This is a genomic window from Streptomyces peucetius (genome assembly GCF_025854275.1).
GTDB lineage: Bacteria > Actinomycetota > Actinomycetes > Streptomycetales > Streptomycetaceae > Streptomyces > Streptomyces peucetius_A.
Window position 1 is genome coordinate 4,612,070 of the sequence record NZ_CP107567.1, and the last position, 56,912, is coordinate 4,668,981.

Sequence of the window (56,912 nt, forward strand, 5' to 3'; positions counted from 1 at the left end):
GACGGGGAACTCGAAGCACACCGACCGGGCGTCCTCCTCCCGCTGGTCCGGCGGCAGGTCGGCCTCGTGCCCGGCGGGCCGGTAGCGGCCGGCGTCCACCCCCGTGTGCCGGGGGGAGCCGACGACGACCGGGCCGCCGCCCAGTGAGTGAGGGACGACGGTGACGTTCGGGGAGGGCCAGGCCGGCTCACCCGCCCAGCGGCCCTGTGCCGGCCCGGCCGCTTCGAGCCGGCAGCGCAGCAGCGGCTCGGACATCACCCCGGTGTCCCTGCCGTCCTTCAGCCACTGGTCCCACCAGCGCAGCGTCTCCTGCAGGAAGCCGATGGCCTGCCTGTGGCCTCCTCGCTCCGGCGCCCGGTCGGGGTACTGGTGCTGCCAGGGCCCGATCAGGCCCCGTACCCGGTCCGACGGCAGCCGCTCGACCAGTCTGAGGACCGTGTCCCGGCCCGGGTCGTGCAGACCGCTCACCGCCAGTACGGCCGCCGCCACCGCGGCGGTGTCGTCGCTGACCCCGGCGCTCAACCAGTACTCGTCGCGCAGCCGATGGCCGAGCCAGGTGTGGACGACGGGTCTCAGGGACTCCAGCCGCGCCAGCCACATGGCGAGCCACTCGTCGCCCGCGTGCAGCGGGTCCGGCGGCCGGGCCGCGAGGGCGAGCCGCTCGGCGGCTTTGGAGTGCAGCCCCTGCCCGGCGACGCATCCGCCGACATAGGGGCCGTCGTTGTCGTACGGGTCGTCCGTCGCGTCCACGACGACCACGGCCCGCAGCGGCCCCGGGGCGAGCGCCGCGATCCGCAGGGCGTTCCGGGCGCCCCGGCCGATCCCGAACATGCCGACCCGCCCGCTGCACCACGGACGGCGCGACAGCCACTCGATCACGGTGACGCCGTCGGCCAACTCGATCGCGTCGTACTCGCCGCCCGGGACGCCCTCGCTGTTCCCGTGGCCGCGGACGTCGACCCGTACGGAGGCATAGCCGTGGCCCGCGTACCAGGGGTGGCGCTCGCCGTCGCGCACCGCCGTCGCGTCGGTGAGCCGGTGCGGCGCGTACTCGAGCAGCGCGGGCACCGGCTCGTCGGTGACCGGCCGCCACACACGCGCGTGCAGCCGGGTGCCGTCCGGCAGCGGGACACGGACATCCGCGTGGACCGTCTCGTACGGGAAGTCGGTACGGATGCGCATTGCGGGACCTCGGCGGCGCGGGAGGGGGGGAGGGACAGGCACGGGCGGAGCGTGCTCCGACCGTACCGATCAAATGCCGCATTCTTTATCATTCATGCCGTTCTCGAACATATGGGCGCGGCGGGAAGGCGCTCATGGTGATCGAAAGGCGACCGGATACGCTGACTTGAGTGAATCCAGCGACACATCGACAATCCGTGTGATCGTCAGCAGACAGGAGATCTCCTCGTGACCGTCGTCGAGCCGTTCGGGCTGAGCGTGCGGGACCAGGCTCTTGAGGCCGATGTCCGGACCGGTTTGTCGGCCGTCGAGGCGGGCCTGCTCGATGCCACGAAGAGCGAGGTCCCCTTCATCACGGAGGCGGCGCAGCACCTGGTGCGCGCGGGCGGAAAGCGTTTCCGGCCGCTGCTGGTGATGCTCGCGGCGCAGTTCGGAGACCCGTACGCGCCGGGGATCGTGCCCTCCGCCGTGGTCGTCGAGCTCACTCATCTCGCGACGCTGTACCACGACGACGTCATGGACGAGGCGGACGTGCGGCGCGGTGTCCCCAGCGCCAACACCCGCTGGGACAACTCGGTGGCGGTGCTGACCGGCGACTTCCTGTTCGCCCGCGCCTCCCACATCCTGGCCGACCTCGGGCCGGAGGCCGTACGCATCCAGGCGAAGGCGTTCGAGCGGCTGGTGACCGGTCAGATCCTGGAGACCGCGGGTCCGCGCGACGGCCGCGACCCCGTGGACCACTACCTCGACGTCATGTCCGGCAAGACGGGCTCCCTCGTCGCCGTGTCCGTGCGCTTCGGCGCGATGATGTCCGGCGCCGACGACCGTGTCATCGACATCCTGACCCAGTACGGCGAGCGGCTCGGCGTCGCCTTCCAGCTCGCCGACGACGTGCTCGACATCGCGTCCGACTCGCACGAGTCGGGCAAGACCCCCGGCACCGATCTGCGCGAAGGCGTTCCGACCCTGCCCGTGCTGCGGCTGCGCGCCCTGGCAGAGGCCGAGGGCCGGCCGGACGACCTGGAGCTGGTGGCGCTCCTGGAGAGCGACCTGACCGACGACGTCCGGCACGCGGAGGCACTGCGCCGGCTGCGCGTCCACCCGGCGCTCGAGCAGGCCCGCAGGGACACCGTGCGCTACGCGCAGGAGGCGCGGGCGCTGCTCGCCCCACTGCCGGACTGCTCGGCCAAGGCCGCGCTGGAGGAGCTGTGCGACGCGGTGGTCCACCGCGCCGGCTGACGCGCCGGTCCCTTACGGGACGGGGGAGTTGCCGACGCCGCGTCTCATCCCAGAGAGGTACGTCAAGTTGCGCCCGCGGTCTGACGCTTCCGGACCGCTCATTTGGTCATATGGATGGCACCACCCCTGACAACCCCGGAGGTAGGGCACACCATGGCACCGAACGACAGCACACAGACCACCGAAGAGGCCAAGGACCTCGCAGCGGGGCCCCACAGGGCCGCCCGCTACCTCGTCCCGGTCGCGGTGGCCACAGTGGCGGCGGCGACCATCGGGCTCGTCCCGGCGCTCGCTGCCTCCGGTGACCCTGATCTGCCGAAGATCAGTGCTCAGGAACTCATCGAGAAGATGGCCGCGTCGGACACCGAGCAGTTCTCCGGCACGGTGAAGATCAGCACCGACCTCGGCCTGCCGTCGTTCGCCGGTCTCGCCGGCGCGGTCGGCGGTGAGGACGGCGAGGGCTCGTCGGCCGCCCCCGAGGACAAGCTGACGGAACTCGTCACCGGCACCCACACCCTGCGGGTCGCCGCCGACGGCCCCGACCGGCAGAAGGTGTCCATCCTCCAGGACTCCTCCGAGTACAGCCTCATCCACAACGGCGACGAGGTGTGGGGCTACGACAGCGCCTCGAACGAGGTCTACCACGCCACGGACGAGGGACAGGGCGAAGGCGGTGACGGCAAGGACGGCAGGGTCCCCGAGGACCTGCCGAAGGATCTCCCGACCACGCCCAAGGACCTCGCCGACGAGGTGCTGAAGGCCGCCGACGACACCACGTCCATCACCGTCGGCGGCACCTCCCAGGTCGCCGGCCGCGACGCGTACAAGCTGGTCGTCAAGCCGAAGCAGGCCGGCTCGACGATCGGCTCCGTCACCGTCGCGGTCGACGCGGAGCACGGCGTGCCGCTCAAGTTCACGCTCACGCCGAGCAGCGGCGGCAAGGCCGTGATCGACGCGGGCTTCACCAAGGTCGACTTCACCCGGCCGGCCGCCTCGACCTTCGACTTCACCCCGCCCAAGGGCGCCAAGGTGACGGAGGCCGACGAGACGGCGCACGGGAAGGCACCGGAGCGGGCGCCCGAGGAGTTCAAGGACCTCAAGGACCTCGGGGGCCTCGACGTGATCGGCGAGGGCTGGACGTCCATCGCCAAGATCGAGGGCCCGGGCGGCGCGGCGCCGGGCGGCCCGACGTCCGGCGAGGACGACGTCCCGGCTCAGGCCCAGCAGTTCCTCGACGCGCTCGGCGACAAGGTGGAAGGCAAGTTCGGCTCCGGCACGGTCTTCACGACGCGTCTGGTCAACGTCCTGATGACGGACGACGGCACGGTCTACGCCGGCGCCGTGACCAAGGACGCCCTGGTGAAGGCAGCGAACGAGGGCAAGTAGAACGGCCGGCGGCAGCCCGGGGCGCCGGCGAGTGAGCCGAAGGGGCGCGCGGGTGCCGAAAGGGAGAACGCGCGGAGGTCCCGAGGAACGAGGGACCGAGCACGATCGACCGTCGGCACTCGCACAAAGCGCCCCGGAGGCGAACCGAGCCCCAAAAAGGAGGGAGAGCCCGGTGACCGCCGTCATCGAGACCCACGGCCTCACCAAGCGCTACCGGGGCGGACAACCGGCCGTCGACCGGCTCGACCTCAGCGTGCCGCCCGGCAGCGTCTACGGGTTCCTCGGGCCGAACGGGTCGGGCAAGACGACCACCATCCGCATGCTGATGGGTCTCATCGAGCCCACCGCCGGCCGCGCCACCGTCCTCGGCCGCCCCATGCCCCGCTCCGCGGGCACCGTCCTCCCGCACGTGGGCGCGCTGATCGAGGGCCCGGCGCTGTACGGGTTCCTCAGCGGCCGGGACAACCTGCTGCGCTACGACGCGGCCGACCCCACCGCCGACCCCCGCACCCGCCGGGCCCGGGTCGCGGCCGCGCTGGACCGGGTGGGGCTCACCCAGGCGGCGGGCAAGAAGACCAAGGCGTACTCCCTCGGCATGAAGCAGCGCCTCGGCCTGGCCGCCGCGCTGCTGCAGCCGAGGAAGCTGCTGGTGCTGGACGAGCCGACGAACGGTCTCGACCCGCAGGGCATGCGCGAGATCCGCGCCCTGGTGAGGGAACTGGCCGCGGACGGCTCCACGGTCTTCCTCTCCTCCCATCTGCTGGACGAGATCGAGCAGGTGTGCACGCACGCCGCGGTCATGGCCCAGGGACGGCTGATCACCCAGGGCCCGGTCGCGGACCTCGCCGCCGGCGCCCGGGGCGGGCTCACCGTCCTCACCCCGGACGCGGCCGACGCGGCCCGGATCCTCAAGGAACAGGGCCTGGTCGGGGTGAGCCACGAAGGGGACCGGGTGACCGGCGAACCCCCGGCGGACGAGACGGACCTGGCCCGGCTCAACGCCGCCCTGGTCCACGGCGGAGTGCGGGTACGGGGCTTCGGCGTGGAACGCGCCTCGCTGGAGGACGCGTTCGTGGCGCTGACCGGGGAGGGCTTCGATGTCGCAGGCTGAGACGGCGGCGCCGGTCGCCCCGCGCACCCGCGGACCGCTGCGCTCGCTCGGACTGTTCCGCTCCGAGCTGACGCTGACCTTCCGCCGCTGGCGCACGCTCGCCCTGCTCGGCGTGCTGGCGGCCGTACCGGTCCTGATCGGTGTCGCCGTCAGGATCGAGACGAGCGGCGGCGGCACGGTCGGCGGCCCGGGCGAGGGCGGCACCGGGCCGGCCTTCGTCACCCAGATCACCAACAACGGACTGTTCCTGGTGTTCGCGGCCCTCGCCGCGACGCTGCCCGTCTTCCTGCCGATGGCGGTCGGTGTCGTCGCCGGGGACTCCGTCGCCGGCGAGGCGAACGCCGGCACACTGCGCTATCTGCTGGTCGCCCCGGCCGGACGGACCAGGCTGCTGCTGGCCAAGTTCACCGCCGTCTGCGCCTTCTGCCTGGTCGCGACCCTGGTCGTGGCCCTGTCGGCACTCGCCGTGGGGACGCTGTTCTTCCCGCTGGGCGATGTCACGACGATCTCCGGCGTCCCGGTGCCGTTCACGGAAGGGCTCTGGCGCGCCCTGCTGATCGCGGCGGTCGTCGCCGGGTCACTGGTGGGCCTGGCGGCCGTCGGACTGTTCGTGTCGACCCTCACGACCAGCGGCATCGCGGCGATGGCGACCACCGTGGGACTGCTGATCACCGTGCAGATCCTGGACACGATCCCGCAGTTGGACGCCGTCCACCCCTATCTCTTCCCGCACTACTGGCTGTCCTTCGCGGACCTGATGCGCGAGCCGCTCCTGTGGGACGAGGTCCTGCGGAACCTGGGCCTGCAGGCCGTGTACGCGGCGGTGTTCGGCTCTGCGGCCTGGGCCCGCTTCACCACGAAGGACATCACCGCGTAGGGCGTCGGGCCCGAGGAGGGGCCGCATGCGCGCGCAAGGGTGCCCGCGCATGCGGTGCCCGGTGCCGGCTCGCGACGTCAGCCCACGAAATCCAGCGGTAGGGTCCGGTACCCCTTGACCTCCTCAGGGACCTGGAGGCTCTGCACGCGGGCGGACGCCACCAACGAGTTCAGCAGGCTGCTCATGGCCTCGGACAGCGCCGCCCCGGTGTGCTCCCCGTTGTCCTCCGCGATGTAGGCCGCCGCCGTGGCGATGGTGCTCAGCACCGCCTCGCTCGCATCGCCGAAGCCGTACGTGATGATGTTCGGCCGGGGCTTCCAGGAACGGTCCTGCAGCGCGTCGAGGTCACGCTTCCAGGCACCCCGGGGCTCGTCGGTCGGAATGCCGTCGGTCAGCAGGAACACCACGGGGCGCAGCACTTCGGTGCCGGCCTCGGACAGAGTCCTGACATCCTCCGTGATCCGGGCGCGTACGAGTTCGAGCATCGGGCCGACGTTGGTCAAGCCCTCGCAGGAGACCGTGGGCAGGGTCTCCAGGGTCTCGATGTCCGTCATCGCGGTCACGACGTGCGGCTGGGTGTTGAAGGAGATCACCGACAGGTGGATGAACTCCGACAGCTGCGGACTGGTGTAGAGGGTGTCGTAGATCTTCAGCAGGGTTGCGTTGAGCAGTTGCTCGTGGCGCTTCATCGACCCCGATGTGTCCAGTACCAGATAGGTCGGAAGCCCCTTCGCCTTGAAACCGGTCGACGAGGCCTCCGGGCCGTACTCGCTCATGGTGTCTCCGTAAGTTGTCAGGCGGCCTGGGATCAGACCCAGCCGAGGACGAAGTGGGTGATGCAGTACAAGGCGGCGATCAGGGCCGCCAGGGCCGCGAGGACCTTCGATGCGGACACGCCCTTGCCGGGTCGCGTGCGCCGGGCAGGCGTCGGCCGTGCGGCGGCCGCCGCCGCACGGGAGCGCGGCGCGCCGGGGCGGGCCGCTGCCCGGGACAGGCCGCGCCCCGGCGTGATGGCGGATCGCCGAACCGTCGTGGCCGTCGGTTCGGGTTCCGGAGCCGGCGGCGCGGGCGACGCCGGCGGTGCGGGTGGTCGTGGGGCACTCCGGCCCGGCGCCGTTGTGCGTGCGGCGAGCCGGCCCCGGAGATCGACCTTTCCCGTTACATTGGCGGCTCCGCCACCGGCCGTGTCGGAGCCGGACGCGGGCTTGCGGGCCGCCTTGGTCGGCCCGACCTTGATCCCGCCGGTGACATTGCTCGACGGGGCTCGCGGGGAGGGCGCGGGCGTGCCCGGGTGCGCGGCGGTGGTGTCGCGGGTCCGGCGAAGCGCCGCGAGCAACTGTTCCGGGTCCGGCCGGTCGGTTTCGCGGGTGGCCTTCAGGGCTTCTCCGAGCGCGTCCGTGAACGCGTCGGAACCTGTGGTGGCAACCAGCTCGCGGTGCGCGGCCAAGGGGTCCTGCCGGACAGCGGTGAGGCAGCGTACCGCCATCACGGCGAGCTTGTAGCGGTCGCTGTGGACGGTCAGCCGCCGAGACCGGTCCGGGAACAGCGGGTCCTGCCAGCCGTACGACTCGACCCAGTCCCTGGTGCCGATGCCACAGGAATCCATGTCGATGACGAAGACCTGGCCGGTGCGGTGGTTCCAGAGCGTGTTGCGGTACGACCAGTCCGCGTACACGAGGTCGTGGCGCGCGAACAGCGCACCGGCTTCCAGAAGTTCGCGCACCGCCCGGATGCGCACGCCGGTGTCGGGCGGCCGGAGCCCGGCAGCCTCGCACTTGGCCGGGGCGGAGGCCAGCCAGTCCAGCTCGAGTGGTGCCGAGTCCTGTCGGCCGGACGGCGCCTTGAGCCGGGCGTAGAACGGGTCCGGTGCCTTCGCCATCACCACGCCGACGAGGTCGGGGCCGTCGTGGATGCGCGTCGTGGGCCAGGAAAGGGAACGGTCGACCAACGCCTGGTCGTCCTGTGACATAACGGTCGGCAGATAGACGAGGCGCTGCAGATCCGAGGAACGCTCCGCTCCGGCTGGCTGCTTGTAGATCTTGGCGAGCCAGCCGGGGTGGCCCGCGATCTCGTAGACCAGCCGGGACTCGCCGTTGTCCCGGGCGATCACCGTGTCCTGCGGGACATCGCCGATCTCCACCCGGGAACGGAATGGGCTGTCGGACCAGGTCCTCACGCGGGTCGCCCCCTGTCCCCGCACCAGACCACGACGGCCGTACGGTCGTCGTGCATCTGGACCTGATCGAAACCGACCTGACCCAGGAACGTCCCGAGAGCCGGCGGGCGGGCCCACCGTTCGGCGAACCAGCGCCGCGCCTCGGGTCCGGCTGCCAGGGCGTCGCCGACTCCGTCGGTTGTCACCGCCAGCGCGCAGTCGGCCTCGAGTTCTGCGATCCCCCACGAGACACCGTCGGGGCGGTGCGGCAGGTAGTCGGAGACGGCCGACGGGTCGAACCCGCCCTTCTCCTCGCCGATGAGCCGCTCCCATCGGCCCTGGCACAGCCGCCAGGCACTCACATCGGCGATCGCGGCGAGCCACACCCTGCGCCGGCCGTTCTCGTGCGGCAGCGCGGGCACCACCGCGGCGACGGCGACGGCCCGCACCTGGTCGGCGTCCCAGTTGCGCTGGCCGGCCACCGCGTCCATCTGCCCGGCAGCGGCGAGGAACGCCTCGCGGTGGTCGAGCCGCTCCAGCGGGGTTCCGGAGTCCAGTGCCGTACGCAGTGAGTTGACCAGCGCCGACACGGCCACTTGCGCGCCGACGTCCGAGTGCGCGCTGTCCGACATGCCGTCCGCCACGGCGATCACCAGGTGGTGACCGGCCCGGTCCCTGCCGATGCGGTAGGCGTCCTGTCGCGGTTTCCCCTGCCCCCGGTGGCCGGGGCCGATCACGGACCCGGCCCTGACCACGAGCCCGCCGAGCACGGCCTCGTCCGCCGCCAGCCCGTGCGGGGCCGGTTCGGCGGGCAGCAGCCATGGCGCCCGGGAAGCCCGGGAGGACTTCAGCAGCACGGGTGGGCCGTCATCCTCCGGAGCGACGGACAGGGGCGGCCCGTCGGGTGCCGGCTGCTCGCCGGCCGGCCCGCCGGGCGACAGCTGCCGCGGTGCGGCGCCGTGCCGGGCGCCCGGCCCCTCGGTGTGCCGAACGGCACCGAGCGGGGCGGACCCGTGCGCGACGGGGTGCAGGTCCGGCGGTTCGTACGGGACGGGCACACGTTGGGCACCCTCCTCTCCGTACCGGTCGGTGGCCTCGCCCTGAGGTCCGACTCGTGGAGCGGCAGGACCGGAGCCGTCTCCGTGCCGGTCGTTCTGCCCGGGTGGCCGGGGCGGGCCTGGTGCCCGGGCCTCGCCCCGCCAGTGCTCCTGGAGCTTTTCCGGCACATCCGGGCGCAGATGCCGCCAGCAGAATCCCGTCACCGCACCGGTGGTCAGGGCTGTGACGCCGAGACCTTTCCATCCGAACAAGAGGCTCCCCCCCGAAAGGAACAGAGTGCTCACCACGACGAAGGTCAGCGTCAGCCGCCGACGGCGGGAAAGGCGGCCCGTGCCCGGACGGGCGCCACCGTCCGTCGGCTCCCACGGCGGATCCGTGGCGCGGTGCTGGCCCTGATGCGACCTCACGAGGCCGCCCCCGGCCCGCTCTGCCCGCCACCCCGGCCGCTGCGGCGACGCCCGACCAGGGTCGCTCCGGTGACGTTGGCGGAGCCGCCGCTCGCGGCCGCACCCCCGCCGGAGCCGTCGCCCGGCGGGGACGGTTTCGTCGAGGACCCCGGTGAACTCGCCGCACCGCCCTGCACGGGAGCGTTCTGCTCGGTACCGGCCGCCCCGTCCGGACCGGCCGTCGCCGGTGTCACCTGCGTCGGCACCGCGGGCGGTTCACCCGCAGGAGATGCCGAGCCGGGGCGGCGGCGGGGGCGGGGCGGCGGCGTCGCGCCGGTCGGCGGGACCACCATGCCCGCCACAACGGCGGGCTGTGTGGGCTGCGCCGCCTGCACCGCCGGGCCTGTTCCGGCCGAAGGCCCTGTCTGCACAGTCGTTACGGGCCCCGCACCCGGCGGGAGCTGGGCGGCGGGTGCGGGGGACGTCCCCGCGGCCGGAGCGGGCAGCGTGGCGGTGCCGCCGGTCCCGTGACCGAAGAGCTGTGTCGGCCGCTGCATCTCGTGCCAAAGATGCTGCGCCTCCGCCGGCTGGATCATGCCTGCTCCGACCAGGTCCCGCAGCATCTGGGCCTTCTGCTCGACCGCCACGTCGTGCCGGTTGCCGAGTTCCGACATGATCTCGTGCAGCTTCGAAGGGTCCTGTGCGATCAGGTGCAGCAGCAGCCCGCCTTCGCCGCGGGCCGCCGACAGCAGCACCTCCTCGCGCTTGGCCTGGAGCTCGGCCTCCACGCTCTGCGTGGTGAGCGCGACATCGCGTTCGGCCACGGCGATCTGGGTGTCGAACTCCCTCTGCTTGAGTGCCCGGAGATGCTCCGAGGCGTGGCTGTCGAGATAGACCCGGACGACGAGCGTGTCCACGGTGAGCCCGACCGGCAGCCGATGTGACCGGTCGCACACGGAGGTACGGACGTAGTCGGCGAACTCCTGGAGCCGTTCGATGCCGTACGCGGCGGCGTGCGGCCACAGCAGGTCCCGCATGGCGACACACACGGCGGAGTGTCCCTCGGCAACCGACCGGATGCCCCGGCGGATCACCTCCGCGGCGTCGGTGACCCGCCACCGGGCCTCGAACGAGGCCTGGAAGGGAAATCCGCCGGTGCCGCTGGGCAGCTGCTCCGACCAGCCGACCGTACGGTCCACGAGGTCGACCTCGTAACGGAACCGATAGCGGAGCGACCCGAACGCAGTCGGCTTGCGGGGCAGTTCGACGAGAGCACCGTCCTCGGTGCTGAACAGCAGGGCCTGGCCAGGGCGCACGGGGCCGCCGCGGTCGCCCATGCTCACCGGCGTCGGTCCGGTGAAGAGTTGTTGCTCGGGGGTTCGGGGTTCGGTCACGGCGTGCCGCTCCTTCCGTCGAGATGGGTGAGGACGTGGTGTCCGGACCGCGGCGCGCCGCGACCCTCGGTGCCGCTGACCCAGGACGCGGCCAGATGGCGAACGATCAATTCCGTCCGCCGATCGGTGGCGGTGACTTGGAGCAGGGCAGCCAGGGCGGCACGCCCACGGGCGTCGGGCTCGACAAGGACCGCCCAGTCGGTGAGCACCTCGTGTGCGACGGTGTAGCTGACAGCCGAATTGACCGTCTGGCGCCACAGCGACGCGATCTCCGCGCGCTGCGTCCCGTCCCGCTCGGTGGCGGTGAGGAGGGCCGGCCAGAGCCGTGGCTCGGTGGCGGTCCCGCCGGTGTCGTACGGGCCGGTTCGTGCCTCCGGCGAGTCGATCAGGTCACCGGCCGCGTAGAGAAAGGCCAGTTCACCCACTGCCCTGCGCAGGGTGCCGTGCATGCCGGTGACGGCCCACTGGTCGAGCAGGTCGAGGGCGTCCGACCGGTAGCGGCCGCCATCCAGGGCCATGTACTCGGTGAGGCTGCGGCACAGCGCCTCGACGACGGGGACCTCTTCGATTCCGGCGAGGTGGTGCAGCCAGGCCCATGCCTGCTCGTCGCCGTCGTGCTCGAAGACCACCCGCCAGGCACGCGCGGCCGTGGCCTGCAGTTGCGCCGACGCGGTGCCGGCGGACCAGGCGACCACCAGGTTGTAGGCGGCGGCGGCGTGCCCCGACTCCTTCGCGGCGACGCCCAGGGCGATCGCGGCGGCGTCACGCAGCTCGGCGTCCTTGTCGCCGGCCCACGGCTGCAGGATCCGGGCCCGTACCGTCTCGAAGCCGTGCCGCGCCAGCACACCCGCGGCGACGGCGGCCCGTACCCCGACGGTGGGGAGCACGCCGGCCGCCGAGTCGCGCAGCCAGCCGGGCAGTGCCTCGCGGATCTCGTCGTACTCGCTCCAGATGTGTTCGAGTACCTTCACGGCGAGGCCGGGGTCCCGGAAGCGGACGACCTTGCCGCGTGCGCCACCGTGCCGGGTGGCGACCTCGGAGTCGACCAGGGTGCCGTGGACGGCGTCGAGCCGGGCGGTCCTGGTGCCGATGAGCTTGACGCCCCTTGCCCGTACGGGATTGTCGGGGCTCTCCGCGACCTGCAGTCGTTCCTCCAGGTCGCGGGCGAGGCCGGCGACGATCTCGTACGCCTCGCCGCCGAACACCGCGATTCCGATGGCGAGGCACTGCTGGGGCAGGTCCTCCATGTTCTGCAGCCAGTGGGCGACGGCCCGTTCACCCTGCAATGCCTTGCGTTCACGTGCCTGGGCGGCGACCCGGTCGTCCGTGACGGCACCGGCGGCCTCGGCGAGGGCACGGCCCAGGTCGGCCGCGGTGCCCGCCCCGCCTCCGTCGAGCTCTTCCCGCAGCAGCTCGCGTACGTCCCGCCGGGCCAGCAGCCGGCGGCTGCGCGCCGCGGCGGCAACACCGAGCCGCCAGCCCATGTGGGCCGCGACGATCTGCTCGCTTGCGGATGATCCGGGAACCTCTACGACGTGCTGCCGTACGCGGGGATCGGCGAACTGGACGCCGACCGTGGCGGTGAGAACCAGTCGGCAGTCGCATGCACGCAGCTCGGCGTCCAGCCGGCTCAGTTCGAACGGGGTCAGTGCGTCAGCGGCGCGCTGGGTGAGGCCGGCGAGTACGTAGCCGGCGCCACGCCGCAGATCGGCTTTCTCGATCCGGGCGAGATCGGCGGCGGGGTCGAGCAGATGGAGCGTGCGATGACCGGCCCGGTGGAGGCCGGCGCGAGCCGTGGCCTCCTTGCCCGTGCCCGGCCGCCCTCTGAGGACGGTGACGGTGCGGGCCTGTATCTCCCGGACCAGGGACTCGAAACCGTCCGGCGCCACGAACGCCTCTCGCACCTCGTCCAGCTCCTCGGCCGTCAGCCGGTAGGAGCGCAGCCCCGTGGTGCCGGGAGCCATGTTGAAGACATAGCTGTCGCCGCCGAAGACCTGGTCGGCCGAGACGCGCAGGCCGCTGACGGCGTCGCGCTCGACGTCGAGGCGCTCCCCGGAGGCGCCGCGCACACCGCGCAGGGCCGACATGCCCTCGCGCAGGCCCTGCCGGGGGTCGGGTGCGACGTGCCCGTCGGGGGCGGGCTCGGCTGCGGGGCCCGGAGCAGCGCCTTGCGGTTCCTCGGCCATCAGGCACCTGCCTTCGGCCTGCGGTCGGGGTCCTCGGGGTCGTCCGGTTCGGCGCTCCAGCGAAAGTGCTGCGTACCGTGCACCACCTGGTCACCGGCGAAGACCTGCCCGACGCGGTCGAACACGGCGCCTGCGAAGGGCCCGGAACCGTCAGCGCCCGAACGGTTCGGGGCAGTATCCGGGCCGGGTGCCGTCCGACCGGCCGCCACCGGACCCGGTGCCGCACGACCGGAGGGGGCCGCCGGCCCGGCGGGCGGCGCGGTCTCCGCCTCCGTCAGACCAGGCGGGGCGTCGTATCCGGGCACCCGGATCCAGGCGGACGCCCCTTGAATTTCCTTGGCGTCGAAGGGGACGCGGCGGAACGTCTCGCTCGCCACCGAGGGATCGTCGTGCCGGACGATCTGGCGGTGCCAGTCCGCGGAGACAGCTAGCGCGAGCCCGGCACGGGTACCGGAGGCGAGTGCTGTGCGGAGCGGGGCGATGTCCACCAGACGGCATGCGGTGTTGAGTTCCTCGCCCGCCCATCCGCGACCGTCCCCTGCGACGTCGCCCTGGTGCAGCGCGACTCGCAGCCGGAGGGCACCTTCCTCGCTGCTGGTCCTGGCGTGCTCCCTCAGCCGGTGGTTGAGGACCTCGACGAATCGTCCGGTGAGATCGGTTCGGTCGACAGTGCCCGGAAGGAGCCAGAAAAAGCCATCTCCGCGGTCGGAGGGCCGAGGCGTGCTGCGGTGATCGACACCCGCTTCTGTGAACGCCGATTCGGTGAGTGTGTAGAGCCTTTCCCGCAGCCAGAGTTGCAGAGGATTGGCACGGCTGCCGAATTCCGCAATGTCGACGACGAGTATGGAGTAGTACTGGGATTTGGGTCTCAATTGGATTCGTCCTTCCGCGCGGTGCGACGTCGTGGACCACCGTCCCCGTGGCCGGTGGTCCACGGCGTCCGATGTCATGGGTATCCGGGGGCCGGGATCCGCACCGCGTCAGATGACGCGTTCGGCGGCGAGAACGGGGTCCGGGGTCACTCCTCGGCCCAGCGCCGTACGCCGGTGAGGTCGAGGACGCACGTACGGCCACGCCTGGTGGTGACCAGTCCGGCTGCGTGCATCGCACGCAACGAACGCACCACGGACTCGCGCGACACACCTGCGGCGCCCGCGAGTTCCTGTTGGTTCATCCGCACCTCGAGCGCGCCGGCCGGTTCGTCGACGGCCACGCCGTGCCGTACGGCGGTGTCCAGCAGGACACGGGCGAGCATGGAGCGGGAGGACCGGGCGCCCTGTTCCGTACGCAGGCTGTCCGAGTCCCTGAGCCGGGCCACTACGCTGCGCAGGACAGCCAAAGTGAGCGTTGCGTGATGCTCGAGAAGGCGGAGGAACGCCTCACCGCCGACGACCACCCCCGAGAGGTGCTCGAGAGCGGTCACCGTCGCGGAGCGCTCCGTGCTGTCGAGACAGGAGAGTTCGCCGACGAGTTCACCGGGGCCCCGCAGAGCGAGCACGCTGGTGTAGCCGTTGTCGGACTCGGCGGTGACCTTGGCGAGTCCGCTCAGTATGAGGACGATGTGGTCCGGCCGGCCGCCCTCGCGCATCAGGGAGTCGCCGCGCTCCCAGGTGCGGAGCCGGCCGGCGCTGCGGAAGAGCAGCAGTTCGTCGGGGGTGAAGGGCTCGTACGCCGCATGGCGGTCATTCGCAGATTTCTCCCCTGGCACGAAAGGCCTCCCCCGTAACCCTTGTCCGCGGCCGAATCAGTCTATGCGGCAGGTGAGTTGCTGTGTGTCGAATGCGGCAGACGGTCTCGTCGGGAGCGGGATAGAACCGGAGAAGAAGCAGTGGCGCCACCATGGAGGAACGCATGTCCGATTCCTTAGCGCATTCTTCGCCCATACGATCGAATACTGCGGACGGGGTGCCTCCCGCCCCTTCGCAACACGGTGCGCGTGTGCCGGACGGGGCCGACCGGTACGGCCAGGAGACAGCGTGGCGCATTCATGCTGCCCTCCTCGACTGGACGGGAAAGGTCGATGGCAAGGCCGCTTTCGCCTTGACCGTCGAATCCGCGGCTCTCGCGCTGGCGGCCGCCCTCCACTCCGGAGCACGCCCGTCGCCCGGTGACCTGCCGACCGGCCTCTCGGCCCTTCTGGCAGTGGGGGCAACGCTGTTGGGGGCCGCCGCACTGCTTGCCGTTCTCGCGGTCGTGCCCCGCATGAGGGTCGACCGGGCCGCCCGCCATCCCACCCCTGATTTCATCTACTTCGGTCATATTCGCGTGCTGGAGCCGGAGGAGTTGGCGCGGGTGCTGCGTACCGCCGACCCGCTGCCGGCGCTCAGCCGGCAGCTGGTCACGATGTCCAGGATCGCCTGGTACAAGCATCGTTGCACCCAGGCGTCCCTGGTGCTGGCCGCAGTCGGGCTGGTGGCGGTCGCACTCGTAGGGGCGGTCGTCTGACATCGCAAAGCCCGCCGTCGGCTCCCTCCGGGAACCGACGGCGGGGCGGGGAGCACGCCTAGAAGGTCAGCCTCCAGCTGTCGATGTAGCCCGTGTCGTAGCGCGCCACGTCCTGGACGCGCAGCTTCCAGGCGCCGTTCGCCGGCTCGGCCGAGGCGTCCACCGTGTAGGTGGTGATCACGTTGTCCGCGGAGTCGCTTCCGCTCGAGTTCTTCAGCCGGTACGCGGTGCCGTCCGGGGCCACCAGGTCCACGACGAGGTCGCCGCGCCAGGTGTGCTTGATGTCCACGCCGACCTTGAGCGCGGCGGGCGCGTTGCCGCTGCGGCCGGAGACCGTCACCGTGGAGGTGACGGCGGCCCCGGCGTCGGGGATCGCGACGTCGGTGGTGTTCTCGTAGAGCTCGCCGGGCGGTTCGGTCGTGCCCGCGGACAGCGTCCATATCGCGTGGGCGACGGCGTCGCTGTTGCGGTCCAGGGCGGTGTCGTTGATGTTCGACGTGGTGTCGCACGACGAGTGGTAGCAGCGGTCGAACGCCTGGCCTGCCGTGCCGCCCCACTTCTGGGCCTGGGCGCTGGTCTTCGTACGACTGGCGCCGGTGAAAAGACCGCCGACCGGTATGCCGGCGTTCTTGAACGACGCGTGGTCGGAGCGGCCGTCGCCCTCGGTCTCGATCTCGGTGGGGACACCGAGCCCGGAGAAGTAGTTCTTGAAGGTCTGCTCGATCACCGGGTCGTCGTCGTAGACGAAGTAACCCGGGTTGGGCGAGCCGATCATGTCGAAGTTCAGATAGCCGGCGATCCGCGAACGCTCCGTGGAGGAGAGGTTGTTGACGTAGTACTTCGAGCCGACCAGACCGAGTTCCTCCGCGCCCCACCAGCCGAAGCGCAGATGCTTCGCGGGCTGCAACTGGGCGCGGGAGACGGCGAGTGCCGCCTCCAGTACGGCCGCGGAGCCCGAGCCGTTGTCGTTGATGCCGGCGCCGGAGCTCACCGAGTCGAGGTGGGCGCCGGCCATCACCGTCTGGTTCACGTCGCCGCCCGGCCAGTCGGCTGTCAGGTTGTAGCCGGTGGTGCCGTTGTAGGTGAACTGCTGTACGGAGGTGGTGAATCCGGCCGCGTCCAGCTCGGCCTTCACGTAGTCGATCGAGGCCTTGTAGCCGGGACGGCCGTGGGCGCGGTTGCCGCCGTTGGAGCCGGCGATGGACTGGAACCGGTCGAGGTGGGCCTTGACGTTGGCGAGCGGTATGTCGGGTGCGGCGAGCGCGGACGCCGGCGCCGGTGGCGCTCCGGCCGGGGCGGCCGACGCCGCGGGCGCGGCGGTCGCGAGCAGCCCGGCCAGGGCGAGCGCGGCGACCGCGGGGACACGTCTGGGAACGGAGAGTTTCATGTGGGGGCTCCGGATTCCGTACGGGGACAGGACGGAACGTGCGTGAACGCCCCGGGACGGCTGATCCCGGGGCGCTGGAGCTGAAAGTCGAACGTGACGCGTGTGCGCGTGCGTTGTGCGTGCTGATGTTCGAGGACGGCCTGATGTGGCGTCAAGGGCGGAAATCGGTCACGGGCGTTCGTATTGCGGATGCCTACTGCACGCAGAACTCATTGCCCTCCGGGTCGGTCATCACGACCCATTGGCCACCCTGCTCGCTCACCTGCCGCAGCTGCGAGGCCCCCAGCCCCTCCAGCCTGGCGGTCTCGGCGTCCCGCTGTCCCGGTTCGGCGTGCAGGTCGATGTGGAGCCGGTTCTTCACCGTCTTCGGCTCCGGCACCTGTTGGAAGAGCAGCCTGCGTCCGAGCCCCATGCCGCTCAGCTCGTCGTGGGGGTCGTCCGGATGCCGGACCCCGGCCAGATCGCGCCACGCCCGTCGGCCGTGCGACTCGACCGTGGCCTCGCCCTGCACCGTACCTTGGGCGAGGAGCTGCTCGATGAGAGGACTGTGGTCCTCGACGACGTAGCCGAGTGCCGCTGCCCAGAAGTCGGCCTGGGCGTGCGGATCAGTGGCGTCGATCACGAGCTTCCAGTGCATCGTCATGGAAACCACTTATACTGGTTACGTGACGAAGAGCGCAACGGACACGCCCGGCCTGCTGCTGGAACCGCCTTCGGGCGGCTCCTTCCGCTTCGACCCCGGCGCCCTGTGCCTGGAGCTGCTGACCACCGGAGGCCCCGGACGGTTGGCCGCGTACGAGGTGTTGCACGACCCCGCCGCACTGCTGCGGTGGGTGGCGGACAGTCGGCTGTCCGCGGGCCTGCAACTGGACGCGGACGACGCGGGCGTGGCCGGAGCCCGGGTGTTGCGCCACGCCCTGTGGCGCATGGCCGCGGCCAGGGCGCACGGCGGCGACACGGACCCGGCCGACGTGGCCGTGGTCAACGAGGCGGCGGCGGCGCCGCCGCTGGCGGCCCGTATCGGCGCGGACGGATCCAGGCAGTGGGCGCCGGGCGGCGCCACGGTGACTCAACTGCTCTCGACCGTGGCCCGGGATGCCGTGGACCTCTTCACCGGACCTCACGCGCACCGCATCCGCGAATGCGGCTCACACGACTGCGGACTGCTCTTCGTCGACACCTCGCGTCCCGGCCGCCGCCGCTGGTGCTCGATGGAGCGGTGCGGCAACCGCAACAAGGTGCGGGCGCACCGCGCCCGCCTCCCGGGCGGCGAAGGCGGCGAAGGCGGCGAAGGATGACCGGTTCGAGGAGGCCGGTGACCACCCGGCCAACCGGACCGGTTTGCGACAGATGTCACGTCTTCGGGGCACTCTTCCGCACTTACGGTGTAGGGATGGACGCACTGCCCCACAGCGGGCCGCCCGGCTGCCCGCTGGTCGGCGTGGCCGCCACGTACATGCCCCGGCTCTCGGAGTTCTCCTTCGAGCCGGGGCTTGTCGCGGCCGTCGACCAGCACGCGGCGGCCGTGCGCGACGCTCTCGTACCGCTGGTGCCCGCTCCGCGCCGCCCCGGCCGGGCTCCCCGCCAGGAGCCGTACGGCATGGTGCGGCGCGAGGATCTCGCGGACTATGTGCTGGGGTTCACCGACTGGCTGTCGGAGACCGACTGGACGGAACCGGTCGGCCACGACTTCGCGACGCTGCGGCTCACCGCCGTCTGCTGGCTGATCCGCGAGCACGATCTGCTCGCCGACTGACGCCTCTGCGCAGCGCGCCAGGCCTCACATGGGGTCGCGGCCGTTGCCCAGCGGCGGGCCCTCGTCCCGCCCCCAGCCCTCGTCCCGCCCCCGACCCGTGTCGCGTCCGCGGCCCATGTCGTGGCTGCCCATGTCGCGGCCCTGCTGCCCGCCTCGGCCCGTGTCCGGCCTGGTGGCCTGGCGCTCGGTCGCGGGCTGACCGGCGGCGGCGTCCGCACGGCCGCGCTGATAGGCGGAGCCGGTGTCCTTGGCACGGCCCGTCTCGGCCTCCGCCGTCGCGAGCCAGCGCTCCCACCGCTGCCGCATCGGCCCGATGAGGCCGCCGCCGACGCCGACGATCAGGATTCCGGCCATGGCGGCGAGTACCGCCCAGAGCACGGGACCGGTGACGGAGGTCGCGATCTGAGCCTGGCTGAGCGCGGCGATCGCGCCGAGCGCCACGATGAAGCCCCAGGCGATCGTGCCCAGCGTCCGGCCGTAGGACGTCCCGGCGAGAGCGCCCTGGATGATGTCGCGCACCGCGCGTGCGATGGCCATGGCCACGACGACGATGACACAGGCGACGATCGCCTTCGGGATCCACGAGACGGCCCCGTTGATCATGTTGCTGACCGGGTTGGGGCCGAACACCCCGAAGGCCAGTTGCAGGGCGATCAGCAGGATCGCGTAGTAGAGGATCTTGCTGATGATCCCGGTGGCGTCGTACTGCGAGTTTCTGAGGGTGTTCGAGATGCCACTGCGTTCCGACACCCGCTCGAAGCCGACCTTGCGCAGGAGCTTGTCGGCGACCTTGGCTATCGCCTTGGCGATGAACCAGCCGATGACCAGGATCGCCAGAAATGCGATGAACTTGGGGATGAACCTGGCCACGGCGGACCACGCGTCGCTGAAGCCTTGACCGAAGTCGACCGATAGCGCGAGGGGTTGCTGCATGAGGCACTCACTTCGCTCTGTGGACCACCTCGGACCGGGGGACCGGGGCCTGGACTTCCGGTGGTAACACCGGTCGACGAGCCCCGGCCTGCCCCGAGGGGCGGAGCTGGGCCGTACGGGTGGTTATTCGCGCCGGACGGGCGTGTCGAGCCCCGGAACGGCCCGGCGGCATGGTGAGCCTCGCGCACGCGGGACGGAGGCTCCTCGGCGGTACCGCGCGCCGTGCCGCCGCGCTGCAGCCGGGGCGTCTCCCGGCAGGGCGCCGTGCCGGGGGAGCGCTTGCGGGGGACGTGTCTCGGCCGTCGAGGAGCGATTGAGGGGCGGGCGGACCGGCGGTCGTACGGGGGACGGGAGTACCGGCGTCAGTGCGGGGGTGGGGCTGCCGCCGGCCGTAGGAGGGAGGGGCCGGTGTGCGGCACGGGTTCGGGCTGGGCGGGTTCGTGCCTGGCGTGCAGGTCGGCATGGGAGCCGGGCTGGGCCGGGTTCGCGCCCGGCGTCCGCGGTCGGGCCGTCGGGTCGGCTCTGCGGTCCGGCCCGGTCGCGGGCCGGACTCGCGGCCGGCGTGGTCGTCAGGCCGTCGGCCCGGCCTCCTGCCCGGTGCGCAATGTGCCCGCGACCGGCTCCGTCGCGACGGTCCCCGTCTGCGCCACGGGCCCGGTCTGCGACGCCGCCGCGGCCGCGGCCGGGTGTGCGCCCGAGGCCGTCGCCAGGGCCGCCAGTCGCAGGGCATCAGCCTTGTTGCGGCGCGCCGTGCGCAGTGCGTCCCAGGTCAGACAGGTCAGCGCCAGCCACACCAGCGCGAAGCCCGCCCACCGTTCCGCGGGCATCGCCTCGTGGAAGTAGAGGATGCCGAGCAGGAACTGGAACACCGGGGCCAGGTACTGCAGCAGCCCCAGCGTGGAGAGCGGCACCCGTATCGCCGCCGCGCCGAAGCAGACCAGCGGCACGGCCGTCACCAGGCCGGTCGCGGCGAGCAGTGCCGCGTGTCCGGCCCCGTGCGCGCCGAACGTGCCGGTGCCGTCCGAGCCCAGCCAGACCAGGAACGCCAGCGCGGGGAGGAACTGGATGGCGGTCTCGGCGGCCAGCGACTCCAGGCCGCCGATGTTGACCTTCTTCTTCACCAGCCCGTACGTGGCGAACGAGAACGCGAGCGTCAGCGAGATCCACGGCGGCTGCCCGTAGCCGATGGCCAGCACCAGAACCGCGGCGAAGCCGATGCCGACGGCCGCCCACTGCGCCGGGCGGAGCCGTTCCTTCAGGAGCAGCACGCCCATCGCGATGGTGACCAGCGGATTGATGAAGTAGCCGAGTGACGCCTCGACGACGTGGCCCGAGTTCACGGACCAGATGTAGACGCCCCAGTTGACGGTGATCACCGTGGCGGCGAGGGCGACGAGACCCAGCTTGCCTGGCTGGCGTACCAATTCACGCACCCAGCCCCAGCGCCTGAGCGCCAGGAGTGCGACGGCCACGATCGCCAGGGACCAGACCATCCGGTGGGCGAGGATCTCGACGGCACCGGACGGCTTGAGCAGCGGCCAGAAAAGAGGGACCAGACCCCACATTCCGTAGGCACCGATCCCGTACAGCAACCCGGCCCGCTGTTCCTTCTCCGACTTCACTGACCCTCCTGCCCCTGCGCGCGCGTCCCCTCAAGGTACGCCCGGCACGGGCCCGGTGTCATGCCCGTTTCGCCATACGGTCATGACGGATCATGGACGGCCCCGGACAGCGGTGAGGGGAGGCCGGAGCCTCCCCTCACCGCGTGCGCCACGGGTCTCAGCCGACGACCGTCCAGGTGTCGTTGCCGGCGAGCAGCGCGGCGAGATCCCCCTTGCCGTCCCGCTCGACCGCCGTATCGAGCTGGTCGGCCATGAGCGTGTCGTAGACGGGGCGCTCGACGCTGCGCAGCACACCGATGGGGGTGTGGTGCAGGGTGTCGGCGTCGGCCAGCCGGGAGAGCGCGAAGGCCGTGGTCGGGGACGTGGAGTGCGCGTCGTGGACCAGGACGCGCGATTCGTTGTCCGCAGTGACCTCGACGACCTCGAGGTCACCGGTGGACGGGTCGCGCACGACGCCCTTCTCGCCCTGTGCGCCGAAGCGGATCGGCTGCCCGTGCTCGAGCCGGATGACGGCCTCCTGCGCCTTGTCCTTGTCCTTGAGGACCTCGAAGGCGCCGTCGTTGAAGATGTTGCAGTTCTGGTAGATCTCCACGAGCGCCGTGCCCGCGTGGTCGGCGGCCTGGCGCAGCACCTCGGTGAGGTGCTTGCGGTCGGAGTCGACGGTACGGGCGACGAACGAGGCCTCGGCGCCCAGCGCCAGCGACACCGGGTTGAAGGGCGCGTCGAGGGAGCCCATCGGCGTCGACTTGGTGATCTTGCCGACTTCGGAGGTGGGGCTGTACTGGCCCTTGGTGAGTCCGTAGATGCGGTTGTTGAACAGCAGGATCTTCAGGTTCACATTGCGGCGCAGCGCGTGGATCAGGTGGTTGCCGCCGATGGACAGCGCGTCGCCGTCACCCGTGACGACCCACACCGACAGGTCGCGTCTCGACGAGGCGAGCCCCGTCGCGATGGCGGGCGCACGGCCGTGGATGGAGTGCATCCCGTAGGTGTTCATGTAGTACGGGAAACGGGACGAGCAGCCGATGCCCGAGACGAAGACGATGTTCTCCTTCGCCAGCCCCAGTTCGGGCATGAAGCCCTGCACGGCGGCGAGCACGGCGTAGTCGCCGCAGCCCGGGCACCAGCGCACTTCCTGGTCGGACTTGAAGTCCTTCATCGACTGCTCGGCCTCGGCCTTGGGCACGAGCCCCAGTGCCTCACTCATCGATGGCCTCCTTGAGAGCGTCCGCGAGCTGCTCCGCCTTGAACGGCATGCCGTTGACCTGGTTGAACGACCGTGCGTCGACCAGGTACCGCGCCCGGATCAGGGTGGCGAGCTGGCCGAGGTTCATCTCGGGCACGACGACCTTGTCGTACTGCTCGAGCACCGTCCCCAGGTTCTTCGGGAACGGGTTGAGGTGGCGCAGATGGGCCTGGGCGATGGGGATGCCGGCGGCGCGGAGCCGGCGTACGGCCGCGGTGATCGGCCCGTACGTGGAACCCCAGCCGAGGACGAGGGTGCGCGCCCGGTCCGGGTCGTCGACGGCGATCTCCGGCACCTCGATGCCGTCGATCTTGGCCTGGCGGGTGCGGACCATGAAGTCGTGGTTGGCCGGGTCGTAGGAGATGTTGCCCGTGCCGTCCTGCTTCTCGATGCCGCCGATACGGTGCTCGAGGCCCGGGGTGCCCGGCACCGCCCAGGGCCGCGCCAGGGTCTGCGGGTCACGCTTGTAGGGCCAGAACACCTCGGTGCCGTCGGCCAGTTCGTGGTTGGGTCCGGTCGCGAACTGCACCCGCAGGTCGGGCAGCTCGTCGATGTCCGGGATCCGCCACGGCTCCGAGCCGTTGGCGAGGTAGCCGTCGGACAGCAGGAACACCGGCGTGCGGTAGGTCAGCGCGATCCTCGCCGCGTCGAGGGCGGCGTCGAAGCAGTCCGCCGGGGTGCGCGGGGCCACGACCGGCACGGGCGCCTCGCCGTTGCGGCCGTACATGGCCTGCAGCAGGTCCGCCTGCTCCGTCTTGGTCGGCAGGCCGGTCGACGGGCCGCCGCGCTGGATGTCGACCACCAGCAGCGGCAGCTCGAGCGAGACCGCCAGCCCGACGGTCTCCGACTTGAGCGCCACACCGGGGCCGGAGGTCGTCGTGACGGCGAGAGAGCCCCCGAACGCGGCGCCGAGCGCCGCGCCGATCCCGGCGATCTCGTCCTCGGCCTGGAAGGTCCGCACGCCGAAGTTCTTGTGCTTCGACAACTCGTGCAGGATGTCGGAGGCCGGGGTGATCGGGTACGACCCCAGGTAGAGCGGCAGGTCCGCCTGCTTGCTCGCCGCGATCAGGCCGTACGAGAGGGCCAGGTTCCCGGAGATGTTGCGGTACGTGCCCGTCGGGAAGGCCGTGCTCGCCGGGGCGACCTCGTAGGAGACCGCGAAGTCCTCGGTCGTCTCGCCGAAGTTCCACCCGGCCCGGAAGGCTGCGATGTTCGCCTCGGCGATGTTCGGCTTCTTCGCGAACTTCTGCCGCAGGAAGCTCTCCGTGCCCTCCGTGGGCCGGTGGTACATCCAGCTCAGCAGCCCCAGCGCGAACATGTTCTTGCTGCGCCCGGCCTCCTTGCGGGACAGGCCGAAGTCCTTGAGCGCCTCGATCGTCAGCGTCGTCAGCGGCACCGGATGGACGCGATAGCCGTCCAGCGACCCGTCCTCCAGCGGGGAGGTCTCGTAGCCGACCTTCGCCATGGCGCGCTTGGCGAACTCGTCGGTGTTGACGATGATCTCGCCGCCGCGCGGTACATCGGCGATGTTCGCCTTCAGGGCCGCCGGGTTCATCGCGACCAGCACGTTCGGTGCGTCACCAGGGGTGAGGATGTCGTGGTCGGCGAAGTGCAACTGGAAGCTGGAGACGCCCGGCAGGGTGCCGGCGGGCGCCCGGATCTCGGCGGGGAAGTTCGGAAGCGTGGAGAGGTCGTTGCCGAACGACGCCGTCTCCGAGGTGAACCTGTCACCCGTGAGCTGCATACCGTCACCGGAGTCACCCGCGAAGCGGATGATCACCCGGTCCAGACGGCGGATCTCCTTCTCGCCGGCGCGCCTGCGCTGCTCACCGACGAGGGCCTCATCGGCCCCGTTGACCTCATCGGCCTCTTCGGCCGGGCTGCTGACCTGGCTGGTCACTGAACTGGACCTCCCTCGAGGCGGTTCCTCGGGCCCGACCGGCCGACCGGCCGACCCACTGGCCACCCTACGACCGTAAGGGTCGCCTTCCTCGGACCGCTCACATGTCGGACCTCATTTTGGGACGCGGAAACGCCCCGGTTTGTCGCGCTTCTCCCTGGCCCCGGGCTTTCCGGGGCGACGTGCGCCGCTCATTCTTTGGTCCTAGGCCGGCCGAGGGCCGACCGCGTGACGGCGTGCCGTCGGACGTACCCGCCGGACGCTCACGAATTGAGATACGTCAGCACCGCGAGCACCCGCCGGTGGTCCCCCTCGCTGGGGGAGAGCCCGAGCTTCAGGAAGATGTTGCTGACATGCTTCTCCACCGCCCCGTCGCTCACGACGAGCTGCTTCGCGATCGCCGAGTTCGTACGGCCCTCGGCCATCAGACCGAGTACCTCGCGCTCACGTGGCGTGAGCCCGGCCAGCACGTCCTGCTTGCGGCTGCGGCCCAGCAGCTGCGCCACGACCTCCGGGTCCAGGGCCGTACCGCCCTGCGCGACGCGCACCACGGCGTCCACGAATTCCCGCACCTCTGCTACCCGGTCCTTGAGCAGATAGCCCACCCCCCGGCTGCTGCCGGCCAGCAGTTCCGTGGCGTACTGCTCCTCCACGTACTGCGACAGGACCAGCACCCCGACGCCGGGATGCTCCTGGCGCAGCTGCACCGCCGCCCGCACCCCTTCGTCCGTGTGCGTCGGTGGCATCCGCACGTCCGCGACCACGACGTCCGGCAGCGCGTCCTGCGACGCCAGGTCGCCGATCGTCTTGATCAGCGCCACGGCGTCCCCCACGCCGGCGACCACGTCGTGCCCGCGGTCGGTCAGCAGCCGGGTCAGGCCCTCCCGAAGCAGTACGGAATCCTCGGCGATGACCACCCGCACCCTGTCCTCCACAGCTTTGAGCCCCCCCCTGTTGACCTGTTGCCCCGATGACGCGCTCGCGCGTTCTGCGTCTCCGCGTCCCGCGTTTTCGCGCTTCCCGCCCCTGCGTCCTTTGACCCCTGCGCACTCCAGCATCGCAGGATCGGAGCGCCGCCGGGCCTGTGCCGCGTTTTTCCCGGTCACCCATCGGGGGACGCAGGAACAGGCGCCGGGGTTGCCGCGACGGTCGGCGGCGCGGTGAGGGGGCCGGGGCCGGGGCCGGGCGGGCAGCGGGTGCGGGGGCGGAGTTGGAGGCGGAGGCGGGTGTCAGCCGCGCCAGGGGAGCTCGGCGGTGATCGTCGTCGGTCCGCCGGACGGGGAGTCGACGGCCAGGACGCCGTCCACCGCGCCCAGCCGTTCCGCGAGGCCGGCCAGGCCGCCGCCGCTGTCGAGCCGGACGCCGCCCTTGCCGTTGTCGGTGACCTGGAGCATCAGCCGGTCCTGCGAGCGCCACACGTCGACGGAGGCGCGGGTGGCCCGGGCGTGCTTGCTGATGTTCTGCAGCAGCTCGGAGACGGTGAAGTAGGCGATCCCCTCGATCGCGGCCGCCGGCCGCTCGTCCAGGTCCACCGTGACGGCGACCGGAGCCGTGCAGCGGGAGGCGACGGCGGAGAGCGCCGCGTCCAGACCGCGGTCTGTCAGTACCGCGGGGTGGATGCCGCGCGCCAGGTCGCGCAGCTCCTGCAGGGCCAGCTTCACCTCGCCGTGCGCCTCGTCGACCATCCGGGCAGCGGCCTCCGGGTCCTCGGCGAGCTTCTCCTTCGCGAGACCCAGGTCCATCGCCAGGGCCACCAGACGGGCCTGCGCGCCGTCGTGCAGGTCGCGCTCGATACGGCGCAGGTCCGCGGCGGCCGTGTCCACCACGACCCCGCGGTCCGACTCCAGCTCCACGACGCGGGTCGCCAGCCGGGACGGGCCGAGCAGCCCGGTCACCAGCAGCCGGTCGACGCCGGTCAGCGCACGCATCACCCAGGGCGTGGTGATCGTGAGCACCAGACCGACGGCGCTCGTCACGGCGATCTCGAACGGCGTGTCCAGATAGAAGTTGTGCGTCCCGTCCCCGTACAACTGCAGGCCGTCCACGCCGCCCCACATCGGGAAGACCCACTGCCAGAGGGGGTAGAGCAGCAGCGCCCAGCCGGTCACCCACAGGGTCACCGACACACAGAAGCCGAAGACGGCCCAGGGGAAGTGGAGCAAGGCGTAGAGCAGGTGGCGCCACGACGCCCCGCTCTTGAGGGTGCCGGCCGTCCACGCGACGAAACCGTTCGTCCCGGCGCCCGCCGAGCCGAGCACCGGCTCCGGGCCCGCCACCTCCACACCGAGCAGCGCCCGTGCGCGGGCCCGCTCGAGCGCCCCGTAGCCGCGCAGGGCCGACAGGGAGAGGGCGAACACCGGGATGCCCAGGAACGTGACGAGCAGTCCGGCGCCCAGCGAGGTCACGGTGACCGCGAACACGAAGACCGCGGTGGCGAGCGGCAGGCTCAGCACCAGGTAGCCGAACTCCCGCCAGGCGCGGCCCTCGAAGGGCGCGCGCAGTACGGGAGGGAGGAAGTGCTCCCGGCGGGCCGGGGGACCGTAACCGTAATCCGTGGCCATCGAGGTCGTCCGTTCTGGGATGCGGGCTGTCATGACTCAAGCGTGGTGCGGCGGCCCGGTCCGCACCATGAGGGCGGTATCCGTCTTGGAGGGGGGTTTTCCCCACCGTGTCGCAGGTGCGCCGCACGCCTGTGACGCCTGCGCCGGTCGGGGCGTGGGCATGCGGCACCGGCGCGTGGGCCGGCCGGGGCAGCGGTCGGGGGCAGGCGCCGGCGTGGAGGTGGGGGCCGGGTCGGCGAGGGTGGTGGGGGAGGTGGGGCCCGTGGGGTCGGTGGGGCAGGTGGTTCAGGTGCTCGGGGTCCTGCCCGCTTCACGGGGCCGCTGCGCCCCCTGCGGCGCATGGGCCTCACACGCCTCACGCGTACGCCAGGGGAGCTCGGCGGTGATCGTCGTCGGCCCGCCGGACGGGGAGTCGACGGCCAGGACGCCGTCCACCGCGCCCAGCCGTTCCGCGAGGCCGGCCAGGCCGCCGCCGCTGTCGAGCCGGACGCCGCCCTTGCCGTTGTCGGTGACCTGGAGCATCAGCCGGTCCTGCGAGCGCCACACGTCGACGGAGGCGCGGGTGGCCCGGGCGTGCTTGCTGATGTTCTGCAGCAGCTCGGAGACGGTGAAGTAGGCGATCCCCTCGATCGCGGCCGCCGGCCGCTCGTCCAGGTCCACCGTGACGGCGACCGGAGCCGTGCAGCGGGAGGCGACGGCGGAGAGCGCCGCGTCCAGACCGCGGTCTGTCAGTACCGCGGGGTGGATGCCGCGCGCCAGGTCGCGCAGCTCCTGCAGGGCCAGCTTCACCTCGCCGTGCGCCTCGTCGACCATCGCGGCCGCCGCGTCCGGGTCCTCGAGGAGTTTTTCCTTCGCGAGGCCGAGCCCCATAGCGAGCGCGACCAGCCGGGCCTGCGCACCGTCGTGGAGATCACGTTCGATACGGCGCAGGTCCGCCGCCGCCGTGTCGACGACGACCCCGCGGTCCGACTCCAGCTCGGCGATGCGGCGTTCCAGTTCGTCGGACGGCGACAGCAGCCCCCGCACCATCGCCCGGTCCGCGTTGGACAGCCCGCGTGCGATGAAGGGAAGAACGGGCCAGAGCACGAACAGGCCCACCATCATCACGGTGAAGGTGACGACGCCCCAGGGCAGCCGGATGACCGAGTACAGCACCGTGCGCCAGGCCACCGGGTCCTTCAGCCGGTACCACACCGGAGCGATCAGACCGGCGCCGCGCCCCGGGCCGGGCAGCGGGCTCGGCTCGTCCACCCGTACGCCGAGCAGCGCCCGTGCTCGCGCTCGTTCTGCCCGCCCGAGCAGGCGCGCACCCATGAGCACGAGGGCGAGCAGCGGCAGGCCGACCACCGTCACGGTGAGGCCGGCGCTGGTGGTGATCGTGACCGTCACGTAGACGAATCCGAGCAGCGCGGCCGGCAGATTGCCGAGCAGATGCGCGATCTCCTTCCACGTGCAGCGGTCGAAGGCGAAGCGCGCAGGGGGCGGCCGGTCGTCGTCGGGGGCGGTGATGCTCGCGGTCATGGAGGCCAGCCTGCCGGGCCGGAACGCCGTAGGCCATGGGGTACATGGGTGGGGCGGAGTGGGGATAACCCCACCCGGGCCGGTCCGATGCGTGACACGACTGCTTACCCTCTCCTTAGCAGGGCCTAGACTCCCGTGCGTACAGAGCGTGCGTGCTGATCGTGCGTGCCGCAGGTCGACTGGGTCAGGGAGCGAGGGGACGGACGTGCCGGAACCGACCGTGGTCGTGCTCGCGACGGACTACTTCCGCAGCTACTCCGTCGTCGGGCTGCTCGCGGTGATCGGCGTGTTGTTCGTCGCCGTCGCGTTCGCCGCCGGCCGGCTGCTGCGACCTGTCGCACCGACACCGGAGAAACTGCTCACGTACGAGTGCGGCGTCGACCCGGTGGGCGAGGGCTGGGCACACACCCAGGTCCGCTACTACGTCTACGCCTTCCTGTACGTGATCTTCGCGGTCGACTCGATCTTCCTCTTCCCGTGGGCCACGGTGTTCGCCGCCGACGGCTACGGCGCGACGACCCTCGTGGAGATGTTCATCTTCCTCGGCTTCCTGGCCGTGGGACTCCTCTACGCATGGAAGAAGGGGGTCCTGACATGGATGTGACCCCGAACCCGAACCCGCGCAACTCGGCCCGGGCCCAGGCTCAGGCCCCCCAGACCCTGGAACCGGGCGCGGCCCGGGCCCCGGAGCTCCTGCCCGAGCCGCGGCGACTGGGCGCCCTGGCGCGCCTGGCCCCCGAGCCGATGAAGGTGGTCCTCAACTGGGGCCGCCGCTACAGCCTCTGGGTCTTCAACTTCGGACTGGCCTGCTGCGCCATCGAGTTCATCGCCGCGTCGATGGCCCGGCACGACTTCATCCGGCTCGGCGTGATCCCCTTCGCGCCGGGGCCGCGCCAGGCGGACCTGATGATCGTCTCCGGCACGGTCACGGACAAGATGGCTCCCGCGGTGAAGCGTCTGTACGAGCAGATGCCCGAGCCCAAGTACGTCATCTCCTTCGGCGCCTGCTCCAACTGCGGTGGTCCGTACTGGGACTCGTACTCCGTCACCAAGGGCGTCGACCAGATCATCCCCGTCGACGTCTACGTCCCCGGCTGCCCGCCCCGGCCCGAGGCCCTGCTCCAGGGGATCCTCAAGCTCCAGGAGAAGATCGCCCACGAGTCGCTCGGCGAGCGCTACGGGCACGGCGGCGACGCCCCCGGCGCGCGCACGACGTCCACCGCGGCGCTGCGGAGCGGCCTGGTCACCCCGCCGCCGGCTGCCCCCGGCACGGAGGGGGAGCGATGAACGCGCACCCGTACGACGGCCTCCCCGACGCCGTCACCGAGGTCTTCGGCGAGGAGGCGACGGCCGAGCGGACGTACGAGCTCCTCACGGTCGACGTCCCCGTCGGCTCCTGGATCGCGGCGCTGGAGATCGCCCGCGACAAGTTGGGCTGCACCTACTTCGACTGGCTCAGCGCCGTCGACGAGCCCGGCACCGGATTCCGCGTGTGCGCGCACGTCGTCTCGCTGGAGGGCGGTACGGTCCGGCGGCTGCTGGTCCGCACGACCGTTCCGCACGCCGCGCCGTCGCTGCCGTCGGCGGTCGACGTATACGCGGGCGCGAGCTGGCACGAACGAGAGACGCACGAGATGTTCGGCGTCGACTTCACCGGCCACCCGAACCAGCAGCCGCTGCTGCTGCCCGAGGGCTTCGAGGGCCATCCGCTGCGCAAGGACTTCGTGCTGGCCGCACGGGTCGCCAAGGCGTGGCCGGGTGCGAAGGAACCCGGCGAGTCCGAGCACGGCGGACCCAAGCGCCGTCAGATGCTGCCGCCGGGCGTCCCGGACCCGAACGAGTGGGGCCCTTTGAAGGGCCAGCTCCCGCCCGCACCTGCCCGCCCCGCCCGCGGTGCGCGTGCCGGTGCGGCCGGTGCGGCTGGTGGGGCCGGCGCAGGCGAGCGGCCGGCCCGCCGCACCCGCACCGCCTCCGAAGGCTCGGCGAGTCAGCCCCCGACCCCGCGCCGCTCGCGCAGCGCGAGTGAGGGCTCCGCCTCCCAGGCGGAGGCCGGCGCCCCGTCCGGCGTTCCGCGCCGCTCGCGCAGCGCGAGTGAGGGGTCCGCCTCCCAGGCGGCAGGCGCCCCGGCCGCACCGACGGCCGCGCCGTCCGAGCCGGCCGGGTCGACCGACGCGGCGCAGGCCGCGGCCCGACCCCGCAGCGCGGACGCACCGTGGCACCACGCCCGCCCCGCCTTCGCCGACACCGAGACCCCTGCCGACACCGAGACCCCTGCCGACACCGGGACCCCTGCCGAGCCGTCGGCCCCCACCGGCAAGGCCCGACCGGCAGAACCCGGCCCGAACGCTCCTGGCGCGGAGACTCCCGGCGCGGACACCGCCGCTCCGGACGCGCCCGCACCCGAGGCGCCCGGTCCGGCCGCGCCTGCGCCCGAGGACCGCGGCCCGGACGCGCCTGCTGCGGACGCGCCCGCACCCGAGGCGCCTGCTCCCGAGGCGCCCGGCCAGGACGCGCCTGCTCCCGAGCCCCGCGCACCCGATGCCCCGGCCTCGGACGCCGCCGCTTCCGGGGGCGACGCTCCACGACCCGAAACCCCCCGGCCCGCGCCCGGATCCGACGACGGACCCGATGACGAGCCGAACCGACCCGCCGGAGGCGAGCCCGCGTGAACGACGCACTGGACGTCGCCCTCCGGCTCCTCGTGATCTTCGCCGTGTTCCTCGTCCTCCCCCTCGTCATCGGGCAGACCGAGCACAAGGTCATGGCCCATATGCAGGGCCGGCTGGGCCCGATGTACGCCGGTGGCTTCCACGGCTGGGCCCAGCTCGTCGCGGACGGTGTGAAGTTCGCGCAGAAGGAGGACGTGGTGCCGGCCGAGGCCGACCGCCGTGTCTTTCAGCTGGCTCCTGCCATCGCGCTGCTTCCCTACCTCCTCGTCCTCGTCGCGATCCCGATCGGCCCGAACGAAGGCGCGGTCGGGATCGTCGTCGACGCCGGCATCTTCTTCGTCCTCGCCGTGATGGGCGTCGGCGTGCTCGGCTCACTCATGGCGGGCTGGGCGTCGGCCAACAAGTTCTCCCTGCTGGGCGGCCTGCGCACGGCCGCCCAGCTGCTCGCGTACGAGCTGCCGATGCTGCTGACCGCCGCCTCCGTCGCCATGGCGGCGGGGACGGTCTCGCTGCCCGGCATCCTGAACGCCTTCGAGTGGTGGTGGCTGCCCTGGCAGATCGTGGGCGCCGTCGTCTTCTTCGTCGCCGGCCTCGCCGAGCTGCAGCGCCCGCCGTTCGACATGCCCGTCGCCGACTCCGAGATCATCTTCGGCGCGTACACCGAGTACACGGGACTGCGCTTCGCGCTCTTCCTGCTCGCCGAGTACGCGGGCATCGTCGTGCTGTGCGGGCTGACCACCGTCCTCTTCCTCGGCGGGTGGCACGGTCCGTTCGGCGCGGACGGTCTGGGCTGGGTGTGGACCCTGCTCAAGACCGCGGCGCTCGCGTTCCTGATCATCTGGCTGCGCGTGACCTATCCCCGGATGCGCGAGGACCAGCTGCAGAAGCTCGCCTGGACCGTCCTCATCCCGCTCGCCCTCGCCCAGATCGCCCTCACCGGCATCGTCAAGGTGGTGATCTAGCCGTGTCCCCGATCCCCGGATCCGGTCTCGCCAAGGGCCTGGCCGTCACCCTGCGCACGATGACGAAGAAGACCGTCACCGCCCAGTACCCCGACGTCCAGCCCCATCTCCCGCCCCGCTCGCGCGGTGTGATCGGCCTGTTCGAGGAGAACTGCACGGTCTGCATGCTCTGCGCCCGCGAGTGTCCCGACTGGTGCATCTACATCGACTCCCACAAGGAGACCGTGCCGGCGGTGACACCCGGCGGCCGTGAACGCAGCCGCAACGTCCTCGACCGGTTCGCCATCGACTTCTCCCTCTGCATGTACTGCGGTATCTGCATCGAGGTGTGTCCTTTCGACGCGCTGTTCTGGTCACCCGAGTTCGAGTACGCGGAGACGGACATCCGCGACCTCACCCACGAGCGGGACAAGCTCCGCGAGTGGATGTGGACGGTGCCGGCACCGCCCGCGCTGGATCCGGGCGCGGAGGAGCCCAAGGAGCTGGGCGCGGCCCGCAAGGCGGCGGACAAGCTGGCGGCCGCGCAGGCCGCCGAGAACACCCCGCCGGCCGGCGCAGGACCGGCGGACGAAGGCGGTCCGGCAGGCGGAACCGGTCCGGCATCGGGCCAGGGAGGTCAGGGATGACGCTCGCCGCAGCCGCGACGCACGGCTTCCTCTCCCCGACCGGAGTCGAGATCGCCTTCCTGCTCGTGGGCATCGCAACCCTCGGCGCGGCCGTGATCACGGTCACGACCAGGCAACTGGTGCATGCCGCCCTCTGGCTGGTCGTGGCGCTCGGTGGCCTTGCCGTCGAGTACCTCCTGCTCACCGCGGAGTTCATCGCCTGGGTGCAGGTCCTGATCTACGTCGGTTCGGTGGTCGTCCTCCTTCTGTTCGGTCTGATGCTCACCAAGGCGCCCATCGGCCGCTCACCGGAAGCCGACTCGGGCAACCGGTGGGTCGCCCTGGCGGTGGCGGTGGCGGCCGCGGCTTCCCTGGTGTGGGTGGTCGTCGACGCCTTCCGCACCACCTGGATCGACCTGGACGGACCGGCCCAGGGCTCCACCAAGGTGTCCGGCGAGATCCTCTTCCGGCACTGGGTGCTGCCGTTCGAGGCCCTGTCGGTGCTGCTGCTCGCGGCCCTCATCGGCGCGATCGTGCTGTCCCGCAGGGACAAGGAGGAGCCGGTCGAGGACCGGTCGGCCGGACGGCCGGCCCGAGGGGGGAACCGCTGATGCACCTCGCCTATCCCGCCGTGCTCGCCGCGCTCCTCTTCAGCGTCGGGCTGTACGGGGTGCTGGCCCGACGCAACGCGATCCTCGTCCTGATGTCGGTCGAGCTGATGCTCAACGCCGTCAACCTCAACCTGGTCGCCTTCGACGTCTGGCTGCGCGACACCCTGAACGCCGGCCAGGCGCTCACCCTCTTCGTCATCGCCATCGCCGCCGCGGAGATCGGCATCGGTCTGGCGATCGTGCTCATGGTGTACCGCAACCGCGGCAGCTCCGACGTCGACCGCCTCCGCGACACCGCGGAAACCGCCCACGGAACCGACGGACCCGGCAACGCCACCGGGACCTCCGCAGACAACGAGGAGAAGGCCGAGGCCACCACGTGACCACCACGACCCTCGCCGTCCTCGTCCCCCTCCTTCCGTTCCTGGGCGCCGCGGCCGGGCTGCTGCTCGGCCGCACCGCGCCCGGTTTCGTGCGCCCGCTGGCCGTACTGCCGACGCTGGCCGCGGCCGCGCTCGCCGTCGTCGTGGCCGTACGCCAGGGCGGCGGCAAGGCGATCGACGCCGCCACACAGCTCACCCCGACCGGCTCGGTCCCGATCGACCTGGCGCTCCACCTCGACGGCTTCGCGGTCCTCGCCGCCGTCCTGGTCGGGGTCGTCGCCTCGTGCGTGCAGATCTATTCGACGGGCTATCTGCGCGACGACCCGCGCTATCCCTCGTACGCCGCGCTGATCTCGCTGTTCACCTCCGCCATGCTGCTCGTCGTCTACTCCGGCGACCTGATGGTGCTGCTGGTCGGCTGGGAGATCATGGGCATCTGCTCGTACTTCCTCGTCGGCCACTACTGGGAGACGCCCGAGGCCCGCGCCGCCTCGCTCAAGGCCTTCCTGGTCACCAAACTCGGCGATGTCCCCTTCCTGATCGGTCTGTTCGCGCTCGCGGCCGACGCGGGCACCTTCCGGATCACCGGGATCCTCGGAGCGGTCGCCGCAGACGCCGTCAACCACCCCACCCTCATCGCGCTGCTGCTCCTCGCGGGTGTGGCGGGCAAGTCGGCCCAGTTCCCGCTGCACACCTGGCTGCCCGACGCGATGGCAGGCCCCACCCCGGTCTCCGCCCTGATCCACGCGGCGACCATGGTCGCCGCCGGCATCTACTTCGTGGCCCGGCTCCTCCCTCTCTTCGCGGCCTCCGCGGCCGCCATGACCGTGCTCGCCGTGATGGCGGCCGTGACGATGGTGGGTTCGGCGCTCGCCGCCCTCGCGCAGGACGACATCAAGCGGGTCCTCGCCTACTCGACCATCGGCCAGCTCGGCTACATGTCCGGCGCCCTGGCGGTCGGGGACCGCGGTGCCGCCGTCTTCCACCTCCTGTCCCACGGTGCGTTCAAGGCGCTGCTCTTCCTCGCCGCCGGCGTGATCATCCATGCCGCCGGCACCAACTCGCTCGCCGCCATGTCCCGTATGAGCGGCCTCGCCAAGCGCGTCCCCGACGCCTACTGGACGATGACCGTCGCTCTGCTCGCGCTGGCCGCGATCCCTCCCTTCGCGGGCTTCTTCTCCAAGGAAGCCGTCCTCGTGGCCGCCGAGCACACCGCTCTCGGCGACTCGGCCGTCGCGCCCACGACGGCAGGCTGGTTCGTGCTCGTCGCCGCCCTGCTCACCGCCCTGCTGACCGCGGCCTACGCGATCCGGCTGTGGCTGCTGGCCTTCCGCGGCCGGGGCACCGAGGCTCCGGACCACGGTCGCCAGCCGCTCTCCATGACCACGGTGCTGTGGGTCCTCGCCGTTCCTTCGCTCGCGTTCGGGCTGACCGCCGGCCGTCTGCCCGGCTGGTTCGACGGCCACGCACTCACCCCGACCGTGACCACAGCCGTCCTCGGCACCGGTGTCGCGCTCGTCGGCGGACTGATCACCTACGGAGCGTGGCGGCACTCCACCGCGGTCGCCGCCCGCACACCGATCGGTGCCGTCGCCGCCCACCCCGAAGCCGAACCGGCCGTCTCCGAGGCGGAAGCCATCGCCACCCACGTCCCTGCCTACGGCGACATCGCGGCCGCCCCCGACCCGGCCGACCCCGCCCGGCTGCTGCTCGGCCCGCTCCACCGGCACGCGGCCGCGGGCTTCCACGTCGACGCCCTCTACACGGCACTGTTCGTCCGCCCCGTGCGGGCCGGCGCCCAGCTGGTCAGCTTCCTCGACCGTGAGGTCGTCGACACCTACGTACGCGGCTCCGGCACCGGTACGCGCTGGCTCGGCACGGCCGTCCGGCGTGCCCAGACCGGCAACGTCCAGACCTATCTGAGCGCACTGCTCGCCGGATCGGTCGTCCTGGCGATCGCCGCCGTCGTCCTTTCCAACGTCAACGCCGGATCGTGAGCCGTGATCGATATCAGCGCGTCCGTGATGCAGTTCCTTCTCGCGTTCGTCGTCGTCGGCCCGCTCATCGGGGCCGCCGCCGCCCTGCTGCCCGCCCCGCCCGGACTGCGCGGCAGCAGCCCCGACCAGGCGGTCCTGCGCCACGGTGTGACCGTGACCGGCGCGATCCTGCTGGCCGCGGTGGTCCTCGCACTCGGCTTCGACCATGACCATCCGTCGAAGATGCAGGCCACGACCGACATCAAATGGATCCCGGCACTCGACGTGCGGATCCACCTCGGCATCGACGGCATCTCGCTCCCCCTTCTGGTCCTTACGGCGCTGCTGACCTTCCTCTGCGCGCTCTACAGCTACTTCAAAATGCCCGCGGGCCCGTCGCCCAAGGGCTTCGTCGCCCTGCTGCTCGTCCTCGAGTCCGGCACCCTGGCCACCTTCGCCGTCCTCGACCTGCTGCTGTTCTTCCTGGCGTTCGAGATGGTGCTCATCCCGATGTACTTCCTCATCGCCCGCTGGGGCGGCGAGGCAAGGCAGCCCGCCGCCTGGAAGTTCATCCTCTACACACTGCTCGGTTCCGTGGTCATGCTGCTGGGCCTCCTGCTCATCGGGCTGAAGGCCGGCACATTCGACATGGTGGCACTCGCCACTGACAACGGCCGGGGTCTGACCACATCCGTGCAGGTCATCGCCGTTCTCGCGATCGGTATCGGCCTGGCCGTGAAGACGCCGATGTGGCCCCTCCACACCTGGCTTCCCGACGCCCACACCGCCGCACCGACCGTCGGCTCGGTCCTCCTCGCCGGCGTGCTCCTGAAGATGGGTACGTACGGATTCGTCCGTATCGTTCTGCCGATCGCACCCGACGGCATGCGGACCTTCGCGCCCTACCTCGCCGCCTTCGCGGTCGTCGGCATCATCTACGGTTCGCTCGCCTGCCTGGCCCTCGCGCGCCGCGGCGCGGGCGGTGACCTGAAGAGACTGATCGCGTACTCCTCGGTCGGACACATGGGCTTCGTGCTGCTCGGCATCGCGACGATGACGCCGACCGGGGTGAACGGCGCCCTCTTCGCCAACATCGCCCACGGTCTCATCACCGGCCTGCTGTTCTTCCTGGTCGGAGCGATCAAGGACCGTTACGGCACCGCGGATCTCGACACCCTCGCGGGTGCCACGGGAGCCGCGCTGTACGGCCGCGCCCCGCGCCTCGGCGGTCTTCTCGCCTTCGCGGCGGTCGCCTCGCTCGGGCTGCCGGGCCTCGCCGGGTTCTGGGGGGAGATGCTCGCGCTGTTCGGAGCGTTCGACCCGGCCGACGGGCTCAGCCGGCCGGCCTTCCTCACCTTCATGGCGATCGGCGCCTTCGGCACCCTGCTCACCGCCGCGTATCTCCTCGTCGTGGTGCGCCGTGTGTGCATGGGCGTCCGGCCGCAGGCAGGTCCGGACGAGCAGCGTCCCGAGCCGTTCGCCGACGTCCGCGCGTACGAGTTCGCCGCCTGGACCCCGCTCGTGACGCTCACCGTCGTCGCCGGACTGTGGCCCGCGGTCCTCCTCGGCCTCACCGATCCGGCCGTGCAGCAGCTCCTCGCAGGAGGCAAGTAGTGACCGTGGCAGCCGAGAGCGTCACCAGCCTCGTCCAGTCCGTCGACTGGGCGGCGATCGCGCCGCCCACGATCGTCGCGGTCGTCGCCCTGGCCTGCCTTGTCGCCGACCTGTTCATCGACGACCGGCGCAAACCCCTGCTCGGGGTGGTCGCGATCACCGGCCTCGTCGCCGCGATCGTCGCGCTCGTACCGCTGCGCAGGGGCGACCGTTCGACGTTCTGCCTGACCGACAACGCGGACGCCTGCAGCTACACCGCCGACCACTTCACCCTGGCGATCCAGTTCCTGGTGTTCGGCGGGGCGCTGCTGACCGCGCTGCTGTCTCTGACGGACACCCGGAAGAGGCTTCCGGCGGGCGAGTTCTGGTTCCTGCTGCTGTCGTCGGCGGCGGGCGCGGCACTGCTGCCCGCCTCCCGCGACCTCGCCACCCTCGTCGTCGCCCTCGAAGTCGCTTCCCTGCCGGCCTTCGCACTGGTGGGCCTGAGGCGTGGTGACCGCCTCTCCAGCGAAGCCGCCCTCAAGTTCTTCCTCTCCTCGGTCACCGCGACGGCCGTGACGCTCCTCGGCGTCAGCTTCGTGTACGCCACGACGGGAACCCTCCACCTCACGCAGGTGGCCGCCGGTCTCGAGGACGTACCCGGCCAGCTCGACACGCTCGCCAAGGCAGGCGTCGCACTGACTCTCGTCGGCTTCGCCTTCAAAACGGCGGCGGTTCCCTTCCACTTCTGGGTGCCCGACACCTACGTGGGCGCGCCGCTGCCGATCGCGGGCTACCTCTCCGTCGTCGGCAAGGCCGTCGGATTCACCGGTCTCATCCTGGTCACCGTCATCGCGTTCCCCGGATACGCCGACATCTGGGGCCCCGCGCTCGCGGTCCTCGCCGCCCTCACCATGACCGCCGGAAACGTGGCCGCCCTGCGCCAGTCCGCGACCCGCGCATGGAGCGCGGTACGCCTGCTGGCCTGGTCCTCCGTGGGCCAGGCCGGGTATCTGCTGGTGCCGATCGCGGCCGCCGCGTACTCGACCGACGACCAGATCGGCGCCACCGTCGCGTACGCCCTGATGTACGCCGTCGTGAACCTGGGCGCGTTCGCCGTGGCCGCCGTGGTCGGCCGCACCCGGCCGCTGAACCGGATCTCCGACTACCGCGGGCTCTACAGCACCCGTCCGCTCACGGCCCTGGCCATGGGCTTCTTCCTGCTCTGCCTCGCGGGACTGCCGCCGGGCATCATCGGCCTCTTCGCCAAGGTGACGGTGTTCTCCGCCGCCGTGGATGCGGGCCTCGGGTGGCTGGCGGTCGTCATGGCCGTCAACGTCGTGATCGCCCTCTACTACTACCTGCAGTGGACGGCGGTCCTCTTCCGCGCCCCGCACGCGGCGGAGGCAGTAGAGCCCGCCGCGACAGCAACGGGCGAGGCCGTCCGGAGGCGCACCCCCGCCCCCGTGACCGCCGCCGTGGTCCTGACCGCCGTCGCGGGCGTCGTCCTGTCCGGCTATCCGCAGCTGGTCCTGCGCTTCGCCGCGAACAGCCTGTTCTGAGCGGCCGGGGCCGGGCTGAGCGAACCGGCCCCCGGGCCTCACCCGAACGGCCGGTGCCGGGGCCCGGGTGCGCAAGGGGAACCAGTGTCCTTCGCCTGGCGTTGACCAGTACAGAAGGTTCCACTGAAGAGTGGAGCACCACCACGCAAAGGGTCCCCTGCCGCACCACCTGGAGGGCGTACCGTGCACCGCCGGCACAACGGGCTGAAGACCGCCGTACTCCTCGGGGGACTGTCCGCACTGATCCTCGTCATCGGCAGCTTCTTCGGCCGGACGGGGCTGCTCGTCGCGCTCGTCGTGGCACTCGGCACCAACGCGTACGCCTACTGGAACAGCGACAAGGTCGCGCTCCGCGCCATGCGCGCCCGCCCGGTCAGCGAGTTCGAGGCACCGGCGCTCTACCGAATGGTCCGCGAGCTGTCCACGGCGGCCCGCCAGCCCATGCCGCGCCTCTACATCTCACCGACCCAGGCGCCCAACGCGTTCGCGACCGGCCGCAACCCCCGCAACTCGGCGGTCTGCTGCACCGAGGGAATCCTGCGCATCCTCGACGAGCGTGAGCTGCGGGGCGTCATCGGTCACGAGCTGAGCCACGTCTACAACCGCGACATCCTCATCTCGTCGGTCGCCGGGGCCCTCGCCTCCGTGGTGATGTTCCTGGTGAACTTCGCCTGGCTGGTCCCCATCGGCCGCTCCGACGACGACGAGGGGCCCGGCCTGGTCGGCATGCTGCTGATCATGCTGCTCGGCCCGTTGGCGGCATCCGTGATCCAGCTCGCCGTCAGCCGCTCCCGGGAGTACGAGGCGGATGCGTCCGGCTCCCAGCTGACCGGCGATCCGCTGGCACTTGCGAGCGCTCTGCGCAAGCTCGACGCTGGTACGAAGCGGCTTCCGCTGCCGCCGGAGCCGAGGCTAGAGACGGCGAGTCACATGATGATCGCCAACCCCTTCGGCCCCGGCCGCGGATTGTCCAGGATGTTCTCGACCCACCCGCCCATGGCGGAACGAATCGCCCGACTCGAGCAGATGGCAGGTCCTCGCCCGTGAAGACAATTCTGAACGTCATATGGCTGGTCCTGAGCGGCTTCTGGCTGTTCCTGGGGTATCTCCTGGCTGGAGTGATCCTCTGTATCACCGTCATCGGTATCCCGTTCGGCCTGGCGTCCTTCAGGATCGGGGTCTACGCCCTCTGGCCGTTCGGCTACACGACCGTGGACCGCCGGGACTCCGGTGCGCCCTCACTGGTGGGCAACGTCCTGTGGGTGATCCTGGCCGGCTGGTGGCTCGCGCTCGGACACATCGTCACGGGCATCGCCCTCTGCTTCACGATCATCGGGATCCCCTTCGGTGTCGCCAACTTCAAGCTGATCCCCGTGTCCCTGATGCCACTCGGCAGGGAGATCGTCCGCACCGATCAGCCGTTCGCGACGCGCTGACGAGCTCAGCGGTCGCGGCGGTGGATCCGGGTCGCGTACACCGCCGCGCCCAGTGCCAGCACGCCCGCACCGATGAGCACGGACGACAGCGGCAACGAGAACGCCAGAGCCAGGCATCCCGCCACCCCGAGGCCGGCCGTCACCCGGATGTTCCACGACACTCGAACGGGTGTATCGGTCCGCGGTCCGGAACTCAGCGTCCAGGCGGAAGCGTTGGCGATTGTGTAGTAGACGAGCACTCCGAACGACGAGAAGCCGATCGCCCCGCGCAGGTCCACGGTCGCCGCCACCACCGCGACGACGGCCCCCACAGCGACCTCCGCGCGGTGCGGCACCTGGAACCGCGGATGGACCGCGGCCAGCGCTCCCGGCAGATGGCCGTCACGGGCCATCGCAAGAGTCGTCCTTGACACGCCGAGAATCAGCGCGAGCAACGACCCCAGCGCCGCCACCGCGGCACCGACACGGACCACCGGCGCCAGCCAGGAGGCCCCGGCCGCCCGTGCGGCATCGGCGAGCGGGGCCGCCGCCTGCCCCAGCCCCCCTGCACCCAGTACGGAAAGGACCGCGACAGCGACACACGCATAGACGACCAGCGCGATGCCCAACGCCAAAGGCACAGCGCGCGGGATCGTACGGGCCGGATCCCGTACCTCCTCGCCCAGTGTGGCGATCCGGGCGTACCCGGCGAAGGCGAAGAACAACAACCCGGCGGACTGAAGGACCCCGCCCACCGACGCGTCGGCGCCAGGCTCGAGCCGCCCGAACTCCGCAGAACCGCCGGCGAGCAGAGTCACCACCACAGCAGCGAGTACCGCCAGCACCGCCGAGACGATCACCCGCGTCAGCCACGCCGACTTCTGAACGCCCCCGTAGTTCACGGCAGTCAGCGCGACCACCGCGGCGACCGCCACCGCCTGCGCATGGTCGGGCCACGCGTATGCGCCGACCGTCAGAGCCATCGCCGCGCACGAAGCCGTCTTCCCGACCACGAACGCCCACCCGGCCAGGCACCCCCAGAACTCGCCCAGCCGCTCACGCCCGTACACATAGGTGCCGCCGGACGCGGGGTACACGGCGGCGAGGCGTGCCGACGACATGGCGTTGCAGTAGGCCACCACGGCGGCCAGCGCCAGTCCGATCAGCAGGCCCGATCCGGCCGCCAGCGCGGCCGGCCCCAAGGCGGCGAAGATTCCCGCCCCGACCATCGATCCCAGACCGATCACCACGGCGTCGAGGACCCCGAGCGACCGTCGCAACTCCCGTGTCATACGCCGCACCCTACTGATCACCGCAACCGCGCCCCGGCCGGGTGGCGTCCTCGACCACAACACCGTACGAAAGGCAGGTTCACGGCATGACCATCGTCGGCTGGATCGTTCTCGGGCTGCTGGCCGGGGCCATAGCCAAGATCCTCCTGCCGGGGCGTGACCCGGGCGGCCTGATCGGCACCACTCTCATCGGCATTGCCGGTGCCTTCACCGGCGGCTGGATATCCGCTCGTTACCTCGACCGCGAGATCGCCAACGAGTTCTACGACGGCCCGACGTGGGTCGCGGCCATCGGCGGCGCGCTCGTCCTGCTGATCGCCTACCGGATCCTGTTCGGTCACTCCCGCTCGCGCTGACCGGGCCCCGCGGCCCCGCGCCCCGCGGCCCCCACGGTTCGGAACGGACGGTGCCGCCGGGCCGGTCCGTCACCGCGTTGTGGAGTCAGTCCGCCAGCCCCGTCTCGCGCAACGTGATGTTCAGCCGGCCGCCGCTCATCCCGGTCGCGGGGTCGGCCGTACCGGGAAGCACCTTGGGCACGCCGTGGTACGCGAAACGGGAGGCGCCACCGAAGACGAACAGGTCACCGGACGCCAGTTCCACATCCGTGTACGGGCGGCCCCGGGTCTCGGTGTTACCGAAGCGGAAGACACACGAGTCGCCGATGCTCAGTGAGACGACCGGCGCGGCGGACCGCTCCTCCTTGTCCTGGTGCATCCCCATCCTGGCCGTGCCGTCATAGAAGTTGATCAGCGCGGTGTCGGGCGCGTAGCCCCGATGCTCCCCGTACGCCTCGACCAGTGCCTCACGCCCCAGCTCCGCCAGCCACTCCGGGAACCCGGCCACCGGTGCGCCATTCACATCGTCGGCCGTCCGTGAGTATCTGTACGGCTGCCAGTGCCAGCCCACGCACACCGTCTGCACCGACATCACACCACCGCCGGGCAGCACCGTGTGCCGGATCGGCACCGGCCCCCGCGCCCAGGCGCGGCAGACGTCCACCAGCTCCCGCTGGCGCTCGACCGGCAGCCAGCCGGGCACATGCACCGCATCCGGCGAGACGACGGCCCGCTCCCGGGGGAACAGCGCTCCGCTCATGAGACCGGCCCCGTCACGGCACCAGTACCCCCTCCAGCCCGAGGAGCCGTGCCTTGGACTCCAGGCCTCCGGCGTACCCCCGCAGGGCGCCGTCCGTGCCGATCACCCGGTGACACGGCCGCACGACGAGCAGCGGATTGCGACCGATCGCCGTCCCCACGGCCCGCACGCCCACGGCAGAGGTGCCGACCGCCGCGGCGATCTCCCCGTACGTGGTCGTCCGCCCGTAGGGAACGTCCTCGACGGCCCTCCAGACGCTGCGCTGGAAGGCGGTCCCGGCATCGGCGTACTCGATGTCGAAACGGGTCAGCCGTCCCGCGAAGTACGACGCCAGCTGGCGTCCGATCTCCTCGAAGGCTGCGGGATCACGGCGCCAGCCGTCCTGGACCACGGCCCCGCCCTTCTGCCCGGGCAGTGAGAGGGAGGCCAGCGCGGTGCCGCCCTTCGCCGTCGCCGATGCCCGGCCGACCAGCAGCAGCTCACCGAGCGGGCTGTCGACGATCTCGTACACACTCGTCATGGCTCACGTGCTCCTTGCGGTGTTCCTGTCCCGGGGCTCTCCGTCCGCCCCGCTGCCTACGAGTCTGCGACTCCGGCCCCGCCGGGGCTGGCGGTATTCGGACGTCACCGCCGGCCGCGGGACCGGTCGTGGGCCGGGCCCGCCCCGACCGCCCCGTCACCCCGGGGCACGGGACGGGGGCGGAGCGGACCAGCCGCTCCGCCCCCGGTTGCCCCCGGCGCGCCCGCAGACGTCAGCGGTAGTTCACGAACTGCAGCGCGAAGTCGAAGTCCTGCCCCTTGAGCAGAGCCTGGACGGCCTGCAGGTCGTCGCGGCTCTTCGAGCTGACGCGCAGCTCGTCGCCCTGGACCTGCGCCTTGACGCCCTTCGGGCCCTCGTCACGGATGATCTTCGCCACCTTCTTGGCGTTCTCCTGCGAGATGCCCTCCTCGATCGAGGCGAAGATCTTGTACTCCTTGCCGGAGATCTGCGGCTCGCCGGCGTCCAGCGCCTTCAGCGAGATGCCGCGCTTCACCAGCTTGGTCTGGAAGACGTCCAGGATCGCGTTGACGCGGTCCTCGGAGTTCGCCTGCATCAGGATCTTCTCGCCGGACCAGGAGATCGAGGCACCGACGTTCTTGAAGTCGTAGCGCTGGGAGATCTCCTTGGCGGCCTGGTTGAGGGCGTTGTCGACCTCCTGCCGCTCGACCTTCGAGACGATGTCGAAACTGGAGTCGGCCATGTCCTGTGGCTCCTTGTATCGGGTGCGTGGAGGCGCGGCCGGAACACCCCGAGCCGCTCGGCCAAGCCTAGCCACCCACGCCCGCCCGGGGCGCTGATCAATCCGGTGGCGAAGCACCCCTGCACATCAGGTATCGTTTACGTCGTTGCCACGGAGCGCCGCCCACAGCGGTCCCTCCACCGGCGACATCCCATGGCGGTGTGCCCGAGTGGCCAATGGGAGCGGACTGTAAATCCGTCGGCTTAGCCTACCCAGGTTCGAATCCTGGCGCCGCCACGCGATGAAGACGGCCCCTGATCTGCGGAAACGCAGGCCAGGGGCCGTCGTCGTCGGGCTGCCGAAAAGGTCGACTGTCTCACTCTGTCTCCTTCGCGCACGCTCTCTACCAGCTGCTGTGGACGGGGCGTGGACGGGTAATGGACGCCTCCTTGTCGCGTGACTCAGGTGGATGGCCGCCGCGCTGAAGGGTCTTTGCTGTCACACGCGGCGGTTTGTGCCCACGTCTTGTGGCTAAGGGCCTGCCGATCATCAACCTGTCGTCTTGATCTTGCTGTTGGGGTTGCTGCTTTGGGTGGCGACTTGGGCTTGGAGGGCTGCCAGGGCGGTCGGTGGGGTGGTGACCGACGAGATGGTGATGCCCTGTGCTTCGAGCAGGCGTCTGATCTTCAGCAGGGTGCGGTGCATGGCGGTGCGGCTGCTGTTGAAGAGCACGGCGAGGGGTTCCGCGGCCAGGTTGACGCGCAGGTGGAGCACTGTGGCCAGGACCTGGTCGGCATTGGCGAGGCGGGGCGGGCGGCCGCGGCGGGTGTCTCCTTTTGCGGCCAGGATTTCGATGAGGTGCTGCAGCTGGTGCGGGGCCAGGCCGGTCAGTGCGGGATCGGACAGCATGGCCGGGTCCCACTGCGGCGCCGATGGCCGGCTGCTTCGGGCTGCCGGGATGGCCGGGGCCGGCTGGGGGTGCAGGGCATAGTTCCACTCGCCGTGGAAGGTGTGCCGGGCCAGCGGCAGAGCCGCCATCTCCGCGTCGCCGACACCGATGCCGGTGGGATAAATGTTGGTGTCCAACCGGGCCTTCACGCGCAGTCCGGTGCGGGTAGTGGTCGCGGCGATCGATTCGAGGATGACTTCGTGGCTGGTCAGCGGGCGACCGCGCCAGTTCATGGTGATGTGGGAGAAGAGCCGGTGCTCGATCTTGTTCCACTTCGAGGTGCCCGGAGGCAGATGGCAGACCGTGATGGTCAGGCCGGTCTCGGCGGCCAGGCGGGCGAGGTGAAGTTTCCAGGCCCGGGTGCGATAGCCGTTGGAGCCACCCGCATCGGCGGTGATCAGCAGCCGGGAAGCCCGCGGATAAGCGGCCCGGCCCTGGTCGTGCCACCAGCGGCGGATCGACTCCACCGCGAACGCGGCGGTGTCATGGTCGGTGCCGACGTTGATCCAGCCGGTGTTGGCCGCCATGTCGTAGATGCCATAGGGGATGGCTTTGCCCAGCTGCGGATCGGCGAAGTCATGCACGCGCACCGGCACCGGGTCGCCCGTCGGCCGCCAGGAACGGCCCGGATTGTGGAAGTCGCCGACCAGCTCCTTCTTCTTGGTGTCCACGCTGATCACCGGCTGGCCGGCGTCCCGGTGATCGCGTGCTTGCTCGTTGAGATGCCGGAACTGGGCATCCCGGTCGGCATGCTGACTGCCCTCGAGGGTCTTGGCGTTGGCCTGCAGCCGGAAGCCCTCCTGGCGCAACAGGCCGGCGACGGTGTCGGCACCGACCCGGTGTCCCTGGCGGGTCAGTTTGGCTGCCAGCGTGCGGATCGACTTGGTCGTCCACCGCAACGGCGAAACATCGGATCCCCGCGCTCGTCCGGCTCGACCAGACTCAACAGCGCAGACCGCAGTCCGGGATCGAGATCCGCGACGCGTTTGCGCCCACCGCCCGGCCGCCGCACCCGCTCCACCAGGGGCTCGCCTGCCTCCAGGTCGGACATCCCCCCTGCGGATCGTTGTCTCGCTCACCCCGGCCGCCCGGGCCACGGCCCGGATGCCGCCATGGCCCATGCTCCGGGCCTCCGCGGCTGCCAGCAACCGCCGCTGCCGCTCGTCCAGATGCGGGAACACACCGCGAACTTCACAGCAAGTTGGTCACGAGTCTCGTCCGGGATGCGCATACGACATCAACGAGACACACCCCCGAAAGCAACACCTTGATGATCGGCAGGCCCTTAGACCACGGGAGCCACGGCCCCGATGTGAGCGCGGCGACGAAGCGTTTTCCGGCGAGAGCGTGGCGAGCGTCGGAGGGCGGTCGTGTTACGAGATCGGAGGACTCGACCGAGCCATGATTATTTTGCGCACGTGCTGGTCTCCGACAACGATGAGCGACGTGGAAGGCTGGTCGGGCGAGCGGGTGATTGAGATGTCGCCTCGAGTCGTCGCTGCGGTATTTAGAGGCCCGGTGTACTCGATCACCATGGCGTTCCTGCTGCATGCCAGCGATGCCCACGCCTTGGAGCTACCAGATCCTGAGGAAGTGTTGTACGGCCCTGCTGGATAGCGAGAGTTCCCTTCGCCTTCGCCGGGCCATTGCGAGATCAGGTGAATGTCGGTGGTTTGTGAGTCGTGTGGAATGGCGAAGAAGCCGCAAGAGTCGCTATTCACGTACATCAACATTCTCTGTGAGTCGCTTCTGACCTCGGCAAGGAACTTGGGCGTCCCTCCCGGAACTGAGTCACTCTCATCTGCCAATGGATCACCGGCAACGCTGATGACTTTTATGCCGCTAAGCGGAACGAGGTGGTCGCCACTCTTCGCCGGAGGTTCTTTGGATGGCGTACTACCTGTGCATCCGGCGAGGCAGATCACGAGAGTGGCCCCTAGTGCTAAAGTTCGCTTCTTCCAGCCCACGGGGCCACACCTCGCTCTTGTCGACTCTTCAGTTACCCGTCACTTTAGCCACTGGTTGAAGCAGACACCGACGGGCTTGTACGCGAACACACGCTTCCCCGTGGGAAACGCCCCACTCACACCTTCCCACACTTCGCCTATGTACTGCTCGTAGAGGGGGAAGGCTTGAACGGTGCCGAACTTGCCTCTCGGTACCTCGTAGCGTGTCTGGTTGCTGACGCCGTAGCTCTTGGTGACGTCCCAGCCCATGCCTGCCGAGATTGAGCCGACGCCGATGCTGATCTCCTTCTTCACAGTCGAATCAACCTTCTTTTCGACCGTGAGGACGAGGGTCGTCTTACCCTGCCCGCTCGTTTGCTGGATCACGTTAGTGCCGCACGACTGGCCCACACGTCTCGCGTTCTTAACAAACCTGAAGGCCGTGGCGTCTGCGGGCGCAGGAGAGACTAAAACGCTACCGTTCCTTTTCCCTTCAGAGTCAGTCTGGCCGGCTGTCACCTTGACGATGGTAGTTGAACCCGGCTTGAAGAACTGTCCATCAGCGGACATCGAGGCTTCAGGGATTCCTTCCGGCTTCCCCTCGCTGGCGTAGGAGACCCCTGAACCTGCCGCTGCGGTCATGGCGACCGAAGCCCCCGCTATGGCCAGAGTGATGGCTATTTTCCGCCGCCGAGGCGAAAAAGGTTCGTGCTTCACATTCTCTCCCGAGTTGACGTCATGCCCGAGTGGGTAAAGGCTTCTCCCTTTTCGGTGGACTGGGAGATGCTCGAACTCGCTTACTCGTAGATCTTGTGCAGCCTCGCTCCGCCTCGGCAACCGTTTTAATCGGCATGTGATCCAGGTAACAGGGGAATCTCAAGTTCAGCTTAATTCCTGGTGATTGCCCAACCTATCAAGCCATTAATTTCTCGCGATTTGACTTAAAGGCGCGGGGTGCGAGAGGCCGCTTTGAAGTCCCGCGTTGCGGGGGCCCTACGGCCTCGGACGGACCAGGGGCCATAGGGCCAGGACCTAGTGCCGCATCAGGCAACGTTTGCCCTGTCGACGACGGTCCGTAGGCGTTGGTCGTCGGCGTGGCGGCGGTTTCGCCAGATGATGTAGCGGCGGATCATGCTGCCCTGCTCTTTGTGGTCGGCGTGGTCGGTGCCGTCAAGGGTGAAGTAGCGCAGGGCGGTGAACTGGGCTTCGATGCGGTTGAGCCAGGAGCTGTTGGTCGGGGTGTAGGCCATCTCGATGTTGTTCGCCGCTGCCCAGGTGCCGACGCGCTGACACTTCTTCGTGGTCAGGTGGGGTGAGAAGTTGTCACTGACGATTGCGATCCGGACCTGGGGCGGGTAGAGGCTGCGGAGATACCGGCAGAACTCCAGGAACTGGGTCCGTCTCTTGACCGGCTTGATGTGGCCGTAGAGCTTGTCCTTGGCCAGGTCCAGGGCGGCGAACAGGTGTCGCACTCCGCCGTAGCGGTTGTAGGTGGCCCGGCGCCTGCGGCGGGGTTCGCGGTCGGGGTCCTTGTGCTTGCCGCCCCGTTCGGCCCACTGCCGGCCCGGGTGCGGCATCAGATTAAGGGGGCCGAACTCGTCCACGCAGAAGACAACTTCGGGTTCACCGTCCTCGGGTATGACCTCGCCGTCGGCGAGCGAGTAGAGGTGCTCGACGCGGGCCTTCTTGGCCGCGTAGTCCGGATCGCTGGAGGTCTTCCACGTCTTCAGGCGTTGAAAGGAGACGCCTTCCTCGCGGAGCAGGATGCGCAGGCCCTCGTGGCTGATGTCGTCGACCACCCCCTCGGCGACCAGGAAGTCCGCCAGCTTGGTCAGGCTCCAGGTCGAGAACGGCAGGTCGTGCTCGGTAGGCTTGGACTTGGCGAACTTGTTGATCTCCCGGCGCTCGGGCAGCGTGTACGTCTTCGGGCGGCCGCCGGAGTACTTCGGATACAGCGAGTCGAAACCGTCCGTGTTGAAGTTGTGGAGCACATCGCGGACGCGGTCGTCACTGGTGAACGACACCTCGGCGATCCGGGCCACCGGCAAGCCCTGCGCGGACAGCAGTACCATCTGGGCCCGCCGCCAGGTCACCACCGACCCGGTGCCCCTGCGGATGATGCGCAGCAGCCGCTGCCCCTCGTCGTCATCGATCTCACGAACCTGTACGCGTCCAGCCACGTGATCATTCTGGCCCGGCCAGCCGCGCAGGGAACCACCCACGCGGCCCACTGTCATGAGGCAAACGTGGTTAGCGCACGGGTCAGTTCGGCGTCGTACTGCTCGGCGTCGAAGTGAAAGGCCGGAGGGCGCGCCTCATCCACGGGCACCTGCCAGTCGGACCACTCCACGATCCCGCCGTGACGCTGCACGAGCACGGACAGGTAGCCACAGCATCCACCCGTGCACTCGGGCTCACCCAGTACTACACGTCGTCCCTCTACGGTCCCCCAGAGAGGACCCGGGCCATCAGCGGGCAGCGCCTCCTCCGCAAACGGACCGCGGCCTCCCTCTCCGATCGCCGATGCCACCACTTCCTCGCCATCGATCCGGAAAGACAACTGAGCAGCCCATCGGGTCCCGCTGGCAACACACTGACCTCAAACCGATTGAACACCAAGGCACCTTACGTGAGTACTGGCCGACGCAGTTCCGTTCCTACGACTGGATGCGGGCGTCTGGCCGACTGCCCGTCAACCTCCGAGGAGGCGAACGTCGCCTGATGCGGCAATAGCCACCAAAGGTGGGCAGGCAGTCGGGGCTCTGCGCAGCAGGGAATGCCTTGCGTTGCTGAAGCAGAGCCGAAATCTTGGCGTTCGCCGCGTCGTCGCCGCCCTTGAGGAACTTCGCGTACACCCGGAACAGCACCGCGACGCTGTGGCCGGCACGCTCGGCTACGAGCTGCGGCTCCACTCCAGAGCTGAGCCATGTGGAGACAGCCGCGTGGCGAAGGTCATAGGGCCGCTTAGCGAGCCTCGCAGCCAGCTCGCCAGAGGTGAGCACGTCCGCGCGTGCGCGGGCCCAGACCTCGCCGTAGCCGCTTTCCTACACCATCCCACCGCGGGCCGTGCGGAACAGTCGACCGTCGGGCGCCGTGCCGAACTGGATGACGTGCCAGCGCAGCATGGCCACCAGCTCCGGCGGTATCGGCACGTACCGGACCGCCTTGCGTGACCGGTGCTTCAACCCTCGCTGGTCGTGAGCCTCACCGCTGTCCGTCCACGCCGTGCCCGAGCGCGCTCGGCTCTCGTTCAGCCGCAGCATGCCCCAGCCTCGCCGTGGCAGTTCGCAGTCCCGCAGCTTGAGCCCGACCGTCTCGCCGGGGCGAGACGCGGCGTAGTAGATGCAGCCGAAGAACGCTTCCAGATGACGTCCTCGGGTTCGGCCCATTTCGGCTCGGGAAAATGCGCGGCCATGAGTTGGTCCGCAGTCCACGCGGTCCGCGGTCGCTCCCGCTTCGGCGCTGCCTCTGGCGCCGCCTGCGAGTCGCTGGGGACGGAGTACAGGTGCAGCGGCGGAATCGGGTTCGAGGACGCGCTCATGCCGCCACCGTCCTCGGTCGCTTCGCTCCGGCCCGCAGCCCGGAAGCGATGGCGCGGCGTGCTTCCCGCTCGCCCAGGCCCACTTGAAGAGCGCTGGTGCACAGCCACTCGGTCACCTCGTGCTCGCCCAGCTCGCCCCCGGCCACGAGCTGCCCGAGCGCGACGGACGCGATGTAGAGGGCCCTGTTCCGCTCGCCTTCCTGAGCGTGGCCGACGCGCTGCAGCTCGTCGTTGACCGCGGCGCGGAGCCACTTGCCACGGCGGCCGGCGGGGAGCGCGACGGCGATGGGCGTCTGCGGTGGCAGCGGTGCGGGGCGCAGAAGTTCGGCGATCCACGGCGGGAGCGGGGCAACGGGTGCTTGCCGCGCGGTCTCGTAAGGGTGACCGTCGAAGGTGCTGCCGGGGGCGACGACGTAGCCGCCTTGCGCGCGGGTGTCGATCTTCCAGCCGAGGCCGTTGCCCTTGTCGCCGCTGGTGTTCCGCAGGGGCTCGTCCTCGGGCGCGGTGCAGTACAGGTGGGTGCCACCGCTCCAGGTCCGCACGGTGAACGTGTCGTCCGGGAAGGGCTGGCCGTGGCGCTCGCATAGGACTGCGAGGACATCAGCACCGTCGGCGACGCCGGGCGGGGCCCACGCGGTCGGCGGGGTGTCGTCCGGTCCCTTGGGCTGGTCGAGGTCGACAACGACCAGTCGCGACGGGCCGGTGGCGATGCCGATGTTGTACGGGGGGTGGGCCCAGCACCGGGCGATGCGTGCAGGGTCGGTGGTGGAGCGTGTCTCCCAGTCAGTGATGGCGGGGCGCTTGTCGCCGGGCCGGAGTGGGAAGACGTGCCAGCCGCGTGCGGCGGCGTCCAGCGCGGCGTGGGGCAGCGCGAGGCGTTCGGCTTGAGGCATTCTGGGTGTCTCCTGTTTCTTCGAAGGGGCAGGAAGCCGAGGCGGGCGCGGTCTTGTGGTGAGAGGCGCCCGCCTCGGGCGTAGCTACTGGGTCTTGACCCAGCGGATGTACTGCTGGCGGACGTAGCCGCGCGGCTCGCGAATGGCCGCGGCCCCGTCCATGCTCATCAGGCAGCGGGCGGCCTCCGTGGCGAGCACTGCCGCGTCGCTGCGGATGCCCTCGTCTCCGTCGGCGAGCGCGATGCGGTCCAGGAGCGCGGCCTTGCGGAGCCAGTACTCCCGCCCAATCTCATGACCGAACGGCTTGTCGGCCGCCGTGCGTGCGGTCCATCCGATCTCGCTGATGATGTTCGGTGCGAGCGCGTATGCCTCTTCGGGCGTCGGCCACTCCTGCGGCTCCGGCTCGCCGTCGGTGCAGTGGTCGGCCGTGACGTACAGCCGGGCGCGGTCCCCGTCGCGGATGGCGTACTGGCGCACCTGGCCGGTGGTGAATGCTGCGGCGAGTGTCTTGGTCACGCGGTCGGTGTCGTCCGGGTCGCAGATGATGCGGATCTCGAACATGGTCAGTTCTCCTTGGTGGTGGTGGGCAGTTCGGGCAGTCCCGCGCGGGTGAGTTCCGTCGGGTCGAAGCCGGGGAGCATGGCGCGGGCGGTCATGGCTTCGGCGAGTGCGGCGGCGTAGGCGGCGCCCTCGCGGGCCACCTCGATCTGTGTGCGGGACCGCATGGCCTCGATGCGCTCGGTGTGGCTGTGGTCCTCTCGCTTCTCGCTCATGTGCCGCTCGTGCGCGAGGGTGTCGCGGCGGTCGGTGCGCCAGTAGCGAGCGGCGAGCCCGTAGGTGATGGCGGTGGCGAGCGCCCACAGCAGTAGCGGGAGGGACAGGCCGTCGGCGTATCCGGCGACCCCGGCGAGGGCGAGTCCGCCGGATGCGGCGAAGCACGTTCCGGCGAGGATGCCGTCACCGGAGCGGCCGACGGACGCGCAGGCACCGGCCGCCGCGGCTCCGGTGGCGAGGATGACCATCAGCGTGGCGTTGCCGACGGAGTGTTCGGCACCGTTGACGTTCCAGATCCTTCCGAGGATGAGGACGGTGGATGTGGCGATGGCGGGGGCCGCCTTGGGGGCGATGACGGCGAGCGGGTGGCGGACGGTGATGGGCTGGTTCATCGCGTCTCCTTCAGTTGATCTGTTGGATGGCGTCGATGACAGCGGTGGTGAGCTGGGAGATGGGCCCGGCCGCGCCGGTGGAGGCAAGGAAGAACCCGAACGCTGCGGCGACGAATGCGGAGCCGTAGCCGAGGGTGTTGAAGCGGAGCAGGAAGAACAGGACGAGCCCGAACAGGGCGACGAGCGAGACCGTGACGGCCATGCGGAAACTCCTTTGACGCTGGGTCGATGACGCGGGATAGGGTGCGGGCACCGCGGGTGCTGGCAAGCTCGCGGTCTTCGGCCGACGGTGCGCCCACCTAGCTCCTGCAAAGAGCGGGGTACGTCTCATGACGGGCACCGTCGGCCCTTCGTGTCCGGGGTCAGCGGGTGCCTTCGCGGTAGAGGCGCTGGGTGCGGTTGAAGATCCAGCGGCCGATGCGTATGCGGCGGCCGGTGGCCTTGCAGCGGCGGCAGTTCTTGCCGCGCTTGAGCTGTCCTTTGCGGTCGGTCTTCATCTCGAAGCCGAAGCCGAAGCCGAAGCCGAAGCCGAAGCCGCGGCACTTGCGGCATGGTCCGAACGGCGCGGCCGCACACATGGCGCTGTAACCGATCGTGATGGCGAACAGGCAGGCGATAGCAAGGGTGATGAGGGTCATCGGGGCCCTCCTGGGGCGGTTTGCGGTGTTTGTGCAGGTGGGGTGCTATCCACTAGATCGCTGATGAGACCCGGTTTGGGTCGCTACCGGTAGCGGTCCGATGGGGCTATGCGGCGCCCCGGTTTTGGTCACGCTCCGCAACCGTTTTGGTGAGGTCGGCGCGGACGATGCCGCGGCGGGTGGTGCGGGCTCCGTCGTCGGTGGTGCCGGCGACGTCTCGGGTCTTGATGCCGTGCGGCTTGAGCGCGCTGGTGACGTTCTCGCCTTTCCAACCGCCGTAGACGTCGGGCCGCAGCTCAGCGAGCCGGGCGGTGATCCGCTCGTTCCACACCCGCTCTTCGCTCTCGGGGACGACGGCGGCGATGTCGGCGAGCAGGTCGTAGGACGGGCCCTTGACCGCGTCGGCGTCCTCTCGGAGCGCGTGGCCGGACAGGGTGCCTTCGGCCTTGCGCAGGGCAAGGGCGCGCTGGGCGATGGCGTTGGTGGCCGGGTCGTCCAGGTAGGCGGTGCGCACCACGACTGGGAGGGTGGTGGCGCCCTTGAGGTAGCCGTTTCCGGCGTCGATCTCGGGCCGGAACTGGGTGGCGCGGACGCCGTTTTTGTAGGCGCTGGTGCCGAGGATCATGTCGTTCTCGGTCTGGCCTGCGACTTTGAGTGCGAAGCGGATGGACACGTTGCCGCTGACACCGGTGGGCAGCGAGTCCTTGTCGGGGCGCTGCGTGGCCAGGACCAGGCTCACTCCGAGGGCGCGGCCGAGCTTGATGATGAACTCGGCATCCTCGCCGGCCTGCTTGCCGTAGGTGGAGTGGGCGAACAGGTTCTGGCACTCGTCGAACACGGCGAGCAGCGGCCACAGCTTGAGCGAGCGCTTGTCGGCGATTTGCCGGGTGACCCGCTTGTCCGGGCACAGGTCCCGCGGAAGCTGCTTGATCGCCTTGGCACGGCGCATGACCTCCTCGCGCAGCAGCTTGAGCGAGTCGGCCGCGTACTTCACCGACTCGTCATCAATGTCGGAGACGAACCGGTGCGAGACGCATTCGAGGGAGTCGAGGTCACCGGTGCCCTAGTTCTCGTGCAGCCACAGGACAGCTTGAGGTACAGCTCGGAGTTCTCGCGTCGAGCTTCCGCCTGGCGCAGCGGCTCGCCCTCCGCATCCACAGCCCAGCGGCCGACCTTGCCGAAGGTGTTCACCACGCCGCGCGGGGCCCGCACGATCAGCTTGGGGGCGTAGAGGAACGGCACCCGCACCGCGTGGAAGGCGACGGTGTGGCCGACGTGCCCGGCGATCCACCCGGCCGCGTCCTTGAACTCCGCGCCCGACTTCATCCACACCGGGATCACGTCCAGCCGCTTGGAGCCCTTGATCCGATCCAGCAGACCCGGACCCGACTCCGTCGGCACCATCACATCGACCCGAACCGTCTCCGAGTCGCCCGACGCGTCGGGCAGTGGGTTGCCCGGCCCGGCGGGCCGGGAGTCGGCGGACGCGTCGGGCGACCGGTCGGCGCTGGGGTCGGCCGACTCGGACCGGGCGGATCGGGCCTTGCCGAGGTCGACCACATCCGCGCCGGAGTCGGCGCTCATCTCGGCTTCGAGTCGGTTGAAGAGTTCGTTCTCGTCATCGGGGTGCTTCACTGACAGTTCCTTCCAAAGGGAGGGGGCCCGGTCGGCGTGCTGTGAGAGGTGGGCGGCCGGGCCCGTTGACTGTTGGTTCAGGCAGCGCGCTGTTCTTCGGGGTAGGCGCAGGGGACGCACATGCCGAGGGAGGTCGGGATGACGTCTCCGGCGTCGAGTCGGCAGGCGGGGCAGGTGCGTCGGGCTCGCATCGCTTTGGCGAGCGCGGCCGACTTCCCCGCGGTGATGGGCCGGACGGGCTTGGCCCGGTCGATTCGGTACAGGTAGGCGACCAGCACGCCGCTTTTGCGGTGGCGGGAGCGGCGCATCACCTGCGCGGCGATGGGCTGTCCGTCGGGGCGTAGGCCGCGGGAGCGGAGCTGGCGGCGGGTGGCGTAGCCGTTTGGGGCGAACTTCCACGGGAACGTGGGTATCCCCCAGGTCGCGCCGGACGGGTCGCAGCACTTGCCGAAGGCGGGGGCCATCAGGCGGCCATCCCGATGGGCGGGGTATCGGTGCGGGCTCCGCGGCGTCCGTAGCGGCGGCCGGCCACTGTGGCGAAGAGTCGCCCGAGCCCCGCCCGTCGGATACCAGCCCTGGCTTGCTTGGCCGCGTACATGGCCTCATCGGCCCGTCCGAGCAGCCGCGACAGGTCCTCGCCCCGGTGGTCGGCGGCGCGGACCCAGCCGAGCGAGACCGTGGTGTGCACGTCCGGGGCCTGGCCGTCGACGGGGCGGGCGAGCACGCCGTGCAGCACCGCCAGCAGGTCGGCCGCAGTGCCGTTGCGGTCGATGACCACGGCGGCGATCCGTTGACTGAACTAGATCCAGTATTTTCGCAGGTCAGATAGCCTTTCTGCTAGCTTCCGTGGATGCTTGGACGTGATCCCGAGAGGGAGTTAGCAAGCTTCGTGCTGCCCGAGGCCGGACAACTGGCGGAGACGGGAGATCGATGGAGGCCGTTTGTCCTGCTGGACGCGGACGGGGTCGAGATCGAACCCGTGGCCGCCTTCTTCGCGGAGCTGCTGGCTTGTGACAAGTCAGCCGCCACGATCCGGTCGTACGGAATGGATCTGCTGCGTTGGTGGCGCTTCCTGTGGGGCTGGGGAATCGCCTGGGATCGTGCAGTCCGGTCGGACGCTCGGGACTTCTCACGCTGGATGCAGATCGCGAACAAGCCCGCACCGCTGCACTGGCGCCACCGACGAGACATCCAGACGGAGACAGCACCAAAGCCAGTACCAGAGAAGCTGCCGCCCGGAGCCCCAAATCCGATCACGGGAAAGACGTCACCAGGGCCGAGATACGCGCCGACAACGCGAGCGCACTGCGAGACCGTCCTGCGGGTCTTCTACGACTTCCACCTCTCCGAGGGAACCGGCCCGATCCTGAACCCGTTTCCACTGGATCGCTCCCGGCGCCATGGCAGGGCACACGCTCACCACAACCCTGACGAGCGGTTTCGCCACGAACGGCAGGGCCGCTACCGGCCGGCCATCCCCAAGCGAGCGCCTCGGCGGATCCCCGACGCGATGTTCAACGCGCTCTTCGCCGCGCTGAAGCACGACCGTGATCGAGCCCTGCTGGCCTTCTGGGTTTCCAACGGGGCTCGCGCCGAGGAACTGCTCACCAGTCGGCAACGCGACGCGCTGCCCGGCCAACAGGTCCTGGGGGTTGTCCGCAAGGGGAGCCGGGCCTATCAACAACTCCCCTGCTCAGCGGACGCTTTCGTCTGGCTACGGCTCTATCAGGAGAGCGCCTGGCGGGCTGGGGTCCCCCGCGGACAGAACGAGGGGCTGTGGTGGACGTTACGCCGCCCGTGGCGTCCTCTGAACTATCCGGCGGCTCGTGCGATGTTCAACCGGGCCAACAGCTTGCTCGGTACGAACTGGACTCTCCACGATCTTCGACACACCGCCGCCTATCGGCTGGCGAGAGATCCGAAGATGCCCCTGACCGACGTGCAGTGGGTGCTCGGTCATGCGCACCTGTCGACGACACAGCTCTATCTTCCGGCCGACCGGGACGAGGTGATCGAACACGTTCGGGCACATCATGCCCGACGGGCCAAGTCCGCCGAGCGGACTCCCGCGCCTCCGGCAGCCGGCTACAACCCTGAATCCCTCAACAACCTTTTCGGGACTGCCTGGTGACACCTACGGAGACCCTGTCCGTCGCGACGCATGTCGCGCCTCCCGCGTCCCTGCGCCTGGCCGGGGAGGCGTTGAAAGCTGTCGCTTTGCGCTTCCCGCCCAGACCTGCTGAGGATCACTGGGCGGCCACGGCAAGCACGCAGGCCGACATCCTTGCTCGTCTGGAGCAACCTCCTCTGCGGCCGGCGGACGTGAGGCAGCACCGAGCCAGGATCCGAGGAGCTCGCCAGACGTTGCAGTGGCTGGAGACCTTCCCGGGGGCCACCTGGCAGCAGCGCTGGAAT

General features: G+C 70.4%; 54 protein-coding genes, 1 tRNA gene and 1 pseudogene (1 of these 56 cut by a window edge). 22 read left to right on the top strand and 34 right to left on the bottom strand.

The window, feature by feature from the left end; all coding sequences use genetic code 11:
* Positions 1-1,182, bottom strand: partial view of a CocE/NonD family hydrolase gene (locus tag OGH68_RS21305; protein ID WP_264246328.1) — the 5' portion only. It extends 801 nt beyond the left edge of the window; 1,182 of the gene's 1,983 nt are visible here — the first part of the coding sequence; its start codon is at positions 1,180-1,182; the stop codon falls past the left edge of the window.
* 228 nt (positions 1,183-1,410) lie between these two features.
* Between OGH68_RS21305 and OGH68_RS21310 the strand changes: the two genes are divergently transcribed.
* From OGH68_RS21310 to OGH68_RS21325, 4 genes are all read left to right on the top strand, one after another.
* Positions 1,411-2,421 (top strand): polyprenyl synthetase family protein, encoded by a 1,011-nt coding sequence (locus tag OGH68_RS21310; protein ID WP_264246330.1) that lies wholly within the window; start codon positions 1,411-1,413, stop codon positions 2,419-2,421.
* A 153-nt stretch (positions 2,422-2,574) separates the two neighbouring features.
* Positions 2,575-3,807 carry a LolA family protein gene (locus OGH68_RS21315; RefSeq protein ID WP_264246333.1) on the top strand — a complete coding sequence of 411 codons (1,233 nt, stop codon included), beginning with the start codon at positions 2,575-2,577 and terminating at the stop codon, positions 3,805-3,807.
* 172 nt (positions 3,808-3,979) lie between these two features.
* The gene (locus tag OGH68_RS21320; protein ID WP_264246335.1) at positions 3,980-4,918 is read left to right on the top strand and encodes an ABC transporter ATP-binding protein; all 939 of its coding nucleotides are present in this window, start codon (positions 3,980-3,982) and stop codon (positions 4,916-4,918) included.
* Entirely contained in the window at positions 4,905-5,795 is an 891-nt protein-coding gene (locus OGH68_RS21325; protein WP_264246337.1) for an ABC transporter permease, read from the top strand. Before OGH68_RS21320 ends, OGH68_RS21325 begins: the two co-directional genes overlap by 14 nt.
* A 77-nt stretch (positions 5,796-5,872) precedes the next feature.
* Here the strand turns inward: OGH68_RS21325 and OGH68_RS21330 are convergent, their stop codons facing one another.
* The 7 genes from OGH68_RS21330 to OGH68_RS21360 form a co-directional block, all read right to left on the bottom strand.
* Positions 5,873-6,571 carry a vWA domain-containing protein gene (locus tag OGH68_RS21330; protein ID WP_264246339.1) on the bottom strand — a complete coding sequence of 233 codons (699 nt, stop codon included), beginning with the start codon at positions 6,569-6,571 and terminating at the stop codon, positions 5,873-5,875.
* A gap of 32 nt (positions 6,572-6,603) precedes the next feature.
* The gene (locus OGH68_RS21335; RefSeq protein WP_264246341.1) at positions 6,604-7,935 is read right to left on the bottom strand and encodes a hypothetical protein; all 1,332 of its coding nucleotides are present in this window, start codon (positions 7,933-7,935) and stop codon (positions 6,604-6,606) included.
* A 32-nt stretch (positions 7,936-7,967) separates the two neighbouring features.
* Positions 7,968-9,008, bottom strand: a complete 1,041-nt coding sequence (locus tag OGH68_RS21340; protein WP_264246343.1) for a protein phosphatase 2C domain-containing protein — start codon at positions 9,006-9,008, stop codon at positions 7,968-7,970.
* A gap of 404 nt (positions 9,009-9,412) precedes the next feature.
* Positions 9,413-10,789 carry a hypothetical protein gene (locus OGH68_RS21345; protein ID WP_264246346.1) on the bottom strand — a complete coding sequence of 459 codons (1,377 nt, stop codon included), beginning with the start codon at positions 10,787-10,789 and terminating at the stop codon, positions 9,413-9,415.
* The gene (locus OGH68_RS21350) at positions 10,786-12,975 is read right to left on the bottom strand and encodes a hypothetical protein (protein WP_264246348.1); all 2,190 of its coding nucleotides are present in this window, start codon (positions 12,973-12,975) and stop codon (positions 10,786-10,788) included. The genes OGH68_RS21345 and OGH68_RS21350 overlap by 4 nt, the downstream gene beginning before the upstream one ends.
* Positions 12,975-13,847, bottom strand: a complete 873-nt coding sequence (locus OGH68_RS21355) for a hypothetical protein (RefSeq protein ID WP_264246350.1) — start codon at positions 13,845-13,847, stop codon at positions 12,975-12,977. Before OGH68_RS21355 ends, OGH68_RS21350 begins: the two co-directional genes overlap by 1 nt.
* 146 nt (positions 13,848-13,993) lie before the next feature.
* On the bottom strand, positions 13,994-14,683 hold the full coding sequence (locus OGH68_RS21360; RefSeq protein WP_264246352.1) for a Crp/Fnr family transcriptional regulator: 690 nt from the start codon (positions 14,681-14,683) through the stop codon (positions 13,994-13,996).
* Between the two features lie 230 nt (positions 14,684-14,913).
* On the opposite strand from OGH68_RS21360, the gene OGH68_RS21365 reads away from it, so the two are divergent.
* Positions 14,914-15,420: a Pycsar system effector family protein gene (locus OGH68_RS21365; RefSeq protein ID WP_264246354.1), complete on the top strand. Its 507-nt coding sequence runs from the start codon at positions 14,914-14,916 to the stop codon at positions 15,418-15,420.
* Between the two features lie 58 nt (positions 15,421-15,478).
* Here OGH68_RS21365 and OGH68_RS21370 read toward each other — a convergent pair whose 3' ends face one another.
* Together OGH68_RS21370 and OGH68_RS21375 are read right to left on the bottom strand one after the other, a co-directional pair.
* Positions 15,479-16,807: a M28 family metallopeptidase gene (locus OGH68_RS21370; RefSeq protein WP_264246356.1), complete on the bottom strand. Its 1,329-nt coding sequence runs from the start codon at positions 16,805-16,807 to the stop codon at positions 15,479-15,481.
* Positions 16,808-17,000: 193 nt separating this feature from the next.
* Positions 17,001-17,450, bottom strand: a complete 450-nt coding sequence (locus OGH68_RS21375) for a VOC family protein (RefSeq protein ID WP_264246358.1) — start codon at positions 17,448-17,450, stop codon at positions 17,001-17,003.
* On the opposite strand from OGH68_RS21375, the gene OGH68_RS21380 reads away from it, so the two are divergent.
* Positions 17,449-18,105 (top strand): CGNR zinc finger domain-containing protein, encoded by a 657-nt coding sequence (locus OGH68_RS21380; RefSeq protein WP_264246361.1) that lies wholly within the window; start codon positions 17,449-17,451, stop codon positions 18,103-18,105. The two genes, OGH68_RS21375 and OGH68_RS21380, sit on opposite strands and share 2 nt — an antisense overlap.
* A 95-nt stretch (positions 18,106-18,200) precedes the next feature.
* Entirely contained in the window at positions 18,201-18,563 is a 363-nt protein-coding gene (locus OGH68_RS21385) for a DUF6401 family natural product biosynthesis protein (protein WP_264246363.1), read from the top strand.
* A gap of 24 nt (positions 18,564-18,587) precedes the next feature.
* Here the strand turns inward: OGH68_RS21385 and OGH68_RS21390 are convergent, their stop codons facing one another.
* From OGH68_RS21390 to OGH68_RS21420, 7 genes are all read right to left on the bottom strand, one after another.
* Positions 18,588-19,496 carry a mechanosensitive ion channel family protein gene (locus OGH68_RS21390; protein ID WP_264246365.1) on the bottom strand — a complete coding sequence of 303 codons (909 nt, stop codon included), beginning with the start codon at positions 19,494-19,496 and terminating at the stop codon, positions 18,588-18,590.
* A gap of 569 nt (positions 19,497-20,065) precedes the next feature.
* The gene (gene rarD / locus OGH68_RS21395) at positions 20,066-21,118 is read right to left on the bottom strand and encodes an EamA family transporter RarD (RefSeq protein ID WP_264246366.1); all 1,053 of its coding nucleotides are present in this window, start codon (positions 21,116-21,118) and stop codon (positions 20,066-20,068) included.
* Positions 21,119-21,275: 157 nt separating this feature from the next.
* Entirely contained in the window at positions 21,276-22,325 is a 1,050-nt protein-coding gene (locus tag OGH68_RS21400; RefSeq protein ID WP_264246368.1) for a 2-oxoacid:ferredoxin oxidoreductase subunit beta, read from the bottom strand.
* Positions 22,318-24,264, bottom strand: coding sequence for a 2-oxoacid:acceptor oxidoreductase subunit alpha (locus OGH68_RS21405; RefSeq protein ID WP_264246370.1), 1,947 nt, complete (start codon positions 24,262-24,264; stop codon positions 22,318-22,320). Before OGH68_RS21405 ends, OGH68_RS21400 begins: the two co-directional genes overlap by 8 nt.
* 263 nt (positions 24,265-24,527) lie before the next feature.
* Entirely contained in the window at positions 24,528-25,187 is a 660-nt protein-coding gene (locus tag OGH68_RS21410) for a response regulator transcription factor (protein WP_319020276.1), read from the bottom strand.
* A 306-nt stretch (positions 25,188-25,493) separates the two neighbouring features.
* Positions 25,494-26,825 carry a sensor histidine kinase gene (locus tag OGH68_RS21415; protein ID WP_264250204.1) on the bottom strand — a complete coding sequence of 444 codons (1,332 nt, stop codon included), beginning with the start codon at positions 26,823-26,825 and terminating at the stop codon, positions 25,494-25,496.
* 285 nt (positions 26,826-27,110) lie between these two features.
* Positions 27,111-28,346, bottom strand: coding sequence for a sensor histidine kinase (locus OGH68_RS21420; RefSeq protein WP_264246374.1), 1,236 nt, complete (start codon positions 28,344-28,346; stop codon positions 27,111-27,113).
* A 205-nt stretch (positions 28,347-28,551) separates the two neighbouring features.
* On the opposite strand from OGH68_RS21420, the gene OGH68_RS21425 reads away from it, so the two are divergent.
* The 12 genes from OGH68_RS21425 to OGH68_RS21480 all read left to right on the top strand — a co-directional run bounded on the left by OGH68_RS21425 (position 28,552) and on the right by OGH68_RS21480 (position 40,143).
* Complete coding sequence (locus OGH68_RS21425) at positions 28,552-28,950, top strand: NADH-quinone oxidoreductase subunit A (RefSeq protein ID WP_264246376.1); 399 nt, start codon at positions 28,552-28,554, stop codon at positions 28,948-28,950.
* Positions 28,941-29,633, top strand: coding sequence for an NADH-quinone oxidoreductase subunit B (locus OGH68_RS21430; protein WP_264246378.1), 693 nt, complete (start codon positions 28,941-28,943; stop codon positions 29,631-29,633). The genes OGH68_RS21425 and OGH68_RS21430 overlap by 10 nt, the downstream gene beginning before the upstream one ends.
* Positions 29,630-31,015: an NADH-quinone oxidoreductase subunit C gene (locus tag OGH68_RS21435; protein ID WP_264246380.1), complete on the top strand. Its 1,386-nt coding sequence runs from the start codon at positions 29,630-29,632 to the stop codon at positions 31,013-31,015. Before OGH68_RS21430 ends, OGH68_RS21435 begins: the two co-directional genes overlap by 4 nt.
* On the top strand, positions 31,012-31,977 hold the full coding sequence (locus tag OGH68_RS21440; RefSeq protein WP_264246382.1) for a complex I subunit 1/NuoH family protein: 966 nt from the start codon (positions 31,012-31,014) through the stop codon (positions 31,975-31,977). The genes OGH68_RS21435 and OGH68_RS21440 overlap by 4 nt, the downstream gene beginning before the upstream one ends.
* A gap of 2 nt (positions 31,978-31,979) precedes the next feature.
* Positions 31,980-32,603 (top strand): NuoI/complex I 23 kDa subunit family protein, encoded by a 624-nt coding sequence (locus tag OGH68_RS21445; RefSeq protein WP_264246384.1) that lies wholly within the window; start codon positions 31,980-31,982, stop codon positions 32,601-32,603.
* Entirely contained in the window at positions 32,600-33,193 is a 594-nt protein-coding gene (locus OGH68_RS21450) for an NADH-quinone oxidoreductase subunit J (RefSeq protein ID WP_264246386.1), read from the top strand. The genes OGH68_RS21445 and OGH68_RS21450 overlap by 4 nt, the downstream gene beginning before the upstream one ends.
* Entirely contained in the window at positions 33,193-33,576 is a 384-nt protein-coding gene (gene nuoK / locus OGH68_RS21455; protein ID WP_264246387.1) for an NADH-quinone oxidoreductase subunit NuoK, read from the top strand. Before OGH68_RS21450 ends, nuoK begins: the two co-directional genes overlap by 1 nt.
* The gene (locus OGH68_RS21460) at positions 33,573-35,573 is read left to right on the top strand and encodes an NADH-quinone oxidoreductase subunit L (RefSeq protein ID WP_264246389.1); all 2,001 of its coding nucleotides are present in this window, start codon (positions 33,573-33,575) and stop codon (positions 35,571-35,573) included. Before nuoK ends, OGH68_RS21460 begins: the two co-directional genes overlap by 4 nt.
* Before the next feature lie 3 nt (positions 35,574-35,576).
* The gene (locus OGH68_RS21465) at positions 35,577-37,166 is read left to right on the top strand and encodes an NADH-quinone oxidoreductase subunit M (RefSeq protein ID WP_264246390.1); all 1,590 of its coding nucleotides are present in this window, start codon (positions 35,577-35,579) and stop codon (positions 37,164-37,166) included.
* Entirely contained in the window at positions 37,166-38,707 is a 1,542-nt protein-coding gene (locus OGH68_RS21470; RefSeq protein WP_264246392.1) for an NADH-quinone oxidoreductase subunit N, read from the top strand. The genes OGH68_RS21465 and OGH68_RS21470 overlap by 1 nt, the downstream gene beginning before the upstream one ends.
* A gap of 183 nt (positions 38,708-38,890) precedes the next feature.
* Positions 38,891-39,754, top strand: a complete 864-nt coding sequence (gene htpX, locus OGH68_RS21475) for a zinc metalloprotease HtpX (protein WP_264246393.1) — start codon at positions 38,891-38,893, stop codon at positions 39,752-39,754.
* Positions 39,751-40,143, top strand: coding sequence for a YccF domain-containing protein (locus tag OGH68_RS21480; RefSeq protein ID WP_264246394.1), 393 nt, complete (start codon positions 39,751-39,753; stop codon positions 40,141-40,143). The genes htpX and OGH68_RS21480 overlap by 4 nt, the downstream gene beginning before the upstream one ends.
* 5 nt (positions 40,144-40,148) lie before the next feature.
* On the opposite strand, the gene OGH68_RS21485 is transcribed toward OGH68_RS21480, so the two are convergent.
* Positions 40,149-41,414, bottom strand: a complete 1,266-nt coding sequence (locus OGH68_RS21485; RefSeq protein ID WP_264246395.1) for an APC family permease — start codon at positions 41,412-41,414, stop codon at positions 40,149-40,151.
* Positions 41,415-41,500: 86 nt separating this feature from the next.
* Here OGH68_RS21485 and OGH68_RS21490 point away from each other — a divergent pair, with 86 nt between their 5' ends.
* Positions 41,501-41,770, top strand: coding sequence for a GlsB/YeaQ/YmgE family stress response membrane protein (locus OGH68_RS21490; protein WP_264246396.1), 270 nt, complete (start codon positions 41,501-41,503; stop codon positions 41,768-41,770).
* Positions 41,771-41,855: 85 nt separating this feature from the next.
* Here the strand turns inward: OGH68_RS21490 and OGH68_RS21495 are convergent, their stop codons facing one another.
* From OGH68_RS21495 to OGH68_RS21505, 3 genes are all read right to left on the bottom strand, one after another.
* Entirely contained in the window at positions 41,856-42,509 is a 654-nt protein-coding gene (locus OGH68_RS21495; RefSeq protein WP_264246397.1) for an alpha-ketoglutarate-dependent dioxygenase AlkB family protein, read from the bottom strand.
* Positions 42,510-42,522: 13 nt separating this feature from the next.
* Positions 42,523-43,029: a methylated-DNA--[protein]-cysteine S-methyltransferase gene (locus OGH68_RS21500; RefSeq protein ID WP_264246398.1), complete on the bottom strand. Its 507-nt coding sequence runs from the start codon at positions 43,027-43,029 to the stop codon at positions 42,523-42,525.
* 232 nt (positions 43,030-43,261) lie between these two features.
* Complete coding sequence (locus OGH68_RS21505) at positions 43,262-43,750, bottom strand: YajQ family cyclic di-GMP-binding protein (RefSeq protein ID WP_264246401.1); 489 nt, start codon at positions 43,748-43,750, stop codon at positions 43,262-43,264.
* Between the two features lie 194 nt (positions 43,751-43,944).
* Between OGH68_RS21505 and OGH68_RS21510 the strand changes: the two genes are divergently transcribed.
* Positions 43,945-44,026: transfer RNA gene (locus tag OGH68_RS21510), tRNA-Tyr, on the top strand.
* A 252-nt stretch (positions 44,027-44,278) separates the two neighbouring features.
* On the opposite strand, the gene OGH68_RS21515 is transcribed toward OGH68_RS21510, so the two are convergent.
* From OGH68_RS21515 to OGH68_RS21570, 13 genes and pseudogenes are all read right to left on the bottom strand, one after another.
* Positions 44,279-45,799 carry an ISAzo13 family transposase gene (locus OGH68_RS21515; protein ID WP_264250206.1) on the bottom strand — a complete coding sequence of 507 codons (1,521 nt, stop codon included), beginning with the start codon at positions 45,797-45,799 and terminating at the stop codon, positions 44,279-44,281.
* 885 nt (positions 45,800-46,684) lie between these two features.
* Entirely contained in the window at positions 46,685-47,341 is a 657-nt protein-coding gene (locus OGH68_RS21520) for a hypothetical protein (RefSeq protein ID WP_264246402.1), read from the bottom strand.
* Positions 47,342-47,667: 326 nt separating this feature from the next.
* Positions 47,668-48,804: an IS630 family transposase gene (locus OGH68_RS21525; RefSeq protein ID WP_264246404.1), complete on the bottom strand. Its 1,137-nt coding sequence runs from the start codon at positions 48,802-48,804 to the stop codon at positions 47,668-47,670.
* Between the two features lie 864 nt (positions 48,805-49,668).
* Complete coding sequence (locus OGH68_RS36475; RefSeq protein WP_413471013.1) at positions 49,669-50,013, bottom strand: hypothetical protein; 345 nt, start codon at positions 50,011-50,013, stop codon at positions 49,669-49,671.
* A 148-nt stretch (positions 50,014-50,161) separates the two neighbouring features.
* Positions 50,162-51,058, bottom strand: coding sequence for a bifunctional DNA primase/polymerase (locus tag OGH68_RS21535; protein WP_264246407.1), 897 nt, complete (start codon positions 51,056-51,058; stop codon positions 50,162-50,164).
* Between the two features lie 84 nt (positions 51,059-51,142).
* Complete coding sequence (locus OGH68_RS21540; RefSeq protein WP_264246410.1) at positions 51,143-51,619, bottom strand: hypothetical protein; 477 nt, start codon at positions 51,617-51,619, stop codon at positions 51,143-51,145.
* Between the two features lie 2 nt (positions 51,620-51,621).
* Entirely contained in the window at positions 51,622-52,224 is a 603-nt protein-coding gene (locus OGH68_RS21545) for a hypothetical protein (protein WP_264246412.1), read from the bottom strand.
* 10 nt (positions 52,225-52,234) lie between these two features.
* Complete coding sequence (locus OGH68_RS21550) at positions 52,235-52,426, bottom strand: hypothetical protein (RefSeq protein ID WP_264246414.1); 192 nt, start codon at positions 52,424-52,426, stop codon at positions 52,235-52,237.
* Positions 52,427-52,586: 160 nt separating this feature from the next.
* Positions 52,587-52,862: a hypothetical protein gene (locus tag OGH68_RS21555; RefSeq protein ID WP_264246416.1), complete on the bottom strand. Its 276-nt coding sequence runs from the start codon at positions 52,860-52,862 to the stop codon at positions 52,587-52,589.
* A gap of 106 nt (positions 52,863-52,968) precedes the next feature.
* The gene (locus OGH68_RS36200; RefSeq protein ID WP_319020232.1) at positions 52,969-53,856 is read right to left on the bottom strand and encodes a hypothetical protein; all 888 of its coding nucleotides are present in this window, start codon (positions 53,854-53,856) and stop codon (positions 52,969-52,971) included.
* A complete protein-coding gene (locus OGH68_RS36205; protein WP_319020233.1) occupies positions 53,853-54,497 on the bottom strand; it encodes a hypothetical protein in 645 nt (214 codons plus the stop codon). The genes OGH68_RS36200 and OGH68_RS36205 overlap by 4 nt, the downstream gene beginning before the upstream one ends.
* A gap of 77 nt (positions 54,498-54,574) precedes the next feature.
* Positions 54,575-54,961, bottom strand: a complete 387-nt coding sequence (locus tag OGH68_RS21565; protein ID WP_264246418.1) for an RRQRL motif-containing zinc-binding protein — start codon at positions 54,959-54,961, stop codon at positions 54,575-54,577.
* Positions 54,961-55,281: pseudogene (locus OGH68_RS21570) on the bottom strand (diguanylate cyclase domain-containing protein); the annotation flags it as partial. The pseudogene OGH68_RS21570 and the gene OGH68_RS21565, both read right to left, overlap by 1 nt.
* Before the next feature lie 66 nt (positions 55,282-55,347).
* Between OGH68_RS21570 and OGH68_RS21575 the strand changes: the two are divergent.
* The gene (locus tag OGH68_RS21575; protein ID WP_264246421.1) at positions 55,348-56,628 is read left to right on the top strand and encodes a tyrosine-type recombinase/integrase; all 1,281 of its coding nucleotides are present in this window, start codon (positions 55,348-55,350) and stop codon (positions 56,626-56,628) included.
* Positions 56,629-56,912 lie beyond the last annotated feature (284 nt).

Bases quoted from the DNA above. Each gene is read 5' to 3' on its own strand.
- OGH68_RS21490 (WP_264246396.1), top strand. From the start codon at position 41,501: ATGACCATCGTCGGCTGGATCGTTCTCGGGCTGCTGGCCGGGGCCATA.
- OGH68_RS21420 (WP_264246374.1), bottom strand. From the start codon at position 28,346: ATGACCGCGAGCATCACCGCCCCCGACGACGACCGGCCGCCCCCTGCG.
- OGH68_RS21415 (WP_264250204.1), bottom strand. From the start codon at position 26,825: ATGGCCACGGATTACGGTTACGGTCCCCCGGCCCGCCGGGAGCACTTC.
- OGH68_RS21485 (WP_264246395.1), bottom strand. From the start codon at position 41,414: ATGACACGGGAGTTGCGACGGTCGCTCGGGGTCCTCGACGCCGTGGTG.
- OGH68_RS21555 (WP_264246416.1), bottom strand. From the start codon at position 52,862: ATGACCCTCATCACCCTTGCTATCGCCTGCCTGTTCGCCATCACGATC.
- OGH68_RS21550 (WP_264246414.1), bottom strand. From the start codon at position 52,426: ATGGCCGTCACGGTCTCGCTCGTCGCCCTGTTCGGGCTCGTCCTGTTC.
- OGH68_RS21500 (WP_264246398.1), bottom strand. From the start codon at position 43,029: ATGACGAGTGTGTACGAGATCGTCGACAGCCCGCTCGGTGAGCTGCTG.
- OGH68_RS21370 (WP_264246356.1), bottom strand. From the start codon at position 16,807: ATGAAACTCTCCGTTCCCAGACGTGTCCCCGCGGTCGCCGCGCTCGCC.
- OGH68_RS21380 (WP_264246361.1), top strand. From the start codon at position 17,449: ATGGAAACCACTTATACTGGTTACGTGACGAAGAGCGCAACGGACACG.
- OGH68_RS21435 (WP_264246380.1), top strand. From the start codon at position 29,630: ATGAACGCGCACCCGTACGACGGCCTCCCCGACGCCGTCACCGAGGTC.
- OGH68_RS21430 (WP_264246378.1), top strand. From the start codon at position 28,941: ATGGATGTGACCCCGAACCCGAACCCGCGCAACTCGGCCCGGGCCCAG.
- OGH68_RS21450 (WP_264246386.1), top strand. From the start codon at position 32,600: ATGACGCTCGCCGCAGCCGCGACGCACGGCTTCCTCTCCCCGACCGGA.
- OGH68_RS21325 (WP_264246337.1), top strand. From the start codon at position 4,905: ATGTCGCAGGCTGAGACGGCGGCGCCGGTCGCCCCGCGCACCCGCGGA.
- OGH68_RS21330 (WP_264246339.1), bottom strand. From the start codon at position 6,571: ATGAGCGAGTACGGCCCGGAGGCCTCGTCGACCGGTTTCAAGGCGAAG.
- OGH68_RS21350 (WP_264246348.1), bottom strand. From the start codon at position 12,975: ATGGCCGAGGAACCGCAAGGCGCTGCTCCGGGCCCCGCAGCCGAGCCC.
- OGH68_RS21540 (WP_264246410.1), bottom strand. From the start codon at position 51,619: ATGTTCGAGATCCGCATCATCTGCGACCCGGACGACACCGACCGCGTG.
- OGH68_RS21515 (WP_264250206.1), bottom strand. From the start codon at position 45,799: ATGGGCCATGGCGGCATCCGGGCCGTGGCCCGGGCGGCCGGGGTGAGC.
- OGH68_RS21545 (WP_264246412.1), bottom strand. From the start codon at position 52,224: ATGAACCAGCCCATCACCGTCCGCCACCCGCTCGCCGTCATCGCCCCC.
- OGH68_RS21385 (WP_264246363.1), top strand. From the start codon at position 18,201: ATGGACGCACTGCCCCACAGCGGGCCGCCCGGCTGCCCGCTGGTCGGC.
- nuoK (WP_264246387.1), top strand. From the start codon at position 33,193: ATGCACCTCGCCTATCCCGCCGTGCTCGCCGCGCTCCTCTTCAGCGTC.
- OGH68_RS21535 (WP_264246407.1), bottom strand. From the start codon at position 51,058: ATGCCTCAAGCCGAACGCCTCGCGCTGCCCCACGCCGCGCTGGACGCC.
- OGH68_RS21375 (WP_264246358.1), bottom strand. From the start codon at position 17,450: ATGACGATGCACTGGAAGCTCGTGATCGACGCCACTGATCCGCACGCC.
- OGH68_RS36475 (WP_413471013.1), bottom strand. From the start codon at position 50,013: ATGGGCCGAACCCGAGGACGTCATCTGGAAGCGTTCTTCGGCTGCATC.
- OGH68_RS21315 (WP_264246333.1), top strand. From the start codon at position 2,575: ATGGCACCGAACGACAGCACACAGACCACCGAAGAGGCCAAGGACCTC.
- OGH68_RS21565 (WP_264246418.1), bottom strand. From the start codon at position 54,961: ATGGCCCCCGCCTTCGGCAAGTGCTGCGACCCGTCCGGCGCGACCTGG.
- OGH68_RS21495 (WP_264246397.1), bottom strand. From the start codon at position 42,509: ATGAGCGGAGCGCTGTTCCCCCGGGAGCGGGCCGTCGTCTCGCCGGAT.
- OGH68_RS21400 (WP_264246368.1), bottom strand. From the start codon at position 22,325: ATGAGTGAGGCACTGGGGCTCGTGCCCAAGGCCGAGGCCGAGCAGTCG.
- OGH68_RS21505 (WP_264246401.1), bottom strand. From the start codon at position 43,750: ATGGCCGACTCCAGTTTCGACATCGTCTCGAAGGTCGAGCGGCAGGAG.
- OGH68_RS21575 (WP_264246421.1), top strand. From the start codon at position 55,348: ATGCTTGGACGTGATCCCGAGAGGGAGTTAGCAAGCTTCGTGCTGCCC.
- OGH68_RS21390 (WP_264246365.1), bottom strand. From the start codon at position 19,496: ATGCAGCAACCCCTCGCGCTATCGGTCGACTTCGGTCAAGGCTTCAGC.